Source organism: Streptomyces sp. NPDC001848 (assembly GCF_042891915.1).
GTDB lineage: Bacteria > Actinomycetota > Actinomycetes > Streptomycetales > Streptomycetaceae > Streptomyces.
In genome coordinates, this window is sequence record NZ_JBIATP010000027.1 from 383 (window position 1) to 56,459 (window position 56,077).

Sequence of the window (56,077 nt, forward strand, 5' to 3'; positions counted from 1 at the left end):
GGATCCGACAGGTCTGGGATCCGACAGGTCTGGGATCCGACAGGTCTGGGATCCGACAGGTCTGGGATCCGACAGGTCTGGGATCCGACAGGTCTGGGATCCGACAGGTCTGGGGCGCCTAGATCACGGCACTCCGCTCGGCCAAGTTGCGCAGCGCCTCGGGGATGCGCGGGTCCGAGAGCTGGATCAAGTCGCGGATGACCTCGCGGGCCAAGTGGTGGTCGTGGATCTGCTCGGGTGCCAGGGCCTCGGCCTCCATGAGTGCGGCTGTGGCCTCGCCGACGTGTCGCCGCTGCGCGTGTGCTCGCGCCACGTCAAGCAGGAAACGTGACTGCCGTTCGGGCGACAGACCCGATGCGTCAACATGCTGGGCCACTTCTAGGGCAAGCCCCGCGTCTCCCAACTCCACTGCCGTGCTTACGGCGTGGATCTCGACGTTGGTCGGCCCGAACTCCGTGTCGAAGTCATTGCGGTCCCCGCCCAACCGGGCTGCGATTCCGCGCGCTCGGTCGATGTGCTCGTGAGTCCGCCCTCGGTTGCCCTCCCTCGCGTTGATCACTGCGAGGACGAGGTTCATGGCGCCGAACAGCGACAGCTCTTCCGGCGGGCACGTCTGGGCTTTCGTCCTTGGACCCATGACGGCCACAGCAGATTGTGCTGCCTGCTCGGCCTGGTCCATGTGCTGCTGCCGCATGAAGGCGTGCGCCATGCGGAACAGACTCGCTACGACTTCCAACGGCTGCCCTGCAAGTTCGGCTGCCTGTAGTGCCCGGTCCGCTGCGACCCACGCCGCATCCGCCTGGTCTTGCCGGGTGAAGCTCGCCGCGGCTACCTGGTACGCCTTGGCGCGCAAGGCATGCAGCTCTGCGCGCTCGCCTGCTGGCGCGTTGCGCACTGCGGCCTCGATGCTCGGGAGCAGCTTGGTGAGATGATCGCTCAGCGCCGCGTAGCTCGACGCGTGTACGAGAGTCCACGCCTCGTCTACTTGCTGACGGAAGTCGGCAAGCGATGGAGTCGGTTCGGCTGGGGGCTGCTGGAAGAGGCTGCCCAGTGCAGGGTGACCGGTAAGGGCTACCCGCAGGCCATCGAGGTCGTTGCTCTTCGCCTGCTCCTCCGGCTCGGCTTCTTCCTCCGGGGCGGCGGCCTCTGGCCGTAGGTCGCGCACGGGCACGTTCAGCGCGTCGGCGAGAGCCTGAAGGACCGACAGTCGCTCAACGGGCTGTACGCCTCTTTCGACCTGTGAAACCCAGCTTTCGGAGCGTCCCATGGCGGCGGCGAGGTCGCTCTGTGACATGCCTGCGGCGCGGCGCAGCTCCTTCACCCTCTGGCCGACGGTCTTGGTGTCGGAAGCCGTCACTTCTCGGCTCCGGTGGGGTACTTGCCGGCATACGGCTGGAGGCGGTCAACCTCGGTCTTTTCTACGTACTTAGAGCGCTCGGCCAGGAAGTGACGCGTGTGGGGCTGACGCTCGTGCTCCTCGAAAGCAGCGCGATCGGCGTACAGCTCGAAGAAGATCCGCTCATTGGGTGCGCCCTCGACCTCATGGCACGCATAGACCAGCGTGCCGGGCTCATGTGCCTGGATCCCTGCGGCGGTCTCTCGGATCAGCGCGTCGAACGCCTCGCCTGCCCCCTCGCGCAGCGTGAAGCGAACAAAAAGCCCATAGTTGGCCATTTCTGCCTCCTTCTCGTCGCACTCAGTGTCGCAGACTCGGAGTTCTCCTACTAGTCGCAGTTTTTCTGTTGACTCGCAGTTTTTCTGCGAGTAGCTTCGTTGGTGTCGCACACAAGCCGCCCCGGACTGCGTGCCATCCGCCAAGATCACAACGCAGCCCGGGGCTCATCCCAAAAGGGAGACTCCATCATGCGTCAGATCCCCGTCGACACGAACGGCGCGACCCTGATGGTCGCTCAGCCCCCGCAGACGAAGATGCGTGACAAGCGCAACGGCGTGATCGCCACCGACCGGGAGACCGGTCACACGCTCGTGACCGTGGACGTGCTGTTCGTGATGAACGGCAATGCGGAGGTCATCACGGTGACCGTTGCTGAGCCGGACATTTCCGGTGAGCTGGTCATGGGGACCCCGGTCGCGATCACGGGCCTGGTGGCCGTGCCGTGGGAGAACGAGCTCAACGGCCAGAAGCGGCACGGCATCGCCTTCCGCGCGGTCGCCGTGACCTCGCTGGCCGCGGGTGCCTCGCAGCCGAAGGCGGCCTGATCATGACCTGGTTCATGGTCGCCCTGGTGCTGGTTGTCGCCGCTGCGGGTCTTCTGCGGTGGCGGCGCCCCGCCTGGTACTGGCTGGTCTTCGGGGTCACCCTCGCGGCCCTGCGGGTCCTGGTTCGCTACGGCTCCGTGATGGATGCCTGCGGCCTGACGGTTCCACCGTCGCGCTGGCGGCTGGCCTTAGCCCGGGCCACCAACCGGCCCGTCCCTGGTCCGCGTGCCCCGCGGATCCTGCGGATACGGCCGACGCGTACCGGCCTGGTCCTGCGCCTGAAGCTCCGGCCCGGTCAGGACGCCTTCGATGTCGCCGCCTCGTGTGACCGGCTGCGGCACTCGTTCGCGATGTACGGCGTCACCTCCCGTGAGCTGCGCTCGGGCGTGGTCGAGGTGCGGATGACCGGATACGACGTGCTCAAGCGGGTGCAGATGCCCGCCAAGACCGACACCCGGCCGATGCGAGTCCCGGTCGCCCTGCGGGAGGACGGCTCGATCCACTACCGCGACTACCGCGCCGTCCCGCACGCGCTCACTCTCGGCGCCACCGAGTCCGGCAAGAGCGTGTACCAGCGCAACCTGGTGGCCGCGCTCGCCCCGCAGAACGTCGCCCTGGTCGGGATCGACTGCAAGCAGGGAGTTGAACTGTTCCCGCTGGCCCGCCGGTTCTCCGCGCTCGCCGACAACCCCGACACCGCCGCCGAACTCCTGGAAGCGCTCGTTGCGCACATGGAGGGCGTCTACCAGCTCATCCGCGCCGAACAGCGGATCACCGCTGACGTGCCGGATGCCGAGATCGCCGCCGACATCTGGAGCCTGCCTGACCACCTGCGGCCCGTGCCGATCGTGGTCCTGGTCGATGAGGTCGCTGAACTCGCCCTGTTCGCCACCAAGGAGGAAGAGAGGCGCCGGGACCGGATCATCACCGCGCTTGCCCGGCTCGCCCAACTCGGCCGCGCTGCCGGGATCTACTTGGAGATCTGCGGGCAGCGCTTCGGCTCCGAACTCGGCAAGGGCATCACCATGCTCCGCGCCCAGCTCACCGGCCGGACCGCCCACCGCGTCAATGACGAAACCAGCGCCAACATGGCCTTCGGCGACATCGCCCCTGACGCCGTGCTCGCCGCGATCCAGATCCCCACTGACATGCCCGGCGTGGCCATCGCCGGTGACTCCACCGGCGGCTGGGCTCGCATCCGCGCCCCGCACACCTCGCTGCGGCAGGCCGTGAACACCTGCAACCGGCACGCCGACCTCACCCCGGACCTGCCCGCCCTGGCCCCGTTCCGGCCCGCCCTCGGCATCCCGGCACCCGCGGATGCCCCGGCCGTCGAGTCCATCCCGGCCACTGCCTGACCTCTCCCGCTCCACGGTCGGCGCGACCGCTTCGCGCCAGGTCCCTACCCGAGCCATGCCCGAAGAAGGAGATCACCCGCCATGTGCCCCGACTGCGAGGACTTCGCCCGCACTGTGGTGATGCTCGGCCAACTCGCCCTCTACGCCGACATGATCGGCGCGGACCAGGACTTCATCGACGCAGTGGGCCCGTGCCTGGCGGCGTCGCTGCCGGAGCCCCCGCCCGGCATTTTCCCGCCCGGCTACGACCCCAACGACGGCCCCGAGTACCCCGACGAGGGGTGGTGACCGTGGCCACCGCGAAACGGCCCGCCGCCCGCCGCAAGACGGCTGCGCCGAAGCCTGAGCCGGTGAAGTGCCCGGACTGCGACGGCAACGGCGAGATCACCGAAGCCGTCCGGGTCGGCGCCCGCAAGAGCCGGATCACCGGCGATCACCAGACCGGCCTGTGCCTGACCTGCTGGGGCACCGGCGAAGCCCCCACCGACTGAATGCCCGCCAGGGGTGGGGCGGCCGGACACCGATCCCCGCCCCGCCCCTGGCCCCAACCCCGCTGGAAGGAGGACCCCGTGATGCGTCCCGCCCTGCGCCCGGATGCCGTGCTCGTACAGGCCGTGATCGCCGGAGCCCTGTCCTTCGCCCACCTTCACGACCTTGCCTCCGCGGCCGGGCAGTCCGGCTGGAAGGCGTGGGCCTACCCGATCTCGGTGGACCTGCTCCTGGTCGCTGCCTGGCGACGGCTCCGCGCCGATGGACCGTCCCGGCTGGCCTGGTGCTGGTTCCTCGTAGCCCTGGTCGCCTCGCTCGGCGCCAATGTCGCCACCGCCGGATTCCTCGACCTGGCCAACCCGCCCGCGCTGCTCCGCCTCGGCGTCGCCGGGTGGCCCGCCCTCGCCTTCCTCGGCGGCACCCTCCTCGCCCACTCGCCGACACCGGCCGGGGACCGGGTGCCGGTTCCGCCGGCACCCGCAGCCCCGGCATCCGACCCCGAGCACGAACCGGCTCCGGCAGAGCCTGAGGCCGTCTCGGCGGTCGACGACACCCCGGCTCTGCCCGTCGCGGACCCGGACCCGGCGCCTGCTCCTGCCCTGTCGGTCCCGGCCGCGCTGGTCGACCACGCCCGCAAGGTCGCCGCCGACCACGAAGCCCGCACCGGCGCCCGCATCGACACCGACACCCTGCGCGCCCGCCTCGGCGTCCCGCCCCACCTCGCCGACGCAATCGCCGCCCAACTCGCCTGAGACGAAGGGAGACCCCTAATGCCCGCCCGCGACTTCTTCCACTCCGTGATGCAGATCGGCCCCGTGCAGATCGGCACCCACCGCGACCGCCACGGCCACACCAAGCACGCCGCGGTGTGCACCGCCGACGGCTGCGGCTGGTCCGCCGACTACACCAGCCAGTCCGCCGCCCAGCTCGCCGCCCGCACGCACCGCTGCAAGGTCCGCTGAGGGAGGCACCCGTGCAGGTTCCGCTCTGGCTCGCCCTGCTCGTCGTCGGCTACCTCGGCGTCAAGCTCATCCGCCCGCCCTGGTGGCTCATCGCCGTCCTGCTGCTCGGCGGCTACCTCCTCGCCGACAGCGTCCTTGCCCCCGCCATCAACGCCTTCGTCAAGTAGCCACCCAAGAGGGGAGAACCGCCATGCTCCGCCCGAAGATCCCGACCATGCCCACACCTACCGGGCACGTCACCCCGCCCGCTGTCATCGAGCCGACCACCGTCATTTCGTCGGCCCCGACCCCGCCACCCGCGCCCGTGGCTCCGGTCCCGTCCCGGCCGGTGGTCCAGCTCACCCCTGGCGCCCTGGTCGCCCTCGTCGGCGGCGGTACCGCCGTGGTCCTGGTCGTCGGCGCCGTCCTGGTCTCCATGCTCCTGGCGGTCGCCATCACCGCCGCCTCGGTCGCCGTGTGCGCCGTCGTTCTGCGCTCCCTGATCGCCTCCGAGGCCAAGCGACGCTGACCGGCCCCCGGGCGGCTCCGATACCGCCAAGCATCCGCCGCCCGGGCGCCGTCCCTGTCCGATCCAAGAAACCGGAAGGAACCTCCATCATGACCGGCACCAACCCGGCCACCACCACAACCGCCCGGATCTGCCCGAACTGCGACGGCTTCCCCACCGTCGCCATCACCCTCGGCGGCCGTGACCCCCGCGGCCACCTCCGCACGATCACTGTGGACTGCCCGGCCTGCCACGGCACCGGCACCGCGCCCGCCCCCACCGTCCAGCTCGTCGGGGGCCGCGCATGACCAACCTCGCGACCTTCGCGGGCCTGGACCCGATCACCCTGGGGGATCTCCTGAGGGTGGCCGGGTCTCCGGGCTTCGACCGCTGGCAAGACCAGATCCGCCGCACCGGCGGCTGCTCCGACCCGATCCACCTGCGCGGCTGGGTCGTGCACAAGGACAAGACGACCGGCGAGACCCTGCACCGCTACAGCACGGAGAACGAGCCGGGTGGACGCCTCCGCGTCGCCTGCGGCAACCGGCGGGCCTCCCGCTGCCCGGCCTGCGCCTGGACCTACGCCGGAGACACCTACCACCTGATCCGCGCTGGGCTCGCCGGAGACGAGGACAAGGACATCCCGGCCACTGTCCGCGACCACCCCCGCGTCTTCGCCACCCTCACCGCCCCGTCCTTCGGCCCGGTCCACAACCGGCCCGACCGCGGCGCCTGCCGCTGCGGCACCCAGCACACCCCGGACGATCCCGCCCTCGGCACGGCCCTCGACCCAGCGACGTACGACTACGCGGGCGCGGTGCTGTTCAACAACCACGCCGGGGAGCTGTGGATGCGCTTCGTCAACCGGCTCCGCCGCGAGATCGCTGCCCGCGCTGGCCTCACCCAGCGGGAACTGGCCGACGCCTGCCGCGTCTCGTACGGCAAGGTCGCCGAGTTCCAGAAGCGCGGCGCCATCCACTTCCACGCCGTGATCCGGCTCGACGGCCCGGAGGGTCCCGACTCCCCGCCGCCGTCCTGGGCCAATACCGACCTGCTCACCGACGCCATCCGCGCTGCCGCCAAGCACCCGTACAGCAGCGTCAGCGTTCCCGCCGCCGGGGACCAACCCGCCCGCACCTTCCAGTGGGGCCGACAGCTCGACGTCCGGCCCGTGAAGGCGTTCGGCGACGGCTCCGCCATTACCGAACAGGCCGTAGCCTCCTACGTCGCCAAGTACGCCACGAAGGCCGCTGAGAACACGGGCACCGTGGATCGCCGCATCGGCGAACTTGCCGAACTCGACCGCCACGGCGTCCCCGACCACGCCCGCCGCCTGATCACCGCCTGCCGGGATCTGGATGAGCTGTACCCGGACCGTCGCCTGTGGGCCTGGGCTCACATGCTCGGCTTCCGCGGCCACTTCTCCTCGAAGTCCCGCCGCTACTCGACCACGCTCGGCGCGCTCCGCCAGGCCCGTGCCGACTACCGCGCCGCCCAGGAACACACCGCCCTCGGCCTGGAGGACCGTGAGCCGGAAACCGTCCTCGTCCTCACCGACTGGCAGTACGCCGGACACGGCCACACCCCCGGCGAATCCGTCCTCGCCGTCACCATCGCCCGAGACCTCCAGCTCAACCGCCAAACCGCCCGTGAAGAACTGGCCGCATCAGGAGGACCCGACCATGCGTGAACGCTTGCGGCGGGTGCCGGGCTCGGACTGCCCGGTGTGCCACGAACTTCCCTGCGCTGACTGTGCCGCTTGCTGGGCCGCCTTCGCGGCCAACGAGTGGACAGCCTGCTTGGAGTGCGGCGGCTCCGGGCGTCATTCGACCGAGCCGCGTTTCCCGTGCCCGGCCTGCGGTGGCTCCACGCTGGTGCCGGCCCGGCTCGTTTTGATCTTGCTCGGACTCGATTGCAAGGAGGAGAAATGACCGTAGCCGCAGCCACACTTGCCCCGACCGCTGATCCGACCCTTCTCCTTCTCACGGTCGAGGAGGCTGCCCGCCGACTGGGCATCGGCCGTACTACGTGCTTTGCCCTCATCGCCTCGGGCGAACTGGAATCGGTCAAGGTCGGCAGTCTGCGGCGCATACCCGCGGATGCCCTCGTTGCGTACGTCGGTCGTCTGCGTGGTGCTGCCGCCTCTTCAACGGGGGATGCGTGATGGCGAAGCGGAGCCGGGAACCGAACGGGGCGGCCTCGATCTACAAGGGTGCCGATGGCCGGTGGCACGGCCGGGTAACCGTTGGCATACGTCCGGACGGCAAACCGGACCGGCGGCATGTGGGCCGCAAGACCAAGGCTGAAGTCGTCAAAGCCGTTCGGGAGATCGAGCGGAAGCGCGATGCGGGAAACCTTCCCAAGCCGGGCCAGACCTGGACTCTAGGGAGCTGGCTGGAGCACTGGGTCCACGAGATCGCAAAGAAGTACGTCTCCGAGAACACGTACGCCGGTTATGAGGTGGACGTACGCGTGCACCTCGTCCCGGGTCTCGGTGCACACCGGCTCGACCGGCTGGAACCCGAGCACCTGGAGGCGTTCTACGCCAAGATGCAACGCGACGGCAGCAAAGCCGGGACGGCGCATCACGTGCACCGAACCGTGCGGGTCGCGCTCGCCGAGGCTAGGCGCCGTGGGCACGTCTCCCGGAACGTCGCCGAGATCGCCCGGGCTCCTCGGATCGAAGAGGAGGACGTGGAGCCGTACACCATCGAGGAGGTGCAAAGCCTGCTCCTGGAGGCGTCCAAGCTCCGCAACAGCGCGCGGTGGGTCGTCGCCCTCGCCCTCGGTCTCCGGCAAGGGGAAGCACTCGGGCTTCAGTGGGAGGACGTCGACCTCGATGCGGGGTACCTCCGTATCCGGCGAAACCGACTGAGGCCCAGGTACCAGCACGGCTGCGGGGAAGAGCCTTGTGGCAGAAAGCCGGGCTACTGCCCCAAGCGCGAGCAGATCCGGCGCGAGCACAAGAGCACGAAGTCACGCTCCGGCCGCCGAACCATCGGCCTGCCTGACCCGCTGATCAAGCTGCTCCGCAAGCATCAGGAGGAACAGAACCGGGAGCGCGCTGAGGCCGGAGCGGATTGGGAGGACAAGGGGTACGTCTTCGCTTCGCCGACTGGCGGGCCACTGAGCCCTAACACCGACTACCACGTGTGGAAGCGGCTGCTTCGCGACGCGGGCGTGAGGGACGGGCGCCTGCATGACGCTCGCCACACGGCGGCCACGGTCCTCCTTCTGCTCGGCGTCCCCGATGTGATCGTGGACGCGATCATGGGCTGGGAGCCGGGAGGTGCCGCGCGGATGCGGGCTCGCTACATGCACGTGACCGGGCCCATGCTCCGGAAGGTCGCGGACCAGGTCGGCGAGAAGCTGTGGGGCTTACCGGGGCCGAACTGAGACCAAAAATGAGACCACGACACGACGAAGGCCCCGACCTGATCGGTCGGGGCCTTCGTTTGCCCTGCTGGGCGAGTGCGGAGGATACGAGATTCGAACTCGTGAGGGGTTGCCCCCAACACGCTTTCCAAGCGTGCGCCCTAGGCCTCTAGGCGAATCCTCCGCCGGAAACATTACATGACGCCGGGGAGTGCTAGCGAACTCGTTCGGGGCCCCGGCGATCGGGTAGGCTGGGGCTCAGCCCCTCACGCGGCGCTATCTGACTGAACTCCCCCAGGGCCGGAAGGCAGCAAGGGTAGGTTGGCTCTGGCGGGTGCGTGGGGGGTCTTTCGCGTCCGGGGACGGGTGCCGGGGGCGAGTGTCGAGGGGCCGTGGCCGGGCTGTGCTCGGGCCGGGCGCTTTGTCAGTGGGCGCCTATAACCTCGTAAGCGTGTCGTCTCTCGCGCTGTACCGCCGCTATCGCCCGGAGTCCTTCGCCGAGGTCATCGGGCAAGAGCATGTCACCGACCCGCTGCAGCAGGCGCTGCGGAACAACCGGGTCAATCACGCATACCTGTTCAGCGGGCCGCGCGGATGTGGCAAGACGACCAGCGCGCGGATCCTGGCCCGGTGCCTGAACTGTGAGCAAGGTCCCACGCCGACGCCGTGCGGGGAGTGCCAGTCCTGCCGGGACCTGGCCAGGAACGGGCCGGGGTCGATCGACGTCATCGAGATCGACGCCGCGTCGCACGGTGGTGTGGACGACGCCCGTGACCTGCGGGAGAAGGCCTTCTTCGGACCCGCGAGCAGCCGGTACAAGATCTACATCATCGACGAGGCCCACATGGTCACGTCGGCCGGCTTCAACGCGCTGCTCAAGGTCGTCGAGGAGCCGCCCGAGCACCTCAAGTTCATCTTCGCGACCACCGAGCCGGAGAAGGTCATCGGGACCATCCGGTCGCGTACGCACCACTATCCGTTCCGGCTCGTGCCGCCGGGCACCCTGCGGGACTACCTGGCAGAGGTCTGCGAGAAGGAGAAGATCCCCGTCGAGGACGGGGTCCTGCCACTGGTCGTGCGTGCCGGTGCCGGGTCCGTGCGTGACTCCATGTCCGTCATGGACCAGCTGCTCGCGGGCGCGGGGCCCGACGGTGTGACGTACGCCATGGCCACCTCGCTGCTCGGGTACACGGACGGCTCGCTCCTCGACTCCGTCGTCGAGGCCTTCGCGACCGGCGACGGGGCCGCCGCCTTCGAGGTCGTCGACCGCGTGATCGAGGGGGGCAACGACCCCCGCCGGTTCGTCGCCGACCTGCTGGAGCGGCTGCGGGACCTCGTCATCCTCGCCGCCGTGCCCGACGCCACGGAGAAGGGGCTCATCGACGCCCCGGCCGACGTGCTGGAGCGGATGCAGGCCCAGGCCGGTGTCTTCGGCCCGGCGGAGCTGAGCCGCGCCGCCGACATCGTCAACGAGGGGCTCACCGAGATGCGCGGGGCCACCTCCCCCCGGCTGCAGCTCGAGCTGATCTGCGCACGGGTGCTGCTGCCCGCCGCGTACGGGGACGAGCGGTCCGTGATGGCCCGCCTGGACCGTCTGGAGCGAGGCGTCAACTTCTCCGGCGGCGGTGCTGGTCCCGCCATGGGGTACGTGCCCGGGCCCGAGGCGCACGGCGGGGCGGGGGTTGCCCCTCCGGTGCCGCCGGGCGGTGGTCCGGCCGCGGCTCGGGCGGCGGTTCGGGCCCAGGGCACGGGCCCGGGCGCGGGCAGTGCGCCGGGCCCGGGTGCGTACGACGGTGCGGCGGCGGCCGCTGGGGCGCAACCGACACCAGCGGCACCAGCGGCACAAGCGCCACCACCGGCCCAGCCCGCAGCGCCCGCGGAGGTGCCGGCTGCTCCCGCTCCGGCCCAGCCACGGCCCCCCGCCGCCCCTGCTCCCGCCGCTCCCGGCGCCTGGCCCACCGCTGCCGCCGCGGGCAGCGGCCGTCGGCCCGGCGGGTGGCCCACGGCGGCGCCCGCGGGGGGAGCGCAGCCCCCGGCCGCGCCCACGCGACCCGCGGCGCCCGCGGCCACGCCGGCACCGGCCGCCTCCGCTCCCACACCGGCCGGCGCACCGGCGCCGGGCGGGCTGGATCCCCGCGCGCTGTGGCCGAACATCCTGGAGGCGGTGAAGAACCGCCGCCGCTTCACCTGGATCCTGCTCAGCCAGAACGCGCAGGTCACGGGCTTCGACGGAACAACGCTGCAGCTCGGCTTCGTGAACGCGGGTGCCCGGGACAACTTCCTCAGCAGCGGCAGTGAGGACGTCCTGCGGCAGGCGCTGGGCGAGCAGTTCAACGTGCAGTGGAAGATCGAGGCGATCGTCGACCCCTCGGGCGGTTCGGCACCGCCGGCCGGCTCGGGCTCCGGCTTCGGCGGCGGTTTCCCGCCCGGCGGGGGCGGTGGCTCCGGCTCGGGCGCCCCGGCCGCGCCGCGTCCCGCACCCCAGCAGCCTGCTCCGGCCGCACGCCCGGCCGCCCCGGCGGCGCCCGCGACCCCGGCCCCGGCACCCGCGGCAGCACCCGCCCCCGCACCGGCCGCGCCCCCCGCGCCGGAGCGTCATGTGGTCGCCCCCGAGGACGACATGCCGGAGGACGACGACCCCGACCTCGACGAGTCGGCCCTGTCCGGCCATGAACTGATCGTCAGAGAGCTCGGGGCCACGGTCGTCGAGGAGTTCTCGAACGAGTAGGAGGAAACCACAAACCCCCACCCGCCCCCTGCTCGGCGGCCCCCACAAGGTCATCCGCCCGCGCCCGTTAGGCTGACCCCGTGAAGGTCCTCGTCATCGGTAACGGCGCCCGCGAACATGCCCTGTGCCGTTCCCTCTCCCTCGACCCCGACGTCACCGAGCTGCACTGCGCCCCCGGCAACGCGGGCATCGCCGAGGTGGCCCGGCTGCACCACGTCGACGCTCTCGACGGACAGGCCGTGGCCGCGCTGGCCGGCGAGCTCGGCGTCGGGCTGGTCGTCGTGGGCCCGGAGGCGCCGCTCGTCGCGGGGGTCGCCGACGCCGTGCGCGAGGCCGGGATCCCCGTCTTCGGTCCCTCCAAGGAAGCCGCGCAGCTGGAAGGCTCCAAGGCCTTCGCCAAGGACGTGATGGCGGCCGCGGGCGTCCCCACCGCACGGTCGTACGTGTGCACGAACGCCGAGGAGGTCGAGGAGGCGCTCGACGCCTTCGGTGCCCCCTACGTCGTGAAGGACGACGGTCTCGCCGCAGGCAAGGGCGTCGTCGTCACCGCCGACCTCGAGGCCGCCAAGGCGCACGCGGCCGCCTGCGACCGCGTCGTCATCGAGGAGTTCCTCGACGGCCCCGAGGTGTCCCTGTTCGCCGTCACGGACGGCGAGACGGTCGTCCCGCTCCAGCCCGCCCAGGACTTCAAGCGCGCCCTGGACGGCGACGAGGGGCCGAACACCGGCGGCATGGGCGCGTACTCGCCGCTGCCGTGGGCCGACCCGAAGCTGGTCGAGGAGGTGCTGCAGACGGTTCTGCAGCCGACCGTCGACGAGATGCGCCGCCGCGGCACGCCGTTCTCCGGGCTGCTCTACGCGGGGCTCGCCATCACCTCGCGCGGCATTCGGGTCATCGAGTTCAACGCCCGCTTCGGCGACCCGGAGACCCAGGTCGTCCTCGCCCGGCTGAAGACCCCGCTCGCCGGTGTGCTGCTGGCTGCCGCGAACGGCACCCTCGCCGACCTCCCGCCGCTGCGCTGGAGCGACGACGCGGCCGTCACCGTGGTCGTGGCCTCCCACAACTACCCGGGCACCCCGCGCACCGGCGACCCGATCACCGGGCTCGACGAGGTGGCGGTCCAGGACGCCCCGCACGCCTACGTCCTGCACGCCGGCACCCGGCGCGAGGGCGACGCGGTCGTGAGCGCGGGCGGTCGGGTGCTGTCCGTCACGGCGACCGGCGCGGACCTCGCCGAGGCGCGTCGCCGGGCGTACGCGGCGGTGGGCCGCATCGGCCTCGAGGGCTCCCAGCACCGCACGGACATCGCGGCGAAGGCCGCCGGCGTCGGCGTCTGACCTCGACTCGTCGACGCCGTGGCGTTTCGGCTTCGGCGTGCGTGCCGATGAACCCCGCGGGCCCCGCATCCGTCTCAGGATGCGGGGCCCGTCCCACGCGGTGGTGTCGTGCGGCGGCCCGGCGCCGGCCGGGCGGAATCCTGGCCTGCTCCTTGCCCTGCGTCAGCCACCTTTCCCCAAAGCCATTCCATCGAGTGAGCGGTGACCCGTCCGGCTGACGACGGCCGGAGCCCCAACTAGGGTGCGGCGCAAGTGTTCCGGCACTTGGCCCACCGGCATTGCGATGTCAGTGGCGGGTGCCACAGTGGGGGAGTGAGCAACGCACGGGCATCCGGCGGCGACTTCCGTGACGCAGGGCGTCGCGGCACACGTCGTGCCGGACAGAGGCGGGTCGGAGGGGGTGACGTACGGTCGTGACCGGTATGGGTGTGGAGGCAGGCGCGCAGGCCGCGCGCTCCCGGGCCCTGGCCGTGCTGCGGATCCGCGGCCGGGCGCTGGCCGTCGCCCTGCTGCCCGCGGCCGTCGCCGTCGTCCTGCTGGTCGGCGGTGCCACCGGTCACCTCGGCGGAGCGCGCTGGGGGATCGCCCGCTGGATCGTGACGGTCATCGCCGTGGTCGTCCTGCTCTGTGCCGCCGGTATCGCCCTCGTGATCGCCCGCGCCCGCCCGGCCATGAGCCCGACGGTCCCGATCGCGGAGGACGCGGCACCCGATCTCTACCGGATGGTCAGGGACCTGGCCGACCGCCTCGACGTGCCCGCGCCGTCCGCCATAGCGCTCACCCCGGACTGCGACAGCTGGCTGGAGGACCGTACCCACCCCGCCCACGGCCCGCCGTGTCCGCCGCCCGGGGAGGAGATATCCGGCGCCCGCGGCATACGCGGCCTGGCCCCACGGCAGCACCGCGCCGCGACCGCGCCCGTGCTCGTCATCGGCTCGCCGTTCCTGTGGTGGATGCGGGTGGGGGAACTGCGTGCGGTCCTCGCCCCGGTCGTCGCCGGTACGGGACCGTCGGCGCACCCGGACATAGCGGCGGCGCGGCGCTTCGTCCGGGGTCTGGACGCCGCCGTGGCGGTGACGTCGGCACCGGCGCACGGGCCCGTGATCCGCACGGTGCTGGGGGGTGCCGGCTGGGTGGCGCGAGTGCTGTTGCGCAGCTGCCGCGGGCATGCGGAGGAGATGGAGCGGGGGGTGGCGGCGGCTGCGGCCGAGCGTGCACAGGCTGTGGACTACGGGGTGCGGATCGTCGCGCAGGAGCAGGTGGGGCTGGCGTACGCGGGCTGGGACCGGCTGTTGACCCGGGTCGCGCTGCCGGCCTGGCGGATGGGCCGCTGGCCCTCCCGCCTGGACGCGGGCGTGGTCGCGGCACTCACGGAGCTGTCGCGCCGGGACCGGCTGGCCGAGGGTTTCACCTCGCGGCTGGGCGAGCGGCCGGCCTGTGACCTGCTGGAGGAGCCCGGTCTGGTGGACGAGGCCACGTCCCTGCTCGCGGCCCGCCTCTTCCATGGAGGGCCGACCGAGCCCGGCCCCGACTGGGCGCCGGTGGACTGGCAGGAGTACCCGGAGGAGGTCGTCGACCGCAAGTGGCGCACGGACGCGGCCCGCCTCCACCGCGTTCTGGACGCCCTCGGCGTGCACCACGCCCGCCCCGACACGGCTCCCGACGCGGACGGCCCGACGCTGGAACGGGTCCTGGAGTACCTGACGGTCCGCCCGGGCGGGAGCACGAGCGGCACGCCGACGGGTGAGGGGGAGGGCGGGTCCGGCGGCATGGGCACCCCGGGCGGGGACGGCGCCGACGACGAAACCGCCCAAGTCCCCGACGACGACGCGGTCGCCAGTGTGCGGACCGCCGCGCTGGTCGCCGGGCTCAGCGCCGAAATGGCGCGGGAGGAGACGGCCGGGGCGATACCCGGCGGCGTCAGGGGACAGGCGCAGGGGCCGGACCGTACCGTGTGGGACGCCCCCGCGATGCTGCCGCTGTTCCCGATGCAGCCGCCCCGCACCGGCCGCGAACTGCTCGTCGACCATGTCGCCGCGGTGGTGTGCTGCGCCGCCATGGACACGGCGGGAGCCGTACCGGGCCTCGACTGGCTGGACGGCCCGTCCCTCCTGGTGAGGGGCGAACGTGCGGCCGACCTTTCCCCCCGGGTCCGCACCCTTGTAGAGGAAGGCGACCCCGCCCCACTGCGCACCTGGCTTCGCAACCTCGGAGTACGCCCCGAGAAGCCGGTGCGCCTGGTCTGATGACGGCCACTTCACCGGGCTGAGAACGGCTCGGCCTGGCCTGACGCCGCCCCTGCCTGATCCGAGGACCGCTCGGCCTGGCCTGACGCCCCCTCCACCGGAGTCCAGGACCGCTCCACCGGAGTTGGACCGCTCCACCGGAGTTGGACCGCTCGACCGGAGTCCAGGACCGCTCCAGCGGAGTTGGACCGCTCGACCGGAGTCCAGGACCGCTCCGCCCGGTGCGAGACCGCGCTGACCCGAGCCGGCCCGAGTCGGCCCGCGCTGACCCAAGCCGACCCAAGCCGACCCAAGCCGACCCAAGCCGACCCAAGCCGACCCAAGCCGACCCAAGCCGACCCGAGCCGCTCCAGCCGAACCGGAGCCGACCTGGGGAAACTCCGCCCACCCCGACCCGGCAACCCCGGCCCCTGGCCGCGGAACCCATTCCGTTCCCGTCAATTCGCGACGAACGGTGACGGAGTGGGTGCGTTATGTGATGTGCTGGGTACCGATCGCGCACTCGGTAAGGGCTTACAAGGCCTCACGGGGGACGAGGGAGGGGACACGCATGGGGTCGGAACACATCCGCCGGTGGGAGTCGGGTGCTCTCGCGCACGCCGTGACGGATCCTTTCGGCCAGGGTCCCGTTCCCTGGCTCCGGGGCAGTGAGACCTACTTCGACGACACGGGTCACGTGGTCCCCTGGTACGTGGAGCCGGCCCCGGCCCACGTTCCCGCCCAGGGGCAGAAAGGGGCCCGGATCCCGGCCCCCCGCACCAGCGGCCCCCGCTCCGCGGACGACGTCCACCGCCAGATCAAGGGCTTCACCTCCACCGGCGCCGTCGCTCCCGGCGAGGCCCTGGACTTCCACATCACGGTCGACCCGCCCCAGGAGTTCGCCGTCGACGTGTACCGGATCGGGCACTACAACGGCGACGGAGCGGCCAAGATCACCACGAGCCCCCGTCTCTCGGGCATCGTCCAGCCACCGCCCCTCACCGCCGACCGCACGGTCTCCTGCCACCACTGGTGGCTGTCCTGGCGGCTGCAGATCCCGTCGTACTGGAGCGTCGGCGCCTACGTCGCCGTGCTGACCACCGCCGACGGCTACCGCTCCCACGTCCCGTTCACCGTGCGCGACGCCCGCCCGGCCGATCTGCTCCTGCTGCTCCCGGACATCACCTGGCAGGCGTACAACCTGTATCCGGAGGACGGCCGCACCGGTGCCAGCCTCTACCACGCCTGGGACGACAGCGGCCGGCTGCTCGGCGAGGCGGACGCCGCCACCACGGTCTCCTTCGACCGCCCGTACGCCGGCGCGGGCCTGCCCCTGCACGTCGGTCACGCCTACGACTTCATCCGCTGGGCCGAGCGGTACGGCTACGACCTCGCCTACGCGGACGCCCGCGATCTGCACGCCGGCCGCGTCGACCCCACCCGCTACCGCGGCCTCGTCTTCCCGGGCCACGACGAGTACTGGTCGGCGCAGATGCGCCGCACCGTCGAGCTCGCCCGCGAGCAGGGGACCTCGCTGGTCTTCCTCTCCGCCAACACCATGTACTGGCAGGTGGAGCTCGGCCCGTCCCCGTCCGGTGTCCCCAACCGCCTGCTCACCTGCCGCAAGCGCCGCGGCCCCGGAAAGCCGGTGCTGTGGCGGGAAATCGACCGTGCCGAGCAGGAGCTGATCGGCATTCAGTACGCGGGCCGGGTCCCCGAACCCCACCCGCTCGTGGTCCGCAACGCCGACCACTGGCTGTGGGAGAGCACCGGTGCCGAGGAGGGCGAAAAGCTGGACGGGATGGTCGCCGGCGAGGCGGACCGTTACTTCCCGCGCGTGCCGCTGCCCGAGCACGAGGGCCGCATCCTGCTCGCCCACTCCCCGTACCGGGACGGCGAGGGTGTCCTGCGCCATCAGGAGACCTCCCTCTACCGAGCCCCCTCCGGCGCGCTGGTCTTCGCCTCCGGGACGTTCGCGTGGTCCCCCGCGCTGGACCGCCCCGGTCACGTCGATCCGCGCATCCAGCAGGCGACCGCGAACCTCCTGGACCGCATCTGCAAACGCGACTGAACCCACCCCACCCCGGCCCCGCGGATCGACTCGCTCCCGGCATACGGGAGAATCGAGCCATTGGGAGAGAACCACGGGGAGGAACCGTGTCCGGATTCGTCGAAAAGCCCGAACCTGTCCAGGTGCCGGGCCTGGTGCATCTGCACACCGGAAAGGTGCGCGAGCTGTACCAGAACGAGGCGGGCGACCTCGTGATGGTCGCCAGCGACCGTACGTCCGCGTTCGACTGGGTGCTGCCGACCGAGATCCCGGACAAGGGCCGGATCCTCACCCAGCTGTCGCTCTGGTGGTTCGACCAGCTCCGGGACCTGGTCCCGAGCCACGTCCTGAGCACCGAGCTCCCGCCGGGCGCCCCTGCGGACTGGGCCGGCCGCACCCTGGTGTGCAAGTCGCTGAAGATGGTCCCGGTGGAGTGCGTCGCCCGTGGCTACCTCACCGGCTCGGGCCTCGCCGAGTACAAGGAGTCCCGCACCGTCTGCGGCCTCGCCCTCCCCGAGGGCCTGGTCGACGGCTCGGAACTGCCCGCCCCGATCTTCACCCCGGCGACCAAGGCGGCGGTCGGCGAGCACGACGAGAACGTCTCCTACGAGGAGGTCGCCCGCCAGGTCGGCGCCGAGACCGCGGCCCAGCTGCGGCAGGCGACCCTCGCCGTCTACGGACGCGCCCGCGACATCGCCCGCGACCGCGGGATCATCCTCGCGGACACCAAGTTCGAGTTCGGCCACGACGGGGACACCCTCGTCCTCGCCGACGAGGTCCTCACCCCCGACTCCTCCCGTTTCTGGCCGGCCGACCAGTGGCAGCCGGGCCGCGCTCAGCCGTCGTTCGACAAGCAGTTCGTACGGGACTGGCTCACCTCCCCCGCCTCCGGCTGGGACCGCACGAGCGAGCAGCCCCCGCCGCCGCTGCCGCAGGAGATCGTGGAGGCGACCCGCGCGAAGTACGTGGAGGCCTACGAACGCCTGACCGGCGTGCGCTGGTCCTAGGCGGCCCGAACCGACCGCCTACGGGGCCCGGCACCCGCCCGGGCCCCGACGGCGGCGACCAGCATCTGGATGCGGACGCACCCCGAGGCACACGAAAAAGCCCCCGGCCTGGGCCGGGGGCTTCTCTCTGGAGCGGACGACGAGGCTCGAACTCGCGACCTCAACCTTGGCAAGGTTGCGCTCTACCAACTGAGCTACGTCCGCACTGCGCGCTGCGCGAAGCCAACTATACCCAACCTCTCTCATGGGTGGTGCACATGAGGGGCGCGCAGCGCTGTGGCGACCTTCACACCGGCCGAGGTGCGACCGACTGCCACCGACCGAGGTGCCGCGGGCACGAAAAAGACCCCGGTCGATCGACCGAGGTCCTTCTCTCTGGAGCGGACGACGAGGCTCGAACTCGCGACCTCAACCTTGGCAAGGTTGCGCTCTACCAACTGAGCTACGTCCGCACTGCCCCCGACCGGCTCTCACCGATCGGTGCGAGCACCAGCCTACCTGATCCACAAGGGTGGTCCGACCGGTCTCGTGGAGCGGGTGACAGGGATTGCACACTGCGCCTCCCCCTTGGAAAGGGGGTGTTCTGCTACTGAACTACACCCGCGTGACCCCTCGGGCCTCGGCCTTTCGGCCTCGCCCCTCGGCGTGCCCAGACTCTAGCTGATCGCCAGGGGTGCAACGCAAGTCGGTCGCGAGTGGGGCCGGAGGGCCCCTGACGGGGCGACGGACACCGCACCGTCAGGGGCGCGGGGCGCAGCGCGAAACCCGAGCCGCCCCCCGCGCCAAGCCCGCGCAGCTACTGCGCCTCGGCGAACGCCTCGTACACCTTCTTCGGGATCCGCCCCCGCGGCGGCACGTCCAGCTTGTTGGAGCGGGCCCAGGCCCGGACCGCGGCCGGGTCCGGGGTCAGGGCCGTGTGCGTGTACGCCCGGCCCGACTTGGCCTTCTTCCGGCCGGCCTCCACGTAGGGCGCCAGCGCCTTACGCAGTTTCCTGGCATTGGCTTGGTTGAGGTCGATCTCGTACGACTTGCCGTCCAGTCCGAAGGCGATCGTTTCCGCCGCTTCTGAGCCGTCGATGTCGTCAAAGAGTGTGACCACGACACGCTGCGCCACGAATATCGGTCCCTTCGTGCGGCACCTCCGCGATCACCGTGATGACGTGCGCAACCCTGATGTGCGCAGTCGCCCGGCGGATGTCGGTGGTGTCGACTGTCCGGCAGTAATTGGGCAAAGTATGGGCTATTGCCTTTTCCTTTGTACAGTGCCCGGCATTGCATTGTGAAGACGGACTGAATACCACCGCGTGTCCGCATGCAATGTTCCGCATCGCTTCCTACGTCGTTTTTCCGAGGATTTTCCGTGGCGGGTACCGCGTCGATGCGGGATCGTGATGGCGGTCACGTAGGATGCTACGAATCTACGCGAGTAGAAATTGTGTGCGGGTAGTCTGAAGGAACCTGCTCAGCACCACACACCGGGAGTGCCAGTGGCACGCGTCGTAGTCGACGTCATGCTCAAGCCGGAGATCCTCGACCCCCAGGGCCAGGCGGTGCAGCGCGCACTGCCGCGCCTCGGTTTCGACGGGATCTCCGACGTACGTCAGGGAAAGCGATTCGAACTCGAGGTGGACGGGCCGGTCGACGACGCCGCGCTCGCCCGCATCCATGATCTCGCCGAATCCTTCCTCGCCAACACCGTGATCGAGGACTTCACCGTCAAGGTGGAGGAAGTGGCGGAGGCCTCGAAGTGACCACCCGTATCGGCGTCGTCACTTTCCCCGGCAGCCTCGACGACCGGGACACCCAGCGCGCGATCCGTATCGCCGGGGCGGAGCCCGTCGCCCTCTGGCACAAGGACAAGGACCTCAAGCAGGTCGACGCCGTGGTCCTGTGCGGCGGTTTCTCCTACGGCGACTATCTGCGGGCCGGCGCCATCGCCCGTTTCTCGCCGGTGATGGAACCCCTCATCGAGCAGGCGAAGGCGGGCCTTCCGGTCCTCGGTATCTGCAACGGCTTCCAGATCCTCACCGAGGCCCACCTCCTCCCGGGTGCGATGCTCGGCAACGACCACCTCCACTTCATCTGCCGCGACCAGAAGCTGCGGGTGGAGAACGCGGACACCGCCTGGACCGGCGACTACAGCGCCGGCCAGGAGATCCACATCCCGCTGAAGAACATGGACGGCCGGTACGTCGCCGACGAGTACACCCTCGACAAGCTGGAGGCCGAGGGACGGGTCGCCTTCCGCTACCTGGGCTTCAACCCGAACGGCTCGCTGCGGGACATCGCCGGCATCACCAACGAGGCCGGCAACGTCGTGGGCCTCATGCCGCACCCCGAGCACGCCGTCGAACCGCTGATCGGTACCGGTCGTACCGACGGCCTCCCGTTCTTCACCTCGATCCTCAAGAAGCTGGTCACCGCATGAGCAGGACGCCTCTGGACACGGTCGAGCACGCGGCCGCGACCCCCGACGTCGAGCTGCCCTGGGCCGAACTCGGCCTGAAGAAGGACGAGTACGAGCGGATCGTCGAGATCCTGGGCCGCCGCCCGACCGGCGCCGAGCTCGCCATGTACTCGGTCATGTGGTCCGAGCACTGCTCGTACAAGAGCAGCAAGGTCCACCTCCGCCAGTTCGGCGAGAAGGCCCCCGAGTCCGACGCCCTGCTCGTCGGCATCGGCGAGAACGCCGGTGTCGTGGACGTCGGCCAGGGCTACGCCGTCACCTTCAAGGTGGAGTCGCACAACCACCCCTCCTACGTCGAGCCCTACCAGGGCGCGGCCACGGGCGTCGGCGGCATCGTGCGCGACATCATCGCGATGGGCGCGCGCCCGGTCGCGGTCGTGGACCCGCTGCGCTTCGGCGCGGCCGACCACCCCGACACCAAGCGCGTCCTGCCGGGCGTCGTCGCCGGCATCGGCGGCTACGGCAACTGCCTGGGCCTGCCGAACATCGGCGGCGAGGTCGTCTTCGACGCCTGCTACCAGGGCAACCCGCTGGTCAACGCCGGTGCCATCGGTGTGATGCGGCACGAGGACATCCACCTGGCGAAGGCGTCCGGCGCGGGCAACAAGGTCATCCTGTACGGCGCCCGCACGGGCGGTGACGGCATCGGCGGCGCCTCCATCCTCGCCTCCGAGACCTTCGACGACGCCAAGCCCTCCAAGCGCCCCGCCGTCCAGGTGGGCGACCCCTTCCAGGAGAAGCTCCTCATCGAGTGCACCCTGGAGGCGTTCCAGGAGAAGCTGGTCGTCGGCATCCAGGACCTGGGCGCGGCGGGCCTGTCCTGCGCGACCTCGGAGCTGGCCTCGAACGGCTCCGGCGGCATGCGCGTCACCCTCGACGACGTCCCCCTGCGCGACTCGACGCTCTCCCCCGAGGAGATCCTGATGAGCGAGTCCCAGGAAAGGATGTGCGCGGTCGTCGAGCCCGAGAAGGTCGACCGCTTCCTGGAGATCTGCGCCAAGTGGGACGTCATCGCCACCGTCATCGGTGAGGTGACCGACGGGGACCGCCTGGAGATCTACTGGCACGGTGGCAAGATCGTCGACGTCGACCCGCGCACGGTCGCGCACGAGGGCCCGGTCTACGAGCGCCCGTACGCCCGCCCCTCCTGGCAGGACGAGCTGCAGGCCGACGACGCGAACAAGCTCCCGCGCCCGGCGACGTCCGAGGAGCTGAAGGACCAGGTCCTGAAGCTGGTCGGCTCGCCCAACCAGGCCTCCAAGAAGTGGATCACGCAGCAGTACGACCACTTCGTGCAGGGCAACACGGTCCTCGCCCAGCCCGAGGACTCCGGCATGATCCGCATCGACGAGGAGTCCGGCCTCGGCGTGGCCATCGCCACGGACGGCAACGGCCGCTACGCCAAGCTCGACCCGTACACGGGCGCGCAGCTCGCCCTCGCCGAGGCGTACCGCAACGTCGCCACCACCGGTGCCAAGCCGCTGGCGGTTTCCGACTGCCTGAATTTCGGCTCGCCCGAGGACCCGGCGGTGATGTGGCAGTTCGCGGAGGCCGTGCGCGGTCTGGCGGACGCCTGTCTGCAGCTGGGCACCCCGGTGACCGGCGGCAACGTCTCCCTCTACAACCAGACGGGCGAGGCGGCCATCCACCCGACCCCCGTGGTCGCGGTGCTGGGCGTCATCGACGACGTCGCCCGGCGCACCCCGGTCGCCTTCCAGGAGGAGGGCCAGCTGGTGTACCTCCTCGGCGACACCCGTGAGGAGTTCGGCGGTTCGGCCTGGTCCCAGGTGATCCATGACCACCTCGGCGGTCTGCCTCCGCAGGTCGACCTGGAGCGGGAGCGGCTGCTGGCCGAGATCCTGATCTCCGCCTCCCGCGACGGCATGATCGACTCCGCGCACGATCTGTCCGACGGCGGTCTGATCCAGGCCGTGGTGGAGTCGGCGCTGCTCGGCGGCAAGGGCGCGCGGCTGATCGTGCCGGACGGCCTGGACGCGTTCACGTTCCTGTTCTCCGAGTCGGCGGGACGCGCGATCGTCGCCGTGCCGCGCTCGGAGGAGGTCCGCTTCAACGACATGTGCGGCGCGCGGGGCCTGCCGGCCACCCGCATCGGTGTCGTGGACGGGGAAACCATCGAGGTCCAGGGCGAGTTCGAGCTGACCCTCGCCGAGCTGCGCGAGGCCCACGAGGGGACGATTCCCGCACTGCTGGCGTAATCGGTTCAGGGGCGTACGCCTCTACCGCGATGGAGCCCCCACCCGGACTCGCGTTTCCGGGTGGGGGCTCCTCGGCTCATCGGACGTAGTCCTTGAGGATCTCCGTGTCGAGCTCGATGCCCATCGGGTCGGGGAGGAACACCTTCTCGCCGAACTTGGCGGCGCGGATGTCGCGGTAGCCACCGACCTGCCGGTCCGGGACGCTGTGCACCGTGACCGTGCAGGAGTCCCGGTCGATCAAGAGGTAGAGGGGAATTCCGGCCTGGCCGTATGCAGCCGGCTTCTCATACCGGTTCCGTCGGTCGGTGTCCGAGTCGTACGAGGTGACCTGGACGACCATGAGCGCCCCGTCCGGGTCGGCCCACTCACCGTGTCCCGCGAAGTGGGCCTCGGGCGCGAGCACCGCATCCGGTTTGGCCCGGCCTTCTCGACAGGCATCGACCCGGAGCCCTTGGCCCTGGTACAGGTCCAGGTCGGGCCTGGTCCGCATGCAGCGCCGGGCGAGCCAGGACACGATGGTGCTGTGGTCCCCGTCCGTCACCTTCTTGACTCCGAGCCGTCCGTTGATGAACTCCAACGTGACGGTCTCGGGAGCGGCGGAGGCGATCGTTTCGAACTCCTCCACCGACATCTGAGACGTGCGCTCGGCCATAACCGTCATGTCGCACCCCCTTCCAGGCGAAGGCCAGTGTTGTCCGGGCCCGGCGGTGACGGCCGGTTTTCGCCGCCGACCACGCTCACGGGTGATTGAACGATCTGGATCGCGAATTTCCGGCGCAGCTCATGGGTGCCGAACGTGGGTGCGGAACAGGAGAGCGCACCACGCCCGCATCGACGCCGACGAGCCTCCCGACGAGGTCGCCGCCGACGTCTGCCGACGCGCCCGGCAGGCCTTCGAACTGATCGAAAAAGGCTGAACGGGTATGCGGTGACGGCATAGGCTCGCCTCATGCCACCGGCCAGGAAACGCACACGGACGTACGACCCCGCCAAGACGCGCGCGGCGGTTCTCGCCCAGTTCGAAAACGTGCGCGAGGGGGTGGCGACCCTCACCGCCGAGCAGCTGGCCCTTCCCACCCGGCTGGGGGACTGGACCGTACGGGAACTGGTCGTGCACATCGGGATGGCCCTGTCGGCCTTCGGGCGGTTCCTCACCAGGCCGGAACCCGCGACGCAGGACTCCACCGTCCTCGACTGGCCCTTCGCGACCTCCGCCAACTCCGGTGCCATCGCGGACGCGACCCGCACACTGGCCGCCCGGAATCCCGACCTGGACACCTACCTCGCCGACATCGAGAAGGAGGTCTCGGAACTCCTCACGGCACACCCCGGCACCCGCCTGCTCGACACCACCGCGGGCGCCATGCCGCTCGCCGACTACCTGGTCACCCGCACCGTGGAACTCGTCGTCCACACCGACGACCTCAACGCCGCCGTCCCGGGCCTCGACATCCCCCACGACCGCCAGGCCCTCGCCGCCGCCACCCGGCTGCTCGCCGACGCGCTCGCCGTGAAGGCGCCCGGTGCCTCCACCGAGGTGCGCGTTCCGCCGTACGCCGTCGTGCAGTGCATCGAGGGCCCCCGCCACACCCGCGGGACCCCGCCGAACGTCGTCGAGACCGACCCGCTGACCTGGGTCCGGCTCGCCACCGGCCGTACGAGCTGGGACAGGGCCCTCGCCGACGCCAAGGTCGGCGCGAGCGGCGAACGGGCCGACCTGAGCGGTCTGCTCCCTCTGATGGCGTGACCGGCGCGGCCACGCGGAGCGCAGCACACGGCACGGTACGGAGTGGTCACCTCACCGAGCGCTCCGGAGGGCTCACCGGGAAGATGTGCGACGGCTCACTCACGGACACCGAGAAGACGCCGAGCGAACTCTCCGGCTGTCCGCCCTCCTCTGTACCCGACCACCCGCGCACCGCGCTGACCAGCCAAAACGGCACGGATGTCAGCGCGGTCCCCGAGCGCTGACCCCGGGCGTTCGGCGACGTCGCACGGCGTGCGGCAGCGATGACCGGATTCGGACCAGTGCACGATCTCGCCTACACTCGGTGGCGTGCCACGTGGTGACGGTCGACTCAATCACGATCTGCTCCCCGGTGAGAAAGGCCCCCAGGACGCGTGCGGCGTCTTCGGTGTCTGGGCTCCGGGCGAAGAGGTCGCAAAGCTCACGTACTTCGGGCTCTACGCCCTCCAGCACCGGGGCCAGGAATCCGCGGGTATCGCGGTGAGCAACGGCTCCCAGATCCTCGTCTTCAAGGACATGGGCCTGGTTTCCCAGGTCTTCGACGAGACCTCCCTCGGTTCGCTCCAGGGTCACATCGCGGTCGGCCACGCCCGCTACTCGACCACCGGCGCCTCCGTCTGGGAGAACGCCCAGCCGACGTTCCGTGCCACCGCGCACGGCTCCATCGCGCTCGGCCACAACGGCAACCTGGTCAACACGGCGCAGCTCGCCGAGATGGTCGCCGACCTCCCCAAGGAGAACGGCCGCGCCACCCAGGTCGCCGCCACCAACGACACCGACCTCGTCACCGCCCTCCTCGCGGGCCAGGTCGACGACGACGGCAAGCCGCTGACCGTCGAAGAGGCGGCCCCCAAGCTCCTGCCCCAGGTCAAGGGCGCCTTCTCGCTCGTCTTCATGGACGAGAACACCCTCTACGCGGCGCGCGACCCACAGGGCATCCGCCCGCTGGTCCTCGGCCGTCTGGAGCGGGGCTGGGTCGTCGCCTCGGAGACCGCCGCGCTCGACATCGTCGGCGCGAGCTTCGTCCGCGAGATCGACCCGGGCGAGTTCGTCGCGATCGACGAGAACGGTCTGCGCACCTCGCGGTTCGCAGAAGCGAAGCCGAAGGGCTGCGTCTTCGAGTACGTGTACCTGGCCCGCCCGGACACCGACATCGCCGGCCGGAACGTGTACCTCTCCCGTGTCGAGATGGGCCGCCGCCTCGCCAAGGAGGCGCCCGTCGAGGCCGATCTGGTGATACCGACCCCGGAGTCCGGCACCCCGGCCGCCATCGGCTACGCGGAGGCCTCCGGCATCCCGTTCGGTGCCGGTCTGGTGAAGAACGCCTACGTCGGCCGTACCTTCATCCAGCCCTCGCAGACGATCCGCCAGCTCGGCATCCGCCTGAAGCTGAACCCGCTGAAGGAAGTCATCAAGGGCAAGCGCCTGGTTGTCGTCGACGACTCGATCGTGCGCGGCAACACCCAGCGCGCCCTGGTGCGGATGCTGCGCGAGGCGGGCGCCGCCGAGGTCCACATCCGGATCTCCTCCCCGCCGGTGAAGTGGCCCTGCTTCTTCGGCATCGACTTCGCGACCCGCGCCGAGCTGATCGCCAACGGCATGTCGGTCGACGAGATCGGCCGTTCCCTCGGCGCCGACTCCCTGGCGTACATCTCCATCGACGGCATGATCGAGGCGACCACCATCGCCAAGCCGAACCTGTGCCGCGCCTGCTTCGACGGCGAGTACCCGATGGAGCTGCCCGACCCGGAGCTGCTGGGCAAGCAGCTGCTGGAGACCGAGCTCGCGGCCGGTCCCGCCGCCACGGCCGCGACCGACGCGATCCGTCGCCCGTAAAGCCCCGTATCACCGACCGGAAAGATCCCAGGCAATGTCTGAGACCCCTACTCAGGGTGCTTCCTACGCGGCTGCAGGCGTCGACATCGAGGCGGGCGACCGCGCCGTCGAGCTGATGAAGGAGTGGGTGAAGAAGACGCAGCGCCCCGAGGTCCTCGGCGGCCTCGGCGGCTTCGCCGGCCTCTTCGACGCCTCCGCCCTCAAGCGCTACGAGCGTCCGCTGCTGGCCTCCGCCACCGACGGCGTGGGCACCAAGGTCGACATCGCGCGCCGGATGGGCGTCTACGACACCATCGGCCACGACCTGGTCGCCATGGTCATGGACGACATCGTGGTGTGCGGTGCCGAGCCACTGTTCATGACCGACTACATCTGCGTCGGCAAGGTCCACCCCGAGCGGGTCGCGGCGATCGTCAAGGGCATCGCCGAGGGCTGCGTGCTGGCTGGATGCGCCCTGGTGGGCGGTGAGACGGCCGAACACCCGGGCCTGCTGGGTCCGGACGACTTCGATGTCGCCGGTGCCGGTACGGGTGTTGTGGAGGCCGACCGGCTGCTCGGCGCCGAACGCGTCCGCGAGGGTGACGTGCTGGTCGCGATGGCCGCCTCCGGGCTTCACTCCAACGGGTACTCCCTCGTCCGGCACGTCCTGCTCGACCGGGCGAAGCTCGGCCTCGACCAGCACATCGACGACCTCGGCCGCACCCTCGGCGAGGAGCTGCTCGAGCCCACGAAGATCTACTCGCTGGACTGCCTGGCCCTGATGCGCACCGCCGAGGTGCACGCGTTCAGCCATGTCACCGGCGGTGGACTCGCGGCCAACCTGGCCCGCGTCATCCCCGACGACCTGCACGCCGTCGTCGACCGCTCGACCTGGACCCCGGCCGCGGTGTTCGACCTCGTCGGGAAGACCGGCGACGTCGAGCGCCTCGAGCTCGAGAAGACCCTGAACATGGGCGTCGGCATGATCGCGATCGTCCCCGAGCAGTCGGCGGACGTCGCGCTCGCCGCCCTCGCCGACCGTGGCGTGGACGCATGGGTCGCCGGAGAGATCACCGAGCGGGGCGACCACGCAACGGGTGCCGCCCTGGTCGGGGACTACGCCGGCTGAGACCCTGCCGACAGCACAGAACCCGGTCCGTGGCCAGGGCCACGGACCGGGTGAGAAATCAGTGCAGGGTCAAGCGCCGCGACGGTGCCGGGACGACGACTCGTCTTGCTCGTCCTCGTCGTCGTCCGCGTACAGATCGGCGTACCGTGCGTACAGATCGTCGTCGTGCTCATCGTCCTCGAACCGGTCGCCGTTCGGCGACGTGTTCGACGTCGATGCGCCCAGCTCCTCGGCCAGGCGTGAGAGGTCCGTCCCACCGCTGTTGTACTTCAGCTGGCGGGCGACCTTCGTCTGCTTGGCCTTGGCCCGGCCGCGCCCCATGGCTCGACCCCCTCAACGACGGGGCTCGACGGCCCCAGAGTCTTGACACGCGTTCATGATCCGGAACGGACTCTCCGCGGAGAGACCGGCCCGTAGGGCTTCCACGGTACCTGAGCCCACGCCCATACGGTACGTCGCCCGCAGGACGGGCGTGTGCCCACGACCGTCGAGGAGCCCTGTCCTCGCTGGTCACGGCCGATTTTAACCACTTATTGGCCGACGACCCGCCGACGAAAGTGAGAGTCCTCTCAAACTCCCCCTCGGCGGGTACCGGTCAAACCTGGGCGGCCTCCCTCCGGGAGGTCACCGTCCGCGGGCCTCGGCCATCCGCTGCTCGGCGATCCGGTCGGCCGCCGCGGCCGGCGGAATGCCGTCCTCCTTCGCACGTGCGAAGATCGTCAGCGTGGTGTCGAAGATCTTCGCCGCCTTGGCCCTGCACCGGTCGAAGTCGAAGCCGTGCAGCTCGTCGGCGACCTGGATGACACCGCCGGCGTTGACGACGTAGTCCGGCGCGTACAGGATCCCGCGGTCCGCGATGTCCTTCTCCACGCCCGGGTGCGCGAGCTGGTTGTTGGCCGCGCCGCACACCACCTTCGCCGTCAGCACCGGCACGGTGTCGTCGTTCAGGGCGCCGCCCAGCGCGCACGGGGCGTAGATGTCGAGACCCTCGGTGCGGATGAGGGCGTCGGTGTCGGCGGCGACGGCGACCTGCGGGTGCGCGTCGGTGACCCGGCGCACGGCGTCCGGCCGCACGTCCGTGATCACGACCTCCGCGCCGTCCTCGAGCAGGTGCTCGACCAGGTAGTGCCCGACCTTGCCGACGCCCGCGACGCCGACCTTGCGGCCGCGCAGCGTCGGGTCGCCCCACAGGTGCTGCGCGGAGGCCCGCATGCCCTGGAAGACGCCGTACGCGGTGAGCACGGAGGAGTCGCCCGCGCCGCCGTTCTCGGGGGAGCGGCCGGTGGTCCACGGGCACACCCGGGCCACCACGTCCATGTCGGCCACATAGGTGCCGACGTCGCAGGCGGTGACGTACCGACCACCGAGCGAGGCCACGAAACGGCCGTAGGCCAGCAGCAGCTCCTCGGTCTTGATCCGCTCGGGGTCCCCGATGATCACGGCCTTGCCGCCGCCGTGGTCGAGACCGGCCATGGCGTTCTTGTACGACATCCCGCGCGAGAGGTTCAGCGCGTCGGCGACGGCCTCCTCCTCGCTCGCGTACGGGTAGAAGCGCGTGCCACCGAGGGCGGGGCCCAGGGCGGTGGAGTGGATCGCGATGACGGCCTTGAGGCCGCTGGCCCGGTCCTGGCAGAGCACGACCTGCTCATGACCCCCCTGGTCCGAGCGGAACAGGGTGTGCAGGACGCCGTCGGTTACGTCGGTCACGGTGGTGACTCCCGGTTGAGTAGCGGCGGTTGGGGGCGGGTCCCGTGCGGGTGGCGGGGCCCGTGGGCATGAGCGTAGAGCGTGTGGGCGCCCACGATGCGCGCAGTGCCGAGGATCACCCTCCCTCGGAGTACGCCCGGACGGGTTCGTGGGACGATTTGCAAGGGTTGTCCACCCCGGCCGGGCCGGCGCCCGGGCGGGTTCGGGTCGGGTTCCGGTGGGGAGGGAGCAGGTGTGCCCAAGGTGTCCTCGGTGATCGTCCCGTACGCGTGCTACTTGCGCGTGTACGAACCGCTGGCCGCCTTCCAGGAGCCGGAGCGCGGCCACTGGGCCCGCTACGCCCGCCGCCCCGACCGTCCCTCGTACCAGGACGAACTGCGCCGTTCCCTGGCGGACTTGCTGCCCACGCCCCCTGTCCCGGTGCCGGTGCACGAGAGCGACGACGCCTTCGTGACCGAGGTCGAAGGGGTGCTGTGCGTGTGCCCCTGGCGCACCCGGCTGCGCGGCTGGCAGGCGCTCGGGGAGCTGGCCGAGGAGCTGCCGCCGCCGGTCCTGGACGCGGTCCTGCCGCCCGTCGTGCGCCGCCAGGCCGCCCAGGACTACGAGCGCTGGCGGGAGCGGAACCCGGACGCGCGCCCCTGGATCCGCACCGCGACCTGGCAGGTGCCGCTGAACTGGTTCGTGCTGGTCTCCGACGAGGAGCGCAGGTACGAGAAGGGGACCGGCGAGGTGCCCCCGATGCTGCGCTACCGCACGCCCATGGTGCAGGCCCGGCGGCGCGTCGCGCGGGCGCTCAGGGCGTTGAAGGACGCGATCGACGAGGGGCCGCTCATCGACGGGCTGGTGGACGTCGGGCGGTGGCTGGAGGAGTTCCACCCGCGCTCGCTGGTCGAGCTGGACTACGGCGGGCTGGTCCACGTGCTGCCGGCCGCGGAGCTGGACGCGGACCACTCGGCCGCGGACGTCGCCGAGGGCATCGAGGCCCTGCGGCACGGGGACGGGGAGGCGGCCGGGGAGGCGTACGGGCGGCTGGTGGAGCGCTGGCGGGCCGTACGGGACCGCCGGTCGGCGAACTGAGGGCGATTCCTCAGCCGGGGCCTTGGTGAACCGTTGCTCGAATTGTGACCCGCGAGACATGGTGAAGTCACAACCCTTGGCCCATGGTTGACGTACCGCAGTTCAGGGCGGGGTCCGTGCGGGGGACGTAGCGACCGATCCGGGCTTATACCGCCAAGCGTGACGGACGGCACTTACAAGGACCTTGCGTCTTACGGCCCTCCTCATGCCAAAATAGGACAAGGAGCCCGGGGGAGGCTCCTTCTGCCCACATCTGGGCAGAAGCTCAGCATTGCACGCTTTGGGGGGTCTCGTGACTCCTGATCGCCCTGTGACTGATCGTCACAGTGGCGTGACTGTCCGCTATGGCATGGTCCATCGGCTTCCGCGGCTGATGACTACCTGGGAGGGCAATTCCATCGGTTTGGCCGACGCGGCTGGACAGATGGTGTAGTTGTAGTGCCGAGGACAAGCCGTTCGTCCTATAACCGACTCGACTCGCGTCCGCCATTTCGGGCAACGCGGGTCAAGGTGCAGAATTTAGAGGAAAGAACCGAGAAGGTTCGGTTCTCCCGAGGAGGCCGCTCATGACCGCTCGCACCCCTGATGCCGAGCCGCTGCTGACCCCGGCTGAGGTCGCCACCATGTTCCGTGTCGACCCGAAGACGGTCACGCGGTGGGCGAAGGCCGGCAAGCTCACGTCCATCCGTACGCTCGGCGGGCACCGCCGCTACCGCGAGGCCGAGGTCCGCGCCCTGCTCGCGGGCATCCCGCAGCAGCGCAGCGAGGCCTGAACAACCGCATAGCCGGACACTACGGGCAGGTCCCCCACCTGCCGTGACGTCCGTGACAACAGCTCCAAGCGACGCGGGTTCTGCCCCAACAGGACTCACGCCCAAGGTCAACAGAGGCACGACAAGGGTGCGTCGTGGATCGCGCTGGACTCCGCCGGGTCCAGCGCGATCTTTTTTGTGCGCCGACCGGGTGTGTGGGGCCGGGATGTGAGCGGCCTTGTCGGAGTCTGGGGGGCGGGCGTCGGAACTGCTGTGCGTGACCTCAGAGCAGGGTGCAATTGCACATATTAAATTGACCCTTTGTAGGGGAGGGGTAAGGGTGGCAGTCACCGAAACTGGCGCGGTGACACCCGTCACATGCCAGAGTCCTTGTTACGTATGCGCTCTCTGGGCTAAGGAACAGCCCGCTGAGTGGCGGGTGTTGGGCGGCCGCACGTCCAGGAGTGCCCATCCGGGCGCGTGATGAACCCACGGGTTCGTCAGGCCGTCGCGGCACTCTCGGAGGCGTTGTCGTCCTCCGGGGCCGCCTCGGGAGCCTCCTCGCCCCGCTGGGCGGGTTCCATGGCCAGGCGCAGGAGGTGGTGGCAGATGGGGCAGTGCCGGGTCAAATGGCGGTACCCGGCGGCGGCGGACAGATGGGCACGGAGCAGGGCACGGGTCTCGTGCCGAACGGACGCCGCCATACGCCACCTCCCCAGGGCCGCCCGCACACCAGGGAGCCCTGACTTCTGGGGTACCGAGGGAATGTGACGCCGTCAAGGCGCGGGGCGCTGCCGCTCGGGGGCGGCGAGGGCGGTGCGGGGCAGGGCCCCGAGCCGGGGGACGGGGTGCCGTCACGGGGCTCCGCCCCGGACCCTTTCCGGACGCTGTGGGCCGGTCTGTGGCGCGGCGGACGGCCCGGCCCGGGGACGGCACCGCCTCACCCTCGGCGTCCGAGCACGGCTGCGCGGCGGCCGCGCCCTCCGCCTTGGCCGGCGGCGAGTGGTGATACGGCGAAGGCCCGCGTCCGTTGCCGGATGCGGGCCTGTGTCGTCTCACGCGGTCCTGACGGGCTCTGCCCTGTCTGATGGCGGCTGTGCCGCGGGCGCGGCCTTCCGGCCTTGGATGGGTGCGGACATGGCGAAAGCCCGCGTCCGTTACCGGATGCGGGCCTGTCTCGCCTCACGCGGTCCTGACGGGATTTGAACCCGCGGCCTCCACCTTGACAGGGTGGCGAGCACTCCAAACTGCTCCACAGGACCAGGTTTCGCGGCGCTGTTCGTGCGGTGCGCTGCGAGAAGAGACTGTACAGGAGGGTGAGCCCCTGGTCGAACTCACCCTTCGTGCACGCGTCGTCACGAGACCGCCGCGTCGATCGCCTTCACGATCCGCTTGTCCGAGACCGGGTACGGCGTGCCCAGCGCGTGGGCGAAGTAGCTGACCCGGAGCTCCTCGATCATCCAGCGGATGTCCAGGACCTGCTGCGGCACCGGACGGCCCTGCGGCAGCTGCTCCAGCAGCCACGCGTACTCGTCCTGCATCTCCCGGACCTTCTCCATGCGCGTGGTGTCCCGCTGCACGTTCGTCGGCATCTGCTGGAGGCGACGGTCCGCGGCCACCAGGTAGCGCATCAGGTCGGGAAGACGCCGTATGCCTGCCTCCGTCACGAAGCCGGGCTTCACCAGGGCGTCCAGCTGCGCCCGTACGTCCGCCAGGTTCGGCAGCAGGGCCGGGCTGCGGACGGCCTTCAGACGGCGCTCACAGGCCTGCCAGGCGGCCAGCACCTGCTGCACCTGCGCGACCGTACGCACCGTCGTGTCGATGATCTCGGCGCGCACCCTGTCGTACAGCTTCCGGTACGACTCCTCGTCCCACGCCGGTCCGCCGAAGTCCCCGATCAGCTTGTCCGCCGCCGCCATCGCGCAGTCGTCGAACAGGGCCTGGATCGAGCCGTGCGGGTTCGCGGACAGGGCGAGCTTCTGCTGGTTGGTCAGCTTCTCGGAGGCGAACTTCGCAGGGTTCACCGGGATGTTGCGCAGGATGAGCCGGCGGGTGCCCTTCCACATGGCCTCGGCCTGTTCCGCCGCCGTGTCGAAGAGGCGCACGGACACCGTGTCGCCGTCGTCCACCAGCGCGGGGAACGCCTTCACCGGCTGCCCGGCCCGGCGCGTCTCGAACACCTGGGTGAGCGTGCCGATCGTCCAGTCCGTGAGGCCCGTACGCTCCAGGGACTCACCGCCCTGCCGCTCGGCGGTGGCCGCCGCGGCCTGCGACAGCGCCTTGCGTGCCCTGGGCCTGAGCTTCAGCTTCAGTGCCTCCAGGTCCTTGTCCTCCGCCAGCTTCCGGCGCCGCTCGTCGACGATCCGGAAAGTGATCTTCAGATGGTCCGGCACCTTGGACCAGTCGAAGTCCTCCGGCCCGAACGGCACGCCGACCATGCGTTTCAGCTCGCGCGCCATCGTGGTCGTCAGCGGCTCCTGCAGGGGCACCGCCTTCTCCAGGAACGCCTTCGCGTAGTTCGGCGCCGGGACGTAGTTGCGGCGGATCGGTTTGGGGAGGGAGCGGATCAGTTCCGTGACCAGCTCCTCCCGCAGACCGGGGATCTGCCAGTCGAAGCCCTCGTCCGTGACCTGGTTGAGCACCTGCAGCGGGATGTGGACGGTCACGCCGTCCGCGTCCGCGCCCGGCTCGAACTGGTAGGTGACCCGGAATTTCAGCCGGCCCTGGCGCCAGGAGTCGGGATAGTCGTCCTTGGTGACCGCGCCCGCCTTCTCGTTGATGAGCATCTCGCGCTCGAAGTCGAGGAAGTCGGGCTGCTCCTGGCGTTTGCGCTTCCACCAGGAGTCGAAGTGCGCGCCCGACACGACGTGTTCGGGCACCCGCTGGTCGTAGAAGTCGAACAGCGTCTCGTCGTCGACGACGATGTCCCGGCGCCGGGCGCGGTGCTCCAGCTCCTCGACCTCGCTCAGGAGCCTGCGGTTGTCGGCGAAGAACTTGTGGTGCGTGCGCCAGTCGCCCTCCACCAGGGCGTTGCGGATGAACAGCTCCCGGCTGACCTCGGGGTCGATCCGGCCGTAGTTCACCTTCCGCTGGGCGACGATCGGGACGCCGTACAGCGTGACCTTCTCGTACGCCATCACGGCCGCCTGGTCCTTCTCCCAGTGCGGTTCGCTGTACGTCCGTTTCAGCAGGTGGCCGGCGAGCGGCTCGACCCACTCGGGCTCGATCTTCGCGTTGACCCGGGCCCAGAGGCGGGAGGTCTCGACGAGCTCCGCGGACATCACGAAGCGCGGGGGCTTCTTGAAGAGCGCCGAGCCCGGGAAGATCGCGAACTTGGCGTTGCGGGCACCCAGGTACTCGTTCTTCGCACCCTCCTTCACGTCCTTCATGCCGATGTGCGACAGCAGACCGGCGAGGAGCGAGACATGGATGCGGTCGGCCGGGGCATCGTCCTCGTTGACGTGGATGCCCATCTGCTTGGCGACCGTGCGCAGCTGGGTGTAGATGTCCTGCCATTCGCGAATGCGCAGGAAGTTGAGGTACTCCTGCTTGCACATCCGGCGGAAGGAGGAGGAGCCCCGCTCCTTCTGCTGCTCGCGGATGTACCGCCACAGGTTGAGGTAGGCGAGGAAGTCGCTCGTCTCGTCCTTGAAGCGGGCGTGCTGCTGGTCGGCCTGGGTCTGCTTGTCGGCGGGGCGCTCGCGCGGGTCCTGGATGGACAGCGCCGCGACGATCACCATGACCTCGCGGACACAACCGTTCTTGTCGGCCTCCAGCACCATGCGCGCCAGGCGCGGGTCGACCGGCAGCTGGGCGAGCTTGCGGCCGGTGTCGGTGAGGCGCTTGCGCGGGTCCTTCTGTGTCGGGTCCAGCGCGCCCAGCTCCTGCAGCAGCTGCACGCCGTCGCGGATGTTGCGGTGGTCCGGCGGGTCGATGAACGGGAACTTCTCGATGTCGCCGAGGCCGGCCGCGGTCATCTGGAGGATGACGGAGGCGAGGTTCGTCCGCAGGATCTCGGCGTCGGTGAACTCCGGGCGCGTGACGAAGTCGTCCTCGCTGTAGAGCCGGATGCAGATGCCGTCGGACGTACGGCCGCAGCGGCCCTTGCGCTGGTTGGCGCTCGCCTGGGAGATCGGCTCGATGGGCAGCCGCTGGACCTTGGTCCGGTGGCTGTAGCGGGAGATCCGCGCGAAGCCGGGGTCGATGACGTACTTGATGCCGGGGACGGTCAGGGAGGTCTCGGCCACGTTCGTGGCCAGAACGATCCTGCGGCCCGTGTGCGGCTGGAACACGCGGTGCTGCTCGGCGTGGGTCAGCCGGGCGTACAGCGGCAGGACTTCGGTGAACCGGTACTGCTTCCTGGTCAGCGCGTCCGCCGTGTCGCGGATCTCGCGCTCGCCGGAGAGGAAGACGAGGATGTCGCCGGGGCCCTCGGCCATCAGCTCCTCGACGGCGTCGGTGATCGCGGTGATCTGGTCCCGGTCCGCATCGTCGGAGTCCTCCTCCAGGAGGGGCCGGTAGCGCACCTCGACGGGGTACGTACGCCCGCTCACCTCGATGATCGGCGCGTCGCCGAAGTGCCGGGAGAAGCGCTCGGGGTCGATCGTGGCCGAGGTGATGACGACCTTGAGGTCCGGGCGCCGGGGGAGGAGCTGGGCGAGGTAGCCGAGCAGGAAGTCGATGTTGAGGGATCGCTCGTGCGCCTCGTCGATGATGATCGTGTCGTAGGCGCGCAGCTCGCGGTCCGTCTGGATCTCCGCGAGCAGGATGCCGTCCGTCATCAGTTTGATGAAGGTGGCGTCCGGGTTCACCTGGTCGGTGAAGCGGACCTTCCAGCCGACGGCCTCGCCGAGGGGCGTGTCGAGTTCCTGCGCGACGCGTTCCGCGACGGTGCGGGCGGCGATACGGCGGGGCTGGGTGTGGCCGATCATCCCGCGGACGCCCCGGCCGAGTTCGAGGCAGATCTTGGGGATCTGGGTGGTCTTGCCGGAGCCGGTCTCACCGGCCACGATCACGACCTGGTGGTCGCGTATGGCGTCGGCGATCTCGTTCTTCTTCTGGCTGACCGGGAGTTGCTCGGGGTAGGTGACGGCGGGCACGCGGGCGGTGCGCTCGGCGATCCGTGTCTCGGCCCTGGCGACCTCCGCCTCGATCTCGGCGAGTACGGCGGCCCGGGCCTCGGGCTTGCGGATCTTGCGCGCGCCTTCGAGCCTGCGGCCGAGCCGGTGCGCGTCGCGCAGGGAGAGCTCGGACAGGCGGGGGGCGAGGGTGCCGAGGGCGGGGGCGGGATGCGTAGACATACGCGGTCCAGGATCTCACCTTGGCGAAATTCGTGGCTAACGAATTGCCTGCGGCGGTTGTGAACGCCCCCGCTCGGTCCCCTCCGTGGGTGGTGGCTGCCCGCTTCAGCCGTGCTCCGGTGCCGACGCCGGCTTGTCGCGGGCCGCCATCGACTTCGCCGTGTTGGAGACCGCCTTGATGCCCAGGTACGCGGTGGTCATGCTGCTGACCGCCGTGAAGGCCGCGGTGAGGACGCCGACCATGACCGACTTGTCACCGCCCAGGCGCCAGACACCGAAGATCGCCACGCCGGCGATCGCGAGGTTGCTGATGATCACCGCGAGCAGGCCGTAGCGGGCCCGCGTCTTCTCCAGTTCGGTGTCCTGCATGGCACCCGCCCCGTCCCGGCTCATGATTCCCCTGTGGCCGCCCCTACGGCCAGCCGAACGTAGCGCCTGGAAGGGGACATGCCAAGCGTTGCGGGCGAGCGGGCCGTTCCGCAACCGTTGGCCCAAACCGTTGGCCCAGCCGACATGAAAACACCCCCACCGGAAGATCCAGGAGGGGGTGTTTGCCCTGGTGGGGCGGTTGTGGCTGGGGCCGGGGTCGAACCGGCGACCTTCCGCTTTTCAGGCGGACGCTCGTACCAACTGAGCTACCCAGCCACGAGGTTTCACGTGAAACCTCAGCGGTCCTGACGGGATTTGAACCCGCGGCCTCCACCTTGACAGGGTGGCGAGCACTCCAAACTGCTCCACAGGACCAAGCGCTGCGTACGACAGTGTCGCACAGGGTGGTGCGTGCCCCCAACGGGATTCGAACCCGTGCTACCGCCTTGAAAGGGCGGCGTCCTAGGCCGCTAGACGATGAGGGCTATCGGCCCGCCTGGGCGCTTCTCAGCGCGTCGGGGACGTGAGAAGCATATGGGATGGGAGGAGGGTTCGCCAAAACCGTTTAGGGGGCGCTCGGTGCCGGGGTCGCGCCCGAGCGGCCGGCGGGGGGCGTGCTCGGGGGCGTGGTGCCTGGTGCGGGGCTCCCGCCGGGCTGGTTCTCCTTGGCCAGGTGCCGGGTGACCTCCGCCGTCGTCTCCCCCAGACCGCCGAGCCTGATCTCGTCCCAGGCCTGCAGACGGCGGGTGGTCCGGTCCAGATAGAGGATCGAGGCCTCGATCGGGGCCGGGTACTGGCGCTCGACCGCCCGCAGCCCGCTGCCGCCCGTCGATCCCTCGATGCGCAGCCGGGTGCCGTACTTCATGATCTCCGTCCCCTCGTGGTGCAGATGCCCCGCCAGGACCAGCGGTACATCGCCGTCCACCTGGCGTGCGGCCGTCGGTTCGTGGGCGATCGCGATGTCGACGGGCCTGCCCGCGGCCTTCTGGTCGCGCAGGGCCGTGGCCAGGCGCGCGCCCGCCAGTTCCTCGGCGCGGTCGCCGCCCGGGGTGACCGACCGGTCGGGCGTGAACTGCGGGTCCCCCGTACCGGCGAAGCGCAGGCCCGCGATGCTGACCGCCCTGCCGTCGTCCAGGACGTGCACGTTCTTGATGCGCTCCAGGTAGCGCTGGGTGGTGAGGGAGTCGTGGTTGCCGCGGACCCAGACGTAGGGGGCGCCCAGGTCGGCGATCGGGTCCAGGAAGCGGTTCTCCGCCGCCGTGCCGTGGTCCATGGTGTCGCCGGAGTCGACGATCACATTGACGTCGTACTGCTTCACCAGCGAGGCGATGATCTTCCAGCTCGCCGGGTTGAGGTGGATGTCGGACACGTGCAGGACCCGGATCGTCGTCGGATCCGGCTGGTAGGCGGGCAGGGTGGAGGTGACGTCGTAGAGCTTGGTCACGTTCGTCACCAGGCGCGCCAGTTCCTGCTGGTAGACGTTGAACTCGGTGACGATGCTGCGCGCGTTGCCGACCAGGGAGGGGGCGGAGGAGAGCAGGCCGGAGAACTTCGGCTCGAGGACCGACTCGGGGTTCCAGGTGGCGTACGCCGTCGCCCCGGAGGCGGCGAGGAGGGTGAACGCCAGTCCGCCGGCCGCGAGGGCCCGGCGGGGGCGGCGGTAGACCGCCAGACCGAGGGCGGTGGCGCCGGCGACCACGGCCACGCAGGAGCGTACGGCCAGGTCCAGCGTGCCGTGCTCGACGTCGCGGGTGATCTCCTGCTGGAGCCCGGAGATTCGCTCCGGGTGGTCCACCAGCTCCTGGGAGCGGCCCGGGTCGAGCTGGTCGACGTTGACGTCGAGGCGGACGGGTGCCTCGTGGCTGTTCAGCTCGAGGGCACCGAGCGGGGAGACGTTGATCTTCGTGCCCCCGGTGAATGAGGGACGCAGGGTCATGGTGGTGTTCATGGGGCCCACCGGGACGCGTACGTCGCCCACGATCAACAGGCCGAGCCAGGCGCCCAGGAGCACCACGGCGACCATGCCTAGGGCCCGGAGCCAGGGGTGGGGCTGCGGGACCAGTTCGGCGGCCGGGTGTGGGCGGAGTGAGCGGTAGTACCGGGCGAGCGTGGAGGGCGCCCTTCGAACGCGGTGGAGAGCTGCTGCGGGGACGCGGTCCATTGGTCCCGTATGCCCAGGTTGCAGAACGGATATGCGGAGTGGATCAACGGATGCGGGTGCGGTCGCACCCTGTCTGTGGGGGTGTGGTGCCGGACAATGGCCCTGTGCTGGAGATGACGCGCGAGGAGTTCGAGGAACTGGTCGCCGAGGCGCTCGACCGGATCCCGCCGGAGCTGACGCGGCTCATGGACAACGTCGCGGTGTTCGTCGAGGACGAGCCGCCCACCGACGATCCCGGGCTGCTCGGGCTCTACGAGGGCACTCCGCTGACGGACCGCGGAGAGTGGTACGCGGGCGTACTGCCGGACCGGATCACGATCTACCGGGGGCCGACCCTGCGGATGTGCGACACCCGGGAGGACGCGGTCGCGGAGACCGAGGTGACGGTGGTGCACGAGATCGCGCACCACTTCGGAATCGACGACGCCCGGCTGCACTCGCTCGGGTACGGGTGACGTGGGGTGGCGTGCGCTCGGGTGACCTCGGTCGGGTGACGTTCCCTCGGAGCGGCGCGTGTCCTCTTGCGGGTGGCGGGAGTTGGGCAGGCTGACTTCTCGTACGCCCCCGGAGGTGGCTGCCCGTGCGCGCCTGTTACGTACCCGTCCGTCTGGCCGCCACGGTCATGGCCCTCGCCGCCGCCACCGGCTGTATGAGCGTGGGGGACGCCGGGGACGCTCCGTCGCAGGCGCCCTCGGTGGGACGGCATGGCGGGGCGGCGCCGGACGGCGGTTCGATGACGAGCGGGGGCGTGGGCGCGGGTCTGGGCGGAGCGGCGGCCAAGGCGGGTCCGCCGAAGCACGGCGAGCCCGGGGCCGAGTCCTCAGCGCCGCCCTCCGCGCCCACGTCCGGGGGCGGCGGGTCCAAGGGCGCCAGGCCAACCGCCAAGGAGACGTCACAGCCCGGCAAGGGGGGCGTCGGCGCGGTGCCGCCCGCGCCGACGGTGGGGGAGCCGGAGCCCACGCAGACCTCGGCCGATCCGACGCCGACGAGCCGGCCGGACCCGCCGTCGCCCACTCCGACGACCGCGGAGCCGTCGTCCTCGGCGCCCGGGCAGGCCACGCAGCTGATGCAGCGGGAGCCCGCGCCGCGAGCGGGCATTCCGGCGGCGTAGGCGTGTCCGGCCCCCAGGACCCTGGGGCCGCCGCCCTGTGGGCCCAGCGTCTGTGGCGCGAGTCACCCGGAGGGGGCCGGGATCGGTTTGCGTTCCGCGGTGCTGAGTGCGTATCTTGGTAGATCGTTTGATCCCATTTGCCCGGCGCCTTGAAGACGCGCCGCGTGTGGCGCGTACTCTCCCTTGCCGTGGCCGGACCGCATCGAGGCGGTCGATTGTGACTTCACGGATGTTTGGGCACGTGCCAGAACTCCGGAAGGTTCGCATTTCGTATGTCTGTTGCCGGTACCGAGCACATCATCCTGCCCGAGGACTCGCAGAACTCCGAGGGCACCCAGGAAACCCAGGACACCGCCGTGGTCGCCGAGGCCCAGGACACCGCTCCCGAGGTGACCTTCGCCGACCTCGGCCTGCCCGAGGGCATCGTCCGCAAGCTCGCCCAGAACGGCGTCACCGTCCCCTTCCCGATCCAGGCCGCGACCATCCCCGACGCCCTGGCCGGCAAGGACATCCTCGGCCGCGGTCGCACCGGCTCGGGCAAGACGCTGTCCTTCGGTCTGCCCACCCTGGCCACCCTGGCCGGCGGCCGCACCGAGAAGAAGAAGCCGCGGGCCGTGATCCTCACCCCGACGCGTGAGCTGGCCATGCAGGTCGCGGACGCGCTGCAGCCCTACGGCGACGTGCTCGGGCTCAAGATGAAGGTCGTCTGCGGCGGCACGTCCATGGCGAACCAGATCTACGCCCTCGAGCGCGGCGTGGACATCCTGGTCGCCACGCCCGGCCGGCTGCGCGACATCATCAACCGCGGCGCCTGCTCCCTCGAGGACGTGCGGATCGCCGTCCTCGACGAGGCCGACCAGATGTCCGACCTGGGCTTCCTGCCCGAGGTCACCGAGCTGCTCGACCAGGTCCCGGCGGGCGGCCAGCGGATGCTGTTCTCCGCCACCATGGAGAACGAGATCAAGACCCTCGTCGACCGGTACCTGAACGACCCGGTGAGCCACGAGGTGGACGCCGCCCAGGGCGCGGTGACGACCATGTCGCACCACATCCTCATCGTGAAGCCCAAGGACAAGGCCCCGGTCACCGCCGCGATCGCCTCCCGCAAGGGCCGCACCATCATCTTCGTCCGCACCCAGATGGGTGCCGACCGCGTCGCCGAACAGCTGCGCGACGCCGGCGTGAAGGCGGACGCGCTGCACGGCGGTATGACCCAGGGCGCGCGTACCCGGACGCTGGCCGACTTCAAGGACGGGTACGTCAACGTGCTCGTCGCGACGGACGTCGCCGCCCGCGGCATCCACGTCGACGGGATCGACCTGGTGCTCAACGTGGACCCCGCCGGGGACCACAAGGACTACCTGCACCGCGCCGGCCGTACGGCACGTGCCGGCCGTACGGGCACGGTGGTCTCCCTGGCGCTGCCGCACCAGCGGCGCCAGATGTTCCGGCTGATGGAGGACGCGGGCGTCGACGCCTCGCGCCACATCATCCAGGGCGGGGCCGCGTTCGACCCGGAGGTCGCCGAGATCACCGGTGCCCGGTCGATGACCGAGGTCCAGGCGGACTCCGCCGGGATGGCCGCGCAGCAGGCCGAGCGGGAAGTCGCACAGCTCACCAAGCAGCTGGAGCGGGCGCAGCGGCGCGCGGCCGAGCTGCGTGAGGAGGCGGACCGGCTGGTCGCGCGGGCCGCACGGGAGCGCGGCGAGGACCCGGAGGCGGCTCTGGCGGCGGCCCGTGAGGCCACGGCTCCGACCGCGCCGGCGGCCGAACTCTCCGTACCGGAGCAGCGGATCGCTGAGGACGCGGAGCGGACGGACCGGGCCGAGCGCACTGAGCGGGCTGAGCGCGCCGAGCAGGGCGAGCGTGAGGAGCGGAACGGCTTCAACCGGGACCGCGGCTTCGACCGTGACCGGGCACGTGGCTTCGACCGCAGGGACGACGACCGCGGTGGCCGTTCGTTCGAGCGGCGCGACGAGCGGGGTGGCTTCCGCCGAGACGGCGACCGGCGCCCGTTCGACCGTGACCGCGACCGTGGCTTCGGCGGCCGTGACCGTGACCGTGGCTTCGACCGCAGGGACGGCGATCGTGGCTTCGACCGCCGTGACAACGACCGCCGTGACAACGACCGCCGCGACAACGACCGTCGTTCGTTCGAGCGGCGTGACGACCGCGGTGGATTCCGTCGCGACGACGACCGCGGTGGATTCCGTCGTGACCACGACCGTGACCGCCGCCCGTTCGACCGCGACCGGCGTGACAACGACCGGCGTGACAACGACCGGCGTGACAACGACCGTCGTTCGTTCGAGCGGCGTGACGACCGCGGCGGTTTGCGTCGCGACAACGACCGGCGCCCCTTCGAGCGGCGTGACGAGCGCGGCGGGCACCGCGGCAGCGACCGCCCGTTCAACCGGGACCGCCAGGGCGACCGCCCCGGCTTCCGCTCCGGCGGCCACGACCGCCCGTACGGCCGCCGTGACGACCACCGCGGCACCGGCTCGTTCGGCCGCCGCGAGGACAAGCCGCGCTGGAAGCGCAACGGCTGACGCCCGGTGACCTCCGAAGGGCCCGTACGACTCCTGTCGTACGGGCCCTTCCGCATACAGCGGCAGCGCGGCAGCGGTCGGTTTCAGGTCATCAGGTGACGCATGTCACGCCTCCGGCGAGGGAATCGCTGGGGGCATGACAGATGACGTCAGAGCGAGTGGGCCGTCGGACGAAGAGCGGCTGGCCCAGCTCGGTTACACACAGGTTCTCGCGCGCCGGATGTCGGCGTTCTCCAACTACGCGGTCTCCTTCACGATCATCTCGGTCCTCTCCGGCTGCCTGACCCTCTACCTCTTCGGGATGAACACCGGCGGCCCCGCCGTGATCACCTGGGGCTGGGTGGCCGTCGGCCTGATGACACTGTTCGTCGGCCTGTCGATGGCCGAAATCTGTTCGGCCTACCCGACCTCCGCGGGCCTGTACTTCTGGGCCCACCGCCTGGCGCCACCGCGCTCGGCCGCGGCCTGGGCCTGGTTCACGGGCTGGTTCAACGTGCTGGGCCAGGTGGCTGTGACGGCGGGCATCGACTTCGGCGCCGCGTCCTTCCTGGGCGCGTACCTCAACCTCCAGTTCGACTTCGCGGTCACGCCCGGCCGCACGGTCCTGCTCTTCGCGGCGATCCTGCTTCTGCACGGTCTGCTGAACACCTTCGGCGTCCGCATCGTGGCCCTCCTCAACAGCGTCAGCGTGTGGTGGCACGTGCTCGGCGTCGCGGTCATCGTCGGCGCCCTGGCCTTCGTACCGGACCACCACCAGTCGGCGTCCTTCGTCTTCACCAAGTTCGTGAACAACACCGGCTGGAGCAGCGGCACCTACGTGGTCCTCCTCGGCCTGCTGATGGCCCAGTACACCTTCACCGGCTACGACGCCTCCGCCCACATGACGGAGGAGACGCACGACGCGTCCACGGCGGGCCCGCAGGGCATCGTCCGTTCCATCTGGACCTCCTGGATCGCCGGCTTCGTCCTCCTGCTGGGCTTCACCTTCGCCATCCAGTCCTACGACAAGGAACTCGCCTCCCCGACGGGCGCGCCGCCCGCGCAGATCCTGCTCGACGCCCTCGGAGCGAGTGCGGGCAAGTTGCTGCTGCTCGTGGTGATCGGCGCGCAACTGTTCTGCGGGATGGCGTCGGTGACGGCGAACAGCCGCATGATCTACGCGTTCTCGCGCGACGGCGCGCTGCCCTTCTCGCAGGTGTGGCACACGGTCAGCCCGCGCACGCGGACCCCGGTGGCGGCGGTGTGGCTGGCGGTGGTCGGGGCACTGGCCCTGGGGCTGCCCTACCTGATCAACGTGACCGCGTACGCGGCCGTGACGTCGATCGCGGTGATCGGCCTCTACATCGCCTACGTCATCCCGACCCTGCTGCGGGTCCGCCGGGGCGAGGCCTTCGAACGCGGCCCCTGGCACCTGGGCCGCTGGTCCCAGCCGATCGGCGTGATCTCGGTGGCCTGGGTCGTCGTGATCACGATCCTCTTCATGCTCCCGCAGGTCTCCCCGGTCACCTGGGAGACGTTCAACTACGCCCCGGTCGCCGTCCTGGTCGTCCTCGGCTTCGCCGCGACCTGGTGGCTGGCCTCCGCCCGCCACTGGTTCCTGAACCCCGACCACGAACGCACCCGCATCCGCGAGGCAGCGCGCTCCGGCGCCCCCGAACCGGCCGACCCCTGACCCCACCGGCCACCCGCACGGCCGCCCGCCACCCACTCCGATGTCACCCACAGCGAACACTTCCGGCCCGCCTCCCCGATACTCGATCTGAGACACGGCCTCGTCGGGCTATGCTCGGGGAGGCAACATCGCCAGGGCCCTTAGCTCAATTGGCAGAGCAGTGGACTTTTAATCCATTGGTTGTGGGTTCGAGTCCCACAGGGCCTACGGCTGGCAGGCGGGGGATATGGCCCCTGGCCTGCTACGCAGCGTCCGAGCCGGCGTCAGCTGGCTCGGACGCTGCTTCGTTTCCGGGCTCCTGCGTGAGCGATGCGTGAGCGGGAAGAGCGGCCACCTGCGGCGGTTTTGTGTGAGACCGCCCTCAGCGGATACCCGGCGGGCGTGAGGTACGGCAGTGTGCCCCACGAGTGGGCCGTCTGCCCCGGATGTCTCCATGAGCCTCGGCAGGCGGTGCGCTCCTTACGGGCCTTACGGGTGAGCCCGTCCGGTGCTGCGGGTCGAGTCGGCCGGCGGCGTACGGTGGAGATACCGAGGGCATCACGCACTCCGGCCGTCCTGCCGGGTCGTCCTCGGCGAGAGACGAACCCCGGGCCGTCCGAGCGGCGGTGCGGAGACGGGTCGGCAATCATGCCCGCCGCGATCACAACAACTCCGCACCCTTCCCTGGTCGTTGCGTTTCCCTGCCGAAGGGCGGGGTGATGGCCGTGCAGCGCCTGGACATCCACCGGCGTGACCGGGGGGAGCGGGCCCTCGTCACGCTCGTCGGCGACATCTGGCCGGCCTCGGCGCCCCTGCTGCGGGCCGCGCTGGAGCAGTGCCTGCGCGACGGCATGACCGCCATCGACGTCGATCTCACCACGGTCGGCTCCTGTGACGCCAAGGGCCTGGACGTCTTCCTGGCGGCGTCACGGCATGCCGGCCGCGTGCACGCCTGCCTGCACCTGCACCATCCGTGCGCGCAGATCACCCGGCTCCTCGCCTTCACCGGCTCCGCGCCCCTGCTCCGCGATCTGCTGGACCCGTCCGCGGCGGGTCCGTCGGCCGGCGGGACGCAGACGTCCGGCGACCGCGCCGGTGCGCCGGTCGTCAAGGACGGGATCCGCCTGCGCAGGCTGACTCGCCGGCAGGTGGAGGGGATGAGCGAGGACATCGCCGACCTGGCCGTGGCCGGCCCCTTCCTGCGGGACGACTTCCTGCGGCGGCTTGCCGTCAGCGCCCGACGGCCTGGCTTCGCGCTGCTGGTGGCCGAGACGACGGTGTTGGTGGGGTGCGTCTTCGGGTTTCCGGTGAGTCCCGTCAGCCGGTCCGAGCAGGGGTTGCAGGAGAGCGTCCAACGGCTCACCGGCTGTGCCCGGTTCCTGCTCCTCACCCAGGTCGTGGCGCACCAGCACCCACAGCGCCGCGACATCGGCCGCCGTCTGCAACAGCGTCTGCTGGCCGATGAGCGCACCGAGCTCGGAGTGGCCTTGCTGATTCCGGCCGACCGGGCCGGACAAGCCGCCTACGACTCGTGGGGCTGGCGGAACCACGGGGAGATGGTCGGGCTGCCCGGTCGGGGCGCTCCTTGCGTGCTGACCCTGTTCCGGGAGAGCGGATCTTCGCTGCCTGCGCCTCGGGCCGCCGTTCCAAGCCGGGCGTAGCCTTGAAGACACCGAGAGCATGTCGGGCGCATGATCAGGACAGCGCCGTTCCCGGCGAGTGGCGAACGAGGGCAGCTCCAGGCCGCCCGGACGGGATCGCACGATGGACTCCCCCACACCGCCCGCAGGAGACCGGCCGCCGAGTGACGCGCACACGTACAGGATGCCGCTGGCCCGGCTGAGGCTCACGCCGGAGGCCAGCCACGGCCCGCTGGACGGAGCGTGGTGGCCGCGTTGCGACGCCCTGGAACTGGAGCTGCCCGCGCTCGTGGGCTCGCTCGACCCCGGCCTTGGCACGGTCACCCGCGTCACGGTCGGCGCTGCGGCCTGGCCTGACGCGCCACTGACCGTGTCGGCGCCGGACCACGTGATCGAGGTCGTCCTGAGCGACGCCACCGCCGAGGAGCATGCCATCACCCTGGACTGCGGCACCCTGGGGCGCTGGGAGCTGCTGGTCGTCCCGCCCGACGAGCCGGCCGGAACCGCCGAATGCCTGTTGACCGCCGCCGCCGATCCGTGGAATCCGCTGTCGGCTCAGCGCACCTTGGCACATGTCGAGGACAGCTTCGGCCGGGAGGGCGCAGGGGAACAGCACGGCCCATGATGGAGTGATGGGACGGGTAGTCCATTCGCCGGTCGACCCCGCCGCCGATGTCCGTGTGGATCACGGTGGGTGAGCTGATGACGGCCGAACCGGGCACGGACCGCTCCGAGAGCTTCGGGGAAGCGCTTCTGGGGGCGGTTCTCGACCGGGCGCACGAGCTCCCGCCCCACCTCATCGGACCGCTGGTCGCCGACGTGGTGGAGCGGCTCGGCGGCCGCCGTCCGCAGGTGCTGCTCCAGGACTACGGCCAGTTGCTGCTCGTACCTCTGCGCGGTGAGGGCCTCACGGGCGGGGATCCGCAGGACATCGACGCTTCCGTCGCGGGCCGGTGCTTTCTCGACGCCCAGCCCGTCGAGATGCCCGAGGCCGACGGCGTACGGGTCCACCTGCCGCTGCTGGACGGCGGCGACCAGGTGGGCGTCATGGCCGTGACGCTGGACCGGGTCGATGACGACGACCGGCGGCTGCTGGCCAGGCTCTCCGGCCTGGTTGCCGACCTGCTGGTGACCAAGCACGGCTACTCCGACCTGTTCTTCTCCACCCGCCGCGGTGAACCGATGAGCGTCGCCGCCGAGATCCAGTGGTCCCTGCTGCCGCCTCTGGCCATGGTCATGCCGCGGGTCGCCGTGGCCGGGATCCTGGAGCCCGCCTACGACGTGGCGGGGGACAGCTTCGACTACGCGCTCAACGGTGACATCCTCCACGTGGCCATGATCGACGCGATGGGGCACGGCCTGGGCGCGGCCACCATGGCCACCGTGGCCATCGGCGCCTACCGTCACGCCCGCCGCCTCGGCACCGGCCTGTCGGAGATCTACGCCGCCATGGACGTCGCCGTGGTACACCAGTTCGGCCCGGACCACTTCGTCACCGCCCAGATGATGCGGCTGGACACGGCCACGGGGCGGATGCACTGGGTCAATGCGGGACACCCGCCACCGATACTCGTGCGCGATCACCGCGTCGCGCGTCGGCTGGTCGCCCCCACGACCCTCCCGGTCGGCCTGGGCGGGCCGGCGCCGGAGGTCAGTGAGCTGGACCTGGAGCGTGGAGACCGCGTCCTCTGCTTCACGGACGGACTGATCGAGGAACACGCCGTGGGTGAGGAGCAGTTCGGTGAGGACCAGCTGATCGACTGCGTGAACCGGCTGGAGAGGACCGGTCGCGGGGTCCGGGCGGTGGCGCGCTCCCTGTCGCACACCCTCAAGCGAGCACGGGGCGGACACACGACGGACGACGCGACGCTGCTCCTGGTGGAGTGGCGCGGCTGACCGCACCACCGGCAACGACGAAGGTCAGCCGGACGGCCTCTGCCCGCTTCCCGTGTCGATGAGGATCTGCCCCGCCTCGCTGACGTTGCCGGCCAGGGCAGCCTGTGCCATCGCAGCGCGGGCGGCCTCGGGAGGCGTGTCCGGTGGGACCACCAGCAGCGAGAAGAGGTCACCCTCGCCCCGGGTGATCAGGACCGTGTCGTCACCCACCGGGAAGGAGTCCACGTGTACCACGTGGTCGCCGACGACGATCCGGGTCGGGAGCCCCTCCCAGGCCGTGGCATCCAGCCCGACGCGGGTCAGGGGGCCCAGGTGCTCGGTGAGGGCGCTCAGCAGCGCGGGCAGCTCGGCACCGATGTCGCGCGACCGCGGCCACCACGCCCCGTCGAGGACGCCTTCGCGCGATGCCGTCGTCTCCAGCCGGAGCAGTGCACTCCCCGGCCGCACGGCATGGTGCACACCGCTCGGCAGGTGCCTGGAACCAGGGGATGTGTCGGAGCCGGTCATGGAGGACCACCTGTCCGGGATCCGGTGCGAACACGGGATCCGCCTCGCTTCTGACCACGCTACTCCCCATCACCGCGAGCATCGGCGTCGCCGGGAATCGCCGGGACGCCCGCATACAGCGAGGGGAAGCCGCATGAGGGGCTGCGCGGCGGGGCACCCGGGCGGCGGAGGCTGTGAGCGAGGCCGCAAGGCCCACTGCCTGTCGGCATCAGCAGCCTCGGATACCAGCCTGAGAGCGCCAGCCATGACGACACTCCGTGAACGCAAGACCTACCGCAAGGCCGTCCTCCGGCAACTCTACGGAGCCATGGAACGCAACCGACCTGAGGTCAGCGGGGCGGCACTGCGCGAGGCGCTCCGGCTGCCCGACGACGACCTGTCCGCAGCCTGCGCCTACCTGGCCGACGAGGGCCTGATCACCGTCGAGTGGACGTCGCACAAGACGCCCGCCACCGTCTCACTGTCCCATGAGGGCATCCGTTACATGGAGGAGGAAGAGGAGTGGGGTGATCCCAGGCCGAGTGAGTGACGCGGCTCCACGCCCGGTCGCTGCTTTTCGGGCCGGGACTTCAATCCCCGTGTGATGCCTGGGCGGATGTGCCGGTGGCCTGCGGATCGAACGCTGCCGGGGCGGACGGTTCGGCGGCTGCCGGACGAGACCGCGGGATCAGCTTCGCTGCCTTCTCAGCGATTTCGCGGTCGAGCTCCGGGAGCAGGCTCGTGTACGTGTCCGAGGTCAGCGTGATGGTGGAGTGCCGGAGGGTCTCCTTCACCGTGTGGATGTCGCCGCCGCCTCCATGCGTGAGCGTCGCGGCCACGTGGCGCAGGTCCCGCAGGGTGATGGGGGGGCAGGTCGGTCGTGGCGAGGATACGGCGGAAGGTCTCCGACACCGTCTCGGGGTGGAGCCAGGAGCCGTCCTCCTTCGTGAAGACCTTGCCCGTGTCCTGCCAGGCGCCGCCCCAGTCCGCACGCTCCTTGTCCTGGCGGGCCTTGTGGTCGCGCAGCACGACGATGTTCATGCTGTCGAGCGCGATCGTGTTCGCGCTGCCGTCTGTCTTCGGCTCGGACTCGTAGAGGTCCCAGCCGTCCACCACGATCTCCTTGGCCGGAGTGATGAGGCCGGCGCCGAGATCGATCTCGTGCCAGTCCTGGCCGACCGCCTCGCCGCGACGGAGGCCGCGGGTGCCCATCAGGTGGAAGATCGCGTACAGCCGGTCACCCTCGGCGGCGTCCAGGAAGGCGCCGAACTGCTGCGGGGTCCAGACCATGACCGCGCCGGGGATCTCGCCCGTCTCGCGCCAGCGTCGGACCCGCTCCTCGGTCCAGAGGAGGGGCTTGGGGCGCCTGCCGGACTCCAGCTCGACGTGGGAGGCCGGGTTGAAGATGATCAGCTGTTGGGCGATCGCGGAATTCAGCGCCGCGCGCAGGGTGCGGCGGATCGCCTGCCGGGTGGCCGGGCCGGTGATCTTTCGGAACGGCTTCATCTCCGCCAGCTTGGCCCGCTCGGCCGCGAGCAGCTTTCGCTCGGCCCCTACGGGTCGCCCGGGTTTGCTCGGCTTGCAGCGGGCGATCTGCTCGCGGCGGGCCTCGTTCTCGGCCGCGATCACCTCGTTCTCGTCGGCGATCGCGTCGAACATCTCCACCAGGTGGCCGACGTTGAGCCGGTCGAGGCGCACGTGGCCGATGCGCGGCTTCAGGTGGACGCGGATGTGGGAGGCGTAACCGTTCAGCGTGGTCTTGCGGCGCTTCTTCGCGGCGAACCACTGGTCGAGCCACTCGCCGACGGTGAGGCTGCCACGGAGGGCCAGGCCCGCACGCAGACGGCGTTGGGTCTCCTCGATGGCCGGCAGTGGGGCCTTCTCGGCCGCGACCTCCGCCAGCATGGCGGCGAGGCGCTGGAGGCTGTCGGGGTCGTCCTTGTCCGCGAGGGCCAGCAGGGAGCGGACGTGGTCGAGTTCCGACTGGGCGTCCTTGAGGGACTCGTAGCCGGCGCGGCTGAAGGAGCGACGGGTGCCGTCCTCGCGGGGCGGCAGTTCCTGGCGTATGGAGTAGTAACCGTGCTTGCGGCCCTTGCGCTTGGGGCACGAGGCGCCGAGTTCCTTGCCGGTCTTCGGGTCGCGGCAGGAGCAACGGCGGTAGGTGGAGCCCTTCAAAGGCGTTCCTCCGGGGTGGTTTCGGTATCGGGTTCGGGCGGGTCGACATCGCCCAGTGCGGGTGGCAGATCAGGTGGGGTGGCCCCCTCCTCGCGGAGGTCGCGGCGGAGGTAGCGGAGCCTGTACTTGGCCGAGACGGCCTGATCGGCGTACTTGGCCTGCTGGCGCTCGGCTTCTTCCTTCTCGGCGCGGCTGGTGGCCGTCTTGGCCGCGAACCGGGCCTGTTCTTCCTCTTCGAGCGCGGCGAGAGCGGTGCGGACGAGACTGGCGTGAAGCTCGAAGTCGGGGACCAGGCCCGCGTCGTAGCCGGGTACGTCCTCTTCCCCGGTGAAGCGCCGTAGGGCGTCCCAGGTGGGCACGAGGTGCTGGAAGGGGAGTTCCTGGGTCTTTTCGACGTAGCCGACCGGGAAGATCAGGCAGACCGGGTACGTCTCCAGGGCGGCGGCCAGGACCATGACGTCCGCGAGGGGAAGGTTGGCCCGGCGGCCGGACTCCATGTTGGCGATCACGTTGCGCGGGATGGCATGTCCGAGCTGTTCGCACCGGTCCGCCAACTCCTGCGCACTCCACCCCATCTCCTTCCTTCTGCGCCGGACTTCGCCGGCGACGTTGGCCTTGATCCGGTCCGCCCACTCGGGGACGTCGTCCTCGTCACTTCCATCATCGAAACCGGGTTGTGTCATGAAGACACATTAGCTTGGCCATCCTGGTTCGTAGACGCCTGGAGCCGGACGTGATGACCGCGTTCGCCGAGGGCTGCATGGAAAGGGGCGCACTGCATGTGCGACGACGCGACGGCCGGAGACTCGAAGGGCTCGAAGGGAATGAGCCGGGAGGAGGTACTCGCGCTTCCGGTGGCAGTTGACCTGGACACAAGCAATCGAGCGCTTGGGCTCGGCCGGAGCAAGGGCTATGAGCTGGCGAAGCGGGGTGCCTACCCGTGCAAGGTGCTGCGCCTGGGTAACGCCTACCGGGTGGTGACCGCGGACTTGTGGGAGCTGCTGGGTCTGGCGGCGTGAAGGGGCGGCAGCGTAGCAGACGGTTCTGCGCTGAGCTGACACAGAATCGCTGGACTGTTGCCGGGGGTGGACGTACTGTCCGTGTTCCCTCGGGGCACCGAGCGAGTGTCCCGACTCGGGACACAGAGCGTGTTCAGTCTCTGAACGCAGCGAGCCTCCGGCGCGGCAACGCCGGAGGCTCGGGAATCCCCGTCGCCCGTCTCCAACGAACGATCCGCGCCGCTGGGCCTGCATGCCCGGCGGCGCAGAAGAGGAGCCACCTGGTGCAACCTGAGAACCCTGCGCCCTATTCCACCCCCGTGTCCCCTGCCACCGCATGGCCGTCGGTCGCGGTGTCGGGCAAGCCCGACCAGGGCGAACCCGAGCACGCTGCGTCGGTCGCGGCGGCCGAGACCCGGGCGCCGGATCCGGAGCCGACCGTCGGCTCGGCGCTGCTGGACGAACTGCGTGCGCAGATAGCAAAGTTCGTGATCCTGCCCTCGCCGGAGGCTCTGGATGCGGTGACGCTGTGGGTGGCGGCGACGCACCTGCAGCCCGCGTGGCAGCATGCGCCGCGTCTGGCGGTGGTGGGGCCGGCGAAGCGGTGCGGCAAGTCGCGGCTGCTGGACGTGCTGACCGAGACGGTCCACGAGCCGATGCTCACCATCAACACCACACCGGCTGCGGTCTTCCGGTCCATCACCGAGGAGCCGCCCACGCTCCTGGTGGACGAGGCGGACACCATCTTCGGAACGCCGAAAATGGCGGAGAAGAACGAGGAGATGCGCGGCCTGCTCAACGCCGGCCACCAGCGCAACCGCTACGTCACGCGGGTCGTCGGCAATGACCACACCCCGCACCGGTTCGCCACCTTCGCCATGGCAGCCCTTGCGGGGATCGGTGACCTGCCCGACACGATCATGGACCGGGCTGTGGTGATCCGTATGCGCCGCCGGGCGGAGGGCGAGCGCGTCAAGCCCTTCCGCTCCCGACGCGACATCCCCGCTCTGCACGACCTGCGCGACCGGATCGCTGCATGGGCAAGGCCGCTGCTGGATGAGGCAGCGGACCTGGAGCCGGACATGCCAGTGGAGGACCGGGCCGCAGACACCTGGGAGCCGTTGGTCATCATCGCGGACCTGGCCGCCGGATCCTGGCCCCGTCGCGTCCGAGAGGCGTGCGCACGGATGGTCGCCGCAGAGGTCGAGGCAGAGGAGGACCGGCCCGGCGGAGCCCGAATCCTCGCCGACATCCGCAGGGTGTTCGTAGCCCAGCGCGAGCCCGACAGCCTTACCACGGACGAACTACTCCACCAGCTCCGGCAGGATGCCGAGAGCCCCTGGGCGGAGTGGGGACGCAACGGGCTGAACGCCAAGGACCTGGCAGCGATGCTCCGAGAGTTCGATATCAGGCCCGGCAACGTTCGCCTCCCCGACGGAACCCAGCGCAAGGGCTACATGCGCAACAAGTTCCTCGACCCCTGGCGGCGCTACTGCCCCACTGTCCACTCAGTGGACACCGAGCCTGCCGCCCCCAGCACTGACTGACCCCCGCATCCCCCGGTGGGCGTCCCTGCCGTCCCTGCCGTGATTCCGCAGGTCAAACGGCATGCAGGCAAGACGGCAGCCGGCGACAAGACGGCAACGCGATCATGGTGAATCGCTCCGCCGGGAGGACGCAGCCCGGATCCGTCTTGCGCCGTCCCACGCGTCCTCGCCGTATCACCGCAGGTCAAAGCCCCGCCGAGCGGGACGGCGCAACGTGGCAGTGCCGTCCCGCCCGGCCGGGGACACGACGAGACGCCGCCGGCAGGCCGCCCGCCGTCAGGCCGCGCCGCACACGCCGGACGACGCCCGAACGCCGCCGGTACGGCACATCCACGCCCTGCCGTACCGGCCCTGACCTGCGCTTGCAACGGCCAAGACGGCAAGACGGATCACACCGCCAAACCCCAGGAGCACCCCGCTTGACCCTCCCTACCCCCACACCCAGCCCCACCTACCGGGGGCACCGTCCCGACGAAGGACGGCTGTCGATGACCAAGAAGGACATCGAGCGGTACACGCTCGGTGCAGCCGGAGTCGTCATCGTCGCCCTCACCATCAGCGGATTCTGGCTGTCGTACGCACACCTCGCCGAGGTCGCCGGACAGCACGGGCTGCGCAGCTCTCCCACTCGCCGCTGGGCCTGGCCGGCGACCTTGGATGCGTTCATCGTCGCGGGCGAACTGCTCATGCTCCGTGCGGGCCTGCGCCGGGTGACCGACAGGTGGGCGATCGCCCTTACGGCCACCGGGTCGGTCGGCTCCATCGCGCTCAACGTGGCCGGGGTCAACGGCACGGGCAGCGCGGGCACTGTGCCGCTGCTCGACTACGTGGTCGCCGCGGTCCCCCCGACCGCAGCGCTGCTGGCCTTCGGCGTCCTGATGCGGCAGATCCATCAGCTCGTCGACCAGCCTGCGGGCCATCCGGAACCCGCGCCGGTCCAGGCGCCGGAACCACCGGTCACCGCCCCCGCCACGCTTGCCGAGGCACCGGCCGAGCCCGCCCAGCCCGTGCCGCCGACCGCCGTGTCGTGCCAGCCGTCGAACCCACCGTCCGAGATTGCGGAGAGCAGGCCGCGCGGTGGCCGCCCGCCCGGCGCCACGCTTGAGGAACTCGTGGAGATCGGCCGGATCGCCCTCGCCGAGCACGGCACGCTCACCCGGTCACTGCTCCGGAATGCCGTCAAGGCCAAGGGCCTGACGATCAGCAGCGAGCGGCAGACCGACGTGATGACCACCCTCCGGTCCGAAATCGAAGCCGCCGCCGAGACCGGTCCGGACAGCGGCTGACCGGAATCTCCACGGGGTGACCGGAACCCTTCCGGTCACCCCGGCCAGTCGGCCACCGGTCTCACTCGCCGCCCGCTTATCCACATCTGTGGACGAGGCGGTGACTGTCCCCACTCCGCCGCCCCCTCCTGCGGAATTGCCCGCCTTGCCCACCCCTCCTGGAGCACCGCCCGTGACGCACAACCCGCACCACCCTCAAGACACCCCAGACGAGCCGATACCGCTGAAGAAGTCCTCTACGCTGATGAACCGTCTGCGGCGTGCGTTCGGACGGGGTGCCCCTGGCGGAGCCAGTAGTACCCCGAGTCCGACTCAAGGCCGGTCTTCGGGGGTCTCCGCCCCGGGGGTGGCGGAGACGGCCCAGCGTCAGGGGGCGCAGGACCAGGGGCTCGGGGCCGAGGGCAGCGCCGACCCGGAGACGCTCCACACCGTCCAGCGCCAGATCCTCCACCCCGCACCCGCCACCGTGCCAGCCGCCGAGGATCGAGCCGTGCAGAGCGTCCAGCCGGCGATCCGCCGTTTCACCGGCACCAAGCGGACCGTACGCGTCGGCCCCCTGCGCTTCACCGGCGACGAGCACGTCCTGCTCCAGGAGGCTGCCACCGAGCACGGCTACAAGGGCGAGTCCGGTTTCGCCGCCGACATCGTCCTCGCATTCATCAGCGGCCGGTTCACCGCCAACCTGCCCCTGTCCGAGGACCACCGCCGCACGCACATCTTCCGCGCCCAGGTCCTGCGCCAGCTCAACCGGATCGGCGTCAACGTCAACCAGATTGCCCGAGCCCTCAACAGCGACCTCACCCCACCCGAGATCCGTCGGCACCTTGCAGAACTCCAGGACCTGCTGGAGCTGATCGCCGAAGCCCTGCGCGAGCCCGCCGACCTGGAAACGGAGGCGCCCGCGTGATCGCCGCCATCAAACCGGCCGGGTCCAACACCCGCGGCCTGCTCGCCTACCTCTACGGCCCCGGCCGCCACGACGAACACCTCGACCCGCACATCGTGGCCGGATTCGCCATGCTCGGCATGCCCGACCCCGGCCGCGACGAGAACGCCACCCTCACCGACCTCGCCCGCCACCTCGACGCGCCCGTACGCCTGCGCAACAGCGAGTTCGGAAGGAAGGTCACCGACCACGTCTGGCACTGCCCCGTCCGCGCCGCGCCCGAGGACCGCTACCTCTCCGACGCCGAGTGGGCCGAGATAGCCCAGCGCATCGTCCAGGCCGCCGGCATCGCCCCCGCCGACGACGACCTGGCCTGCCGCTGGATCGCCGTACGTCACGCCGACGACCACATCCACATCCTCGCCACCACCGTCCGCGAAGACGGCCGCCGCCCCAAACTCCACGACAGCGGCCTGCGCATCGGCGACGCCTGCCGCGAGATCGAGAAGGACTACGGGCTTAGGCAGTTGAAGAAGGGCGACCGCACCGGCGCCCGTCGCCCCACCCAGGCCGAGATGCACAAGGCCGAACGCCTCGGCTGGGACAAGACCAGCCCCGAATGGCTCCAGAACCGCATCCGCGCCGCCATTCCCCACGTGACCAACGCCGAGGAATTCATCGCCTACCTCGCAGCCGACGGCATCGAGGTCAAGGCCCGGCGGGGCCCGTCAGGAGACCTCCTCGGTTACGCCGTCGGCCGTCCCGGCGACCTCAACGAGAACGGCCAGCAGATCTTCCACTCCGGAGGCAAGATCGCTCCCGACCTCTCCCTGCCCAAGATCAAGGCCCGCCTCGAATCCAGCTGGCCCGAAGA

General features: G+C 70.5%; 51 protein-coding genes, 9 tRNA genes, 1 other RNA gene and 1 pseudogene (1 of these 62 only partly in view). 41 read left to right on the forward strand and 21 right to left on the reverse strand.

Annotated features, from left to right (window positions below):
- Window positions 1–118: 118 nt before the first annotated feature.
- Window positions 119–1,357, reverse strand: a complete 1,239-nt coding sequence (locus tag ACFYZJ_RS36475) for a helix-turn-helix domain-containing protein (RefSeq protein ID WP_388575904.1) — start codon at window positions 1,355–1,357, stop codon at window positions 119–121.
- Entirely contained in the window at window positions 1,354–1,674 is a 321-nt protein-coding gene (locus tag ACFYZJ_RS36480) for a putative quinol monooxygenase (RefSeq protein WP_388575906.1), read from the reverse strand. The genes ACFYZJ_RS36475 and ACFYZJ_RS36480 overlap by 4 nt, the downstream gene beginning before the upstream one ends.
- A 189-nt stretch (window positions 1,675–1,863) precedes the next feature.
- Between ACFYZJ_RS36480 and ACFYZJ_RS36485 the strand changes: the two genes are divergently transcribed.
- From ACFYZJ_RS36485 to ACFYZJ_RS36540, 12 genes are all read left to right on the forward strand, one after another.
- Window positions 1,864–2,220, forward strand: a complete 357-nt coding sequence (locus ACFYZJ_RS36485) for a hypothetical protein (protein ID WP_388575908.1) — start codon at window positions 1,864–1,866, stop codon at window positions 2,218–2,220.
- Window positions 2,221–2,222: 2 nt separating this feature from the next.
- Window positions 2,223–3,578, forward strand: a complete 1,356-nt coding sequence (locus tag ACFYZJ_RS36490; RefSeq protein ID WP_388575911.1) for an FtsK/SpoIIIE domain-containing protein — start codon at window positions 2,223–2,225, stop codon at window positions 3,576–3,578.
- An 81-nt stretch (window positions 3,579–3,659) separates the two neighbouring features.
- Complete coding sequence (locus ACFYZJ_RS36495) at window positions 3,660–3,866, forward strand: hypothetical protein (protein WP_388575914.1); 207 nt, start codon at window positions 3,660–3,662, stop codon at window positions 3,864–3,866.
- A gap of 2 nt (window positions 3,867–3,868) precedes the next feature.
- Window positions 3,869–4,069, forward strand: a complete 201-nt coding sequence (locus ACFYZJ_RS36500; RefSeq protein WP_388575915.1) for a hypothetical protein — start codon at window positions 3,869–3,871, stop codon at window positions 4,067–4,069.
- Between the two features lie 81 nt (window positions 4,070–4,150).
- Complete coding sequence (locus ACFYZJ_RS36505) at window positions 4,151–4,819, forward strand: DUF2637 domain-containing protein (protein WP_388576088.1); 669 nt, start codon at window positions 4,151–4,153, stop codon at window positions 4,817–4,819.
- Window positions 4,820–4,837: 18 nt separating this feature from the next.
- Window positions 4,838–5,029: a mobile element transfer protein gene (locus ACFYZJ_RS36510; RefSeq protein WP_384607102.1), complete on the forward strand. Its 192-nt coding sequence runs from the start codon at window positions 4,838–4,840 to the stop codon at window positions 5,027–5,029.
- 11 nt (window positions 5,030–5,040) lie between these two features.
- Window positions 5,041–5,196: a hypothetical protein gene (locus ACFYZJ_RS36515; protein ID WP_388575918.1), complete on the forward strand. Its 156-nt coding sequence runs from the start codon at window positions 5,041–5,043 to the stop codon at window positions 5,194–5,196.
- Window positions 5,197–5,219: 23 nt separating this feature from the next.
- Window positions 5,220–5,537: a SpdD-like protein gene (locus ACFYZJ_RS36520; protein ID WP_388575921.1), complete on the forward strand. Its 318-nt coding sequence runs from the start codon at window positions 5,220–5,222 to the stop codon at window positions 5,535–5,537.
- A gap of 89 nt (window positions 5,538–5,626) precedes the next feature.
- Complete coding sequence (locus tag ACFYZJ_RS36525; RefSeq protein WP_388575924.1) at window positions 5,627–5,824, forward strand: hypothetical protein; 198 nt, start codon at window positions 5,627–5,629, stop codon at window positions 5,822–5,824.
- Entirely contained in the window at window positions 5,821–7,206 is a 1,386-nt protein-coding gene (gene repSA / locus ACFYZJ_RS36530) for a replication initiator protein RepSA (RefSeq protein ID WP_388575927.1), read from the forward strand. Before ACFYZJ_RS36525 ends, repSA begins: the two co-directional genes overlap by 4 nt.
- Before the next feature lie 237 nt (window positions 7,207–7,443).
- The gene (locus ACFYZJ_RS36535) at window positions 7,444–7,680 is read left to right on the forward strand and encodes a helix-turn-helix domain-containing protein (protein WP_384607120.1); all 237 of its coding nucleotides are present in this window, start codon (window positions 7,444–7,446) and stop codon (window positions 7,678–7,680) included.
- Window positions 7,680–8,912, forward strand: coding sequence for a tyrosine-type recombinase/integrase (locus ACFYZJ_RS36540; protein ID WP_388575930.1), 1,233 nt, complete (start codon window positions 7,680–7,682; stop codon window positions 8,910–8,912). The genes ACFYZJ_RS36535 and ACFYZJ_RS36540 overlap by 1 nt, the downstream gene beginning before the upstream one ends.
- Before the next feature lie 78 nt (window positions 8,913–8,990).
- Here the strand turns inward: ACFYZJ_RS36540 and ACFYZJ_RS36545 are convergent.
- Window positions 8,991–9,075 (reverse strand) — tRNA-Ser (locus ACFYZJ_RS36545).
- Window positions 9,076–9,151: 76 nt separating this feature from the next.
- On the opposite strand from ACFYZJ_RS36545, the gene ffs reads away from it, so the two are divergent.
- From ffs to ACFYZJ_RS36575, 6 genes are all read left to right on the forward strand, one after another.
- An RNA gene (gene ffs / locus ACFYZJ_RS36550) (signal recognition particle sRNA small type) lies at window positions 9,152–9,242 on the forward strand.
- Between the two features lie 100 nt (window positions 9,243–9,342).
- Complete coding sequence (locus tag ACFYZJ_RS36555; RefSeq protein WP_388575933.1) at window positions 9,343–11,619, forward strand: DNA polymerase III subunit gamma and tau; 2,277 nt, start codon at window positions 9,343–9,345, stop codon at window positions 11,617–11,619.
- 80 nt (window positions 11,620–11,699) lie between these two features.
- A complete protein-coding gene (gene purD / locus ACFYZJ_RS36560) occupies window positions 11,700–12,956 on the forward strand; it encodes a phosphoribosylamine--glycine ligase (protein ID WP_388575936.1) in 1,257 nt (418 codons plus the stop codon).
- A 422-nt stretch (window positions 12,957–13,378) separates the two neighbouring features.
- Window positions 13,379–15,202, forward strand: a complete 1,824-nt coding sequence (locus ACFYZJ_RS36565; protein ID WP_388575938.1) for a hypothetical protein — start codon at window positions 13,379–13,381, stop codon at window positions 15,200–15,202.
- Between the two features lie 550 nt (window positions 15,203–15,752).
- Window positions 15,753–17,252 carry a N,N-dimethylformamidase beta subunit family domain-containing protein gene (locus tag ACFYZJ_RS36570; RefSeq protein ID WP_388575940.1) on the forward strand — a complete coding sequence of 500 codons (1,500 nt, stop codon included), beginning with the start codon at window positions 15,753–15,755 and terminating at the stop codon, window positions 17,250–17,252.
- 86 nt (window positions 17,253–17,338) lie between these two features.
- On the forward strand, window positions 17,339–18,238 hold the full coding sequence (locus ACFYZJ_RS36575) for a phosphoribosylaminoimidazolesuccinocarboxamide synthase (protein WP_388575943.1): 900 nt from the start codon (window positions 17,339–17,341) through the stop codon (window positions 18,236–18,238).
- Between the two features lie 128 nt (window positions 18,239–18,366).
- On the opposite strand, the gene ACFYZJ_RS36580 is transcribed toward ACFYZJ_RS36575, so the two are convergent.
- The 4 genes from ACFYZJ_RS36580 to ACFYZJ_RS36595 all read right to left on the reverse strand — a co-directional run bounded on the left by ACFYZJ_RS36580 (window position 18,367) and on the right by ACFYZJ_RS36595 (window position 19,352).
- Window positions 18,367–18,442: transfer RNA gene (locus ACFYZJ_RS36580), tRNA-Gly, on the reverse strand.
- 172 nt (window positions 18,443–18,614) lie between these two features.
- Window positions 18,615–18,690: transfer RNA gene (locus ACFYZJ_RS36585), tRNA-Gly, on the reverse strand.
- Between the two features lie 77 nt (window positions 18,691–18,767).
- Window positions 18,768–18,842, reverse strand: a tRNA-Gly gene (locus ACFYZJ_RS36590).
- 192 nt (window positions 18,843–19,034) lie between these two features.
- Window positions 19,035–19,352 carry an Lsr2 family protein gene (locus ACFYZJ_RS36595; RefSeq protein WP_388575946.1) on the reverse strand — a complete coding sequence of 106 codons (318 nt, stop codon included), beginning with the start codon at window positions 19,350–19,352 and terminating at the stop codon, window positions 19,035–19,037.
- A 373-nt stretch (window positions 19,353–19,725) separates the two neighbouring features.
- Between ACFYZJ_RS36595 and purS the strand changes: the two genes are divergently transcribed.
- The 3 genes from purS to purL are packed head-to-tail and all read left to right on the forward strand — an operon-like array spanning window position 19,726 to window position 22,921.
- Window positions 19,726–19,989, forward strand: coding sequence for a phosphoribosylformylglycinamidine synthase subunit PurS (purS, locus tag ACFYZJ_RS36600; protein ID WP_200421782.1), 264 nt, complete (start codon window positions 19,726–19,728; stop codon window positions 19,987–19,989).
- Window positions 19,986–20,666 (forward strand): phosphoribosylformylglycinamidine synthase subunit PurQ, encoded by a 681-nt coding sequence (gene purQ, locus ACFYZJ_RS36605; RefSeq protein ID WP_388575949.1) that lies wholly within the window; start codon window positions 19,986–19,988, stop codon window positions 20,664–20,666. The genes purS and purQ overlap by 4 nt, the downstream gene beginning before the upstream one ends.
- Window positions 20,663–22,921, forward strand: coding sequence for a phosphoribosylformylglycinamidine synthase subunit PurL (purL, locus tag ACFYZJ_RS36610; RefSeq protein WP_388575952.1), 2,259 nt, complete (start codon window positions 20,663–20,665; stop codon window positions 22,919–22,921). The genes purQ and purL overlap by 4 nt, the downstream gene beginning before the upstream one ends.
- Before the next feature lie 76 nt (window positions 22,922–22,997).
- On the opposite strand, the gene ACFYZJ_RS36615 is transcribed toward purL, so the two are convergent.
- Entirely contained in the window at window positions 22,998–23,582 is a 585-nt protein-coding gene (locus ACFYZJ_RS36615) for a Uma2 family endonuclease (protein ID WP_388575954.1), read from the reverse strand.
- Between the two features lie 288 nt (window positions 23,583–23,870).
- Between ACFYZJ_RS36615 and ACFYZJ_RS36620 the strand changes: the two genes are divergently transcribed.
- The 4 genes from ACFYZJ_RS36620 (at window position 23,871) to purM (ending at window position 27,612) form a co-directional block, all read left to right on the forward strand.
- Window positions 23,871–24,668, forward strand: a complete 798-nt coding sequence (locus ACFYZJ_RS36620) for a sterol carrier family protein (RefSeq protein WP_388575957.1) — start codon at window positions 23,871–23,873, stop codon at window positions 24,666–24,668.
- On the forward strand, window positions 24,665–24,892 hold the full coding sequence (locus tag ACFYZJ_RS36625) for a hypothetical protein (RefSeq protein WP_388575959.1): 228 nt from the start codon (window positions 24,665–24,667) through the stop codon (window positions 24,890–24,892). Before ACFYZJ_RS36620 ends, ACFYZJ_RS36625 begins: the two co-directional genes overlap by 4 nt.
- An 85-nt stretch (window positions 24,893–24,977) precedes the next feature.
- The gene (gene purF, locus ACFYZJ_RS36630; protein ID WP_388575961.1) at window positions 24,978–26,504 is read left to right on the forward strand and encodes an amidophosphoribosyltransferase; all 1,527 of its coding nucleotides are present in this window, start codon (window positions 24,978–24,980) and stop codon (window positions 26,502–26,504) included.
- Window positions 26,505–26,538: 34 nt separating this feature from the next.
- Entirely contained in the window at window positions 26,539–27,612 is a 1,074-nt protein-coding gene (gene purM / locus ACFYZJ_RS36635) for a phosphoribosylformylglycinamidine cyclo-ligase (RefSeq protein ID WP_388575964.1), read from the forward strand.
- A 69-nt stretch (window positions 27,613–27,681) separates the two neighbouring features.
- On the opposite strand, the gene ACFYZJ_RS36640 is transcribed toward purM, so the two are convergent.
- On the reverse strand, window positions 27,682–27,933 hold the full coding sequence (locus ACFYZJ_RS36640) for a DUF3073 domain-containing protein (RefSeq protein WP_388575967.1): 252 nt from the start codon (window positions 27,931–27,933) through the stop codon (window positions 27,682–27,684).
- Window positions 27,934–28,236: 303 nt separating this feature from the next.
- Complete coding sequence (locus ACFYZJ_RS36645) at window positions 28,237–29,319, reverse strand: Leu/Phe/Val dehydrogenase (protein WP_388575970.1); 1,083 nt, start codon at window positions 29,317–29,319, stop codon at window positions 28,237–28,239.
- 234 nt (window positions 29,320–29,553) lie between these two features.
- Here ACFYZJ_RS36645 and ACFYZJ_RS36650 point away from each other — a divergent pair, with 234 nt between their 5' ends.
- Both ACFYZJ_RS36650 and bldC read left to right on the forward strand, forming a co-directional pair.
- Window positions 29,554–30,396 carry a hypothetical protein gene (locus tag ACFYZJ_RS36650; protein ID WP_388575972.1) on the forward strand — a complete coding sequence of 281 codons (843 nt, stop codon included), beginning with the start codon at window positions 29,554–29,556 and terminating at the stop codon, window positions 30,394–30,396.
- A gap of 566 nt (window positions 30,397–30,962) precedes the next feature.
- Entirely contained in the window at window positions 30,963–31,169 is a 207-nt protein-coding gene (gene bldC / locus ACFYZJ_RS36655; protein WP_003949541.1) for a developmental transcriptional regulator BldC, read from the forward strand.
- Between the two features lie 479 nt (window positions 31,170–31,648).
- On the opposite strand, the gene ACFYZJ_RS36660 is transcribed toward bldC, so the two are convergent.
- From ACFYZJ_RS36660 to ACFYZJ_RS36695, 8 genes are all read right to left on the reverse strand, one after another.
- Window positions 31,649–31,852, reverse strand: coding sequence for a DUF6274 family protein (locus ACFYZJ_RS36660; protein ID WP_388575975.1), 204 nt, complete (start codon window positions 31,850–31,852; stop codon window positions 31,649–31,651).
- Between the two features lie 483 nt (window positions 31,853–32,335).
- Window positions 32,336–32,410: transfer RNA gene (locus ACFYZJ_RS36665), tRNA-Asp, on the reverse strand.
- A 93-nt stretch (window positions 32,411–32,503) separates the two neighbouring features.
- Window positions 32,504–36,448 (reverse strand): ATP-dependent RNA helicase HrpA, encoded by a 3,945-nt coding sequence (hrpA, locus tag ACFYZJ_RS36670; protein WP_388575978.1) that lies wholly within the window; start codon window positions 36,446–36,448, stop codon window positions 32,504–32,506.
- A gap of 105 nt (window positions 36,449–36,553) precedes the next feature.
- Window positions 36,554–36,817 carry a hypothetical protein gene (locus ACFYZJ_RS36675; RefSeq protein WP_388576091.1) on the reverse strand — a complete coding sequence of 88 codons (264 nt, stop codon included), beginning with the start codon at window positions 36,815–36,817 and terminating at the stop codon, window positions 36,554–36,556.
- Between the two features lie 202 nt (window positions 36,818–37,019).
- A tRNA-Phe gene (locus tag ACFYZJ_RS36680) sits at window positions 37,020–37,093 on the reverse strand.
- Between the two features lie 24 nt (window positions 37,094–37,117).
- Window positions 37,118–37,192: transfer RNA gene (locus tag ACFYZJ_RS36685), tRNA-Asp, on the reverse strand.
- 37 nt (window positions 37,193–37,229) lie between these two features.
- Window positions 37,230–37,302 (reverse strand) — tRNA-Glu (locus ACFYZJ_RS36690).
- An 80-nt stretch (window positions 37,303–37,382) separates the two neighbouring features.
- Complete coding sequence (locus ACFYZJ_RS36695; protein WP_388575981.1) at window positions 37,383–38,978, reverse strand: metallophosphoesterase; 1,596 nt, start codon at window positions 38,976–38,978, stop codon at window positions 37,383–37,385.
- 104 nt (window positions 38,979–39,082) lie between these two features.
- Here ACFYZJ_RS36695 and ACFYZJ_RS36700 point away from each other — a divergent pair, with 104 nt between their 5' ends.
- The 8 genes from ACFYZJ_RS36700 to ACFYZJ_RS36735 all read left to right on the forward strand — a co-directional run bounded on the left by ACFYZJ_RS36700 (window position 39,083) and on the right by ACFYZJ_RS36735 (window position 47,825).
- Complete coding sequence (locus ACFYZJ_RS36700) at window positions 39,083–39,433, forward strand: metallopeptidase family protein (protein WP_388575984.1); 351 nt, start codon at window positions 39,083–39,085, stop codon at window positions 39,431–39,433.
- Between the two features lie 125 nt (window positions 39,434–39,558).
- Window positions 39,559–40,089, forward strand: a complete 531-nt coding sequence (locus ACFYZJ_RS36705) for a hypothetical protein (RefSeq protein ID WP_388575987.1) — start codon at window positions 39,559–39,561, stop codon at window positions 40,087–40,089.
- Window positions 40,090–40,361: 272 nt separating this feature from the next.
- Window positions 40,362–42,638 carry a DEAD/DEAH box helicase gene (locus ACFYZJ_RS36710; protein WP_388575990.1) on the forward strand — a complete coding sequence of 759 codons (2,277 nt, stop codon included), beginning with the start codon at window positions 40,362–40,364 and terminating at the stop codon, window positions 42,636–42,638.
- A gap of 136 nt (window positions 42,639–42,774) precedes the next feature.
- Window positions 42,775–44,310, forward strand: coding sequence for an amino acid permease (locus ACFYZJ_RS36715; RefSeq protein ID WP_388575993.1), 1,536 nt, complete (start codon window positions 42,775–42,777; stop codon window positions 44,308–44,310).
- A gap of 134 nt (window positions 44,311–44,444) precedes the next feature.
- Window positions 44,445–44,517, forward strand: a tRNA-Lys gene (locus ACFYZJ_RS36720).
- A gap of 491 nt (window positions 44,518–45,008) precedes the next feature.
- Entirely contained in the window at window positions 45,009–45,950 is a 942-nt protein-coding gene (locus ACFYZJ_RS36725) for an STAS domain-containing protein (protein ID WP_125499781.1), read from the forward strand.
- Window positions 45,951–46,053: 103 nt separating this feature from the next.
- Entirely contained in the window at window positions 46,054–46,554 is a 501-nt protein-coding gene (locus ACFYZJ_RS36730; protein WP_388575997.1) for a DUF5994 family protein, read from the forward strand.
- 47 nt (window positions 46,555–46,601) lie between these two features.
- Window positions 46,602–47,825, forward strand: coding sequence for a PP2C family protein-serine/threonine phosphatase (locus tag ACFYZJ_RS36735; protein WP_229814390.1), 1,224 nt, complete (start codon window positions 46,602–46,604; stop codon window positions 47,823–47,825).
- Window positions 47,826–47,849: 24 nt separating this feature from the next.
- Here the strand turns inward: ACFYZJ_RS36735 and ACFYZJ_RS36740 are convergent, their stop codons facing one another.
- A complete protein-coding gene (locus tag ACFYZJ_RS36740) occupies window positions 47,850–48,332 on the reverse strand; it encodes a DUF5994 family protein (RefSeq protein WP_263230766.1) in 483 nt (160 codons plus the stop codon).
- A gap of 244 nt (window positions 48,333–48,576) precedes the next feature.
- Between ACFYZJ_RS36740 and ACFYZJ_RS36745 the strand changes: the two genes are divergently transcribed.
- Window positions 48,577–48,861 (forward strand): hypothetical protein, encoded by a 285-nt coding sequence (locus tag ACFYZJ_RS36745; RefSeq protein WP_158922448.1) that lies wholly within the window; start codon window positions 48,577–48,579, stop codon window positions 48,859–48,861.
- Between the two features lie 40 nt (window positions 48,862–48,901).
- Here ACFYZJ_RS36745 and xerC read toward each other — a convergent pair.
- Both xerC and ACFYZJ_RS36755 read right to left on the reverse strand, forming a co-directional pair.
- Window positions 48,902–50,486: pseudogene (xerC, locus tag ACFYZJ_RS36750) on the reverse strand (tyrosine recombinase XerC).
- Window positions 50,483–51,169, reverse strand: a complete 687-nt coding sequence (locus ACFYZJ_RS36755; protein WP_388576001.1) for a helix-turn-helix domain-containing protein — start codon at window positions 51,167–51,169, stop codon at window positions 50,483–50,485. Before ACFYZJ_RS36755 ends, xerC begins: the two are co-directional and overlap by 4 nt.
- Before the next feature lie 96 nt (window positions 51,170–51,265).
- On the opposite strand from ACFYZJ_RS36755, the gene ACFYZJ_RS36760 reads away from it, so the two are divergent.
- The 5 genes from ACFYZJ_RS36760 to ACFYZJ_RS36780 all read left to right on the forward strand — a co-directional run.
- Entirely contained in the window at window positions 51,266–51,505 is a 240-nt protein-coding gene (locus ACFYZJ_RS36760; RefSeq protein ID WP_388576004.1) for a hypothetical protein, read from the forward strand.
- A gap of 263 nt (window positions 51,506–51,768) precedes the next feature.
- Entirely contained in the window at window positions 51,769–53,031 is a 1,263-nt protein-coding gene (locus ACFYZJ_RS36765) for a DUF3631 domain-containing protein (protein ID WP_388576005.1), read from the forward strand.
- A gap of 488 nt (window positions 53,032–53,519) precedes the next feature.
- Window positions 53,520–54,317, forward strand: a complete 798-nt coding sequence (locus tag ACFYZJ_RS36770) for a DUF2637 domain-containing protein (RefSeq protein ID WP_388576008.1) — start codon at window positions 53,520–53,522, stop codon at window positions 54,315–54,317.
- 346 nt (window positions 54,318–54,663) lie between these two features.
- Window positions 54,664–55,224 carry a MobC family plasmid mobilization relaxosome protein gene (locus tag ACFYZJ_RS36775; protein WP_388576010.1) on the forward strand — a complete coding sequence of 187 codons (561 nt, stop codon included), beginning with the start codon at window positions 54,664–54,666 and terminating at the stop codon, window positions 55,222–55,224.
- Window positions 55,221–56,077: the 5' end (the start) of a relaxase/mobilization nuclease domain-containing protein gene (locus ACFYZJ_RS36780; RefSeq protein WP_388576012.1), read on the forward strand. 868 nt of this gene lie beyond the right edge of the window; 857 of the gene's 1,725 nt are visible here — the first part of the coding sequence; the start codon lies at window positions 55,221–55,223; its stop codon lies beyond the right edge, outside the window. The genes ACFYZJ_RS36775 and ACFYZJ_RS36780 overlap by 4 nt, the downstream gene beginning before the upstream one ends.

What these genes read in the sequence shown, in the direction of transcription:
- ACFYZJ_RS36540 (WP_388575930.1), top strand. Translation starts at nt 7,680, where the DNA reads ATGGCGAAGCGGAGCCGGGAACCGAACGGGGCGGCCTCGATCTACAAG.
- ACFYZJ_RS36535 (WP_384607120.1), top strand. Translation starts at nt 7,444, where the DNA reads ATGACCGTAGCCGCAGCCACACTTGCCCCGACCGCTGATCCGACCCTT.
- ACFYZJ_RS36740 (WP_263230766.1), bottom strand. Translation starts at nt 48,332, where the DNA reads ATGACCGGCTCCGACACATCCCCTGGTTCCAGGCACCTGCCGAGCGGT.
- repSA (WP_388575927.1), top strand. Translation starts at nt 5,821, where the DNA reads ATGACCAACCTCGCGACCTTCGCGGGCCTGGACCCGATCACCCTGGGG.
- ACFYZJ_RS36620 (WP_388575957.1), top strand. Translation starts at nt 23,871, where the DNA reads ATGCCACCGGCCAGGAAACGCACACGGACGTACGACCCCGCCAAGACG.
- ACFYZJ_RS36710 (WP_388575990.1), top strand. Translation starts at nt 40,362, where the DNA reads ATGTCTGTTGCCGGTACCGAGCACATCATCCTGCCCGAGGACTCGCAG.
- ACFYZJ_RS36520 (WP_388575921.1), top strand. Translation starts at nt 5,220, where the DNA reads ATGCTCCGCCCGAAGATCCCGACCATGCCCACACCTACCGGGCACGTC.
- ACFYZJ_RS36695 (WP_388575981.1), bottom strand. Translation starts at nt 38,978, where the DNA reads ATGGACCGCGTCCCCGCAGCAGCTCTCCACCGCGTTCGAAGGGCGCCC.
- ACFYZJ_RS36715 (WP_388575993.1), top strand. Translation starts at nt 42,775, where the DNA reads ATGACAGATGACGTCAGAGCGAGTGGGCCGTCGGACGAAGAGCGGCTG.
- ACFYZJ_RS36495 (WP_388575914.1), top strand. Translation starts at nt 3,660, where the DNA reads ATGTGCCCCGACTGCGAGGACTTCGCCCGCACTGTGGTGATGCTCGGC.
- ACFYZJ_RS36730 (WP_388575997.1), top strand. Translation starts at nt 46,054, where the DNA reads ATGGACTCCCCCACACCGCCCGCAGGAGACCGGCCGCCGAGTGACGCG.
- ACFYZJ_RS36565 (WP_388575938.1), top strand. Translation starts at nt 13,379, where the DNA reads ATGGGTGTGGAGGCAGGCGCGCAGGCCGCGCGCTCCCGGGCCCTGGCC.
- ACFYZJ_RS36755 (WP_388576001.1), bottom strand. Translation starts at nt 51,169, where the DNA reads ATGACACAACCCGGTTTCGATGATGGAAGTGACGAGGACGACGTCCCC.
- ACFYZJ_RS36745 (WP_158922448.1), top strand. Translation starts at nt 48,577, where the DNA reads ATGACGACACTCCGTGAACGCAAGACCTACCGCAAGGCCGTCCTCCGG.
- ACFYZJ_RS36490 (WP_388575911.1), top strand. Translation starts at nt 2,223, where the DNA reads ATGACCTGGTTCATGGTCGCCCTGGTGCTGGTTGTCGCCGCTGCGGGT.
- ACFYZJ_RS36525 (WP_388575924.1), top strand. Translation starts at nt 5,627, where the DNA reads ATGACCGGCACCAACCCGGCCACCACCACAACCGCCCGGATCTGCCCG.
- hrpA (WP_388575978.1), bottom strand. Translation starts at nt 36,448, where the DNA reads ATGTCTACGCATCCCGCCCCCGCCCTCGGCACCCTCGCCCCCCGCCTG.
- bldC (WP_003949541.1), top strand. Translation starts at nt 30,963, where the DNA reads ATGACCGCTCGCACCCCTGATGCCGAGCCGCTGCTGACCCCGGCTGAG.
- ACFYZJ_RS36760 (WP_388576004.1), top strand. Translation starts at nt 51,266, where the DNA reads ATGTGCGACGACGCGACGGCCGGAGACTCGAAGGGCTCGAAGGGAATG.
- purM (WP_388575964.1), top strand. Translation starts at nt 26,539, where the DNA reads ATGTCTGAGACCCCTACTCAGGGTGCTTCCTACGCGGCTGCAGGCGTC.
- ACFYZJ_RS36510 (WP_384607102.1), top strand. Translation starts at nt 4,838, where the DNA reads ATGCCCGCCCGCGACTTCTTCCACTCCGTGATGCAGATCGGCCCCGTG.
- ACFYZJ_RS36735 (WP_229814390.1), top strand. Translation starts at nt 46,602, where the DNA reads ATGTCCGTGTGGATCACGGTGGGTGAGCTGATGACGGCCGAACCGGGC.
- ACFYZJ_RS36485 (WP_388575908.1), top strand. Translation starts at nt 1,864, where the DNA reads ATGCGTCAGATCCCCGTCGACACGAACGGCGCGACCCTGATGGTCGCT.
- ACFYZJ_RS36675 (WP_388576091.1), bottom strand. Translation starts at nt 36,817, where the DNA reads ATGCAGGACACCGAACTGGAGAAGACGCGGGCCCGCTACGGCCTGCTC.
- ACFYZJ_RS36505 (WP_388576088.1), top strand. Translation starts at nt 4,151, where the DNA reads ATGCGTCCCGCCCTGCGCCCGGATGCCGTGCTCGTACAGGCCGTGATC.
- ACFYZJ_RS36615 (WP_388575954.1), bottom strand. Translation starts at nt 23,582, where the DNA reads ATGACGGTTATGGCCGAGCGCACGTCTCAGATGTCGGTGGAGGAGTTC.
- ACFYZJ_RS36570 (WP_388575940.1), top strand. Translation starts at nt 15,753, where the DNA reads ATGGGGTCGGAACACATCCGCCGGTGGGAGTCGGGTGCTCTCGCGCAC.
- ACFYZJ_RS36725 (WP_125499781.1), top strand. Translation starts at nt 45,009, where the DNA reads ATGGCCGTGCAGCGCCTGGACATCCACCGGCGTGACCGGGGGGAGCGG.
- ACFYZJ_RS36640 (WP_388575967.1), bottom strand. Translation starts at nt 27,933, where the DNA reads ATGGGGCGCGGCCGGGCCAAGGCCAAGCAGACGAAGGTCGCCCGCCAG.
- ACFYZJ_RS36480 (WP_388575906.1), bottom strand. Translation starts at nt 1,674, where the DNA reads ATGGCCAACTATGGGCTTTTTGTTCGCTTCACGCTGCGCGAGGGGGCA.
- ACFYZJ_RS36770 (WP_388576008.1), top strand. Translation starts at nt 53,520, where the DNA reads ATGACCAAGAAGGACATCGAGCGGTACACGCTCGGTGCAGCCGGAGTC.
- purL (WP_388575952.1), top strand. Translation starts at nt 20,663, where the DNA reads ATGAGCAGGACGCCTCTGGACACGGTCGAGCACGCGGCCGCGACCCCC.
- ACFYZJ_RS36660 (WP_388575975.1), bottom strand. Translation starts at nt 31,852, where the DNA reads ATGGCGGCGTCCGTTCGGCACGAGACCCGTGCCCTGCTCCGTGCCCAT.